At 69.9% G+C, this 56339-nt stretch carries 51 protein-coding genes and 2 pseudogenes (1 of these 53 only partly in view); 34 read left to right on the top strand and 19 right to left on the bottom strand.

All coding sequences use genetic code 11. From position 1 onward, the window contains the following. A protein-coding gene (locus ACQEU8_RS17555; protein WP_433101619.1) for an ArsR/SmtB family transcription factor crosses the window boundary here: on the bottom strand, positions 1 to 533 show its 5' portion. It extends 67 nt beyond the left edge of the window; 533 of the gene's 600 nt are visible here — the first part of the coding sequence; its start codon is at positions 531 to 533; the stop codon falls past the left edge of the window. Between the two features lie 160 nt (positions 534 to 693). Between ACQEU8_RS17555 and ACQEU8_RS17550 the strand changes: the two genes are divergently transcribed. Then, on the top strand, positions 694 to 1398 hold the full coding sequence (locus tag ACQEU8_RS17550; protein ID WP_433101617.1) for a hypothetical protein: 705 nt from the start codon (positions 694 to 696) through the stop codon (positions 1396 to 1398). 39 nt (positions 1399 to 1437) lie between these two features. On the opposite strand, the gene ACQEU8_RS17545 is transcribed toward ACQEU8_RS17550, so the two are convergent. Next, on the bottom strand, positions 1438 to 2736 hold the full coding sequence (locus ACQEU8_RS17545) for a M18 family aminopeptidase (RefSeq protein WP_433101615.1): 1299 nt from the start codon (positions 2734 to 2736) through the stop codon (positions 1438 to 1440). A gap of 122 nt (positions 2737 to 2858) precedes the next feature. Continuing rightward, positions 2859 to 4712, bottom strand: a complete 1854-nt coding sequence (locus ACQEU8_RS17540) for an acyl-CoA dehydrogenase (RefSeq protein ID WP_433101613.1) — start codon at positions 4710 to 4712, stop codon at positions 2859 to 2861. 118 nt (positions 4713 to 4830) lie between these two features. On the opposite strand from ACQEU8_RS17540, the gene ACQEU8_RS17535 reads away from it, so the two are divergent. Then, a complete protein-coding gene (locus ACQEU8_RS17535; RefSeq protein WP_433101611.1) occupies positions 4831 to 5382 on the top strand; it encodes an SseB family protein in 552 nt (183 codons plus the stop codon). Positions 5383 to 5434: 52 nt separating this feature from the next. Here the strand turns inward: ACQEU8_RS17535 and ACQEU8_RS17530 are convergent, their stop codons facing one another. Further along, positions 5435 to 7942 carry an ATP-binding SpoIIE family protein phosphatase gene (locus tag ACQEU8_RS17530; RefSeq protein WP_433101609.1) on the bottom strand — a complete coding sequence of 836 codons (2508 nt, stop codon included), beginning with the start codon at positions 7940 to 7942 and terminating at the stop codon, positions 5435 to 5437. Positions 7943 to 8061: 119 nt separating this feature from the next. Here ACQEU8_RS17530 and aspS point away from each other — a divergent pair, with 119 nt between their 5' ends. Then, positions 8062 to 9840, top strand: coding sequence for an aspartate--tRNA ligase (gene aspS, locus ACQEU8_RS17525; RefSeq protein WP_433102469.1), 1779 nt, complete (start codon positions 8062 to 8064; stop codon positions 9838 to 9840). 123 nt (positions 9841 to 9963) lie between these two features. Next, a complete protein-coding gene (locus ACQEU8_RS17520; RefSeq protein WP_433101607.1) occupies positions 9964 to 10512 on the top strand; it encodes a Uma2 family endonuclease in 549 nt (182 codons plus the stop codon). Positions 10513 to 10632: 120 nt separating this feature from the next. Here the strand turns inward: ACQEU8_RS17520 and metG are convergent, their stop codons facing one another. Beyond that, the gene (metG, locus tag ACQEU8_RS17515) at positions 10633 to 12243 is read right to left on the bottom strand and encodes a methionine--tRNA ligase (RefSeq protein ID WP_433101605.1); all 1611 of its coding nucleotides are present in this window, start codon (positions 12241 to 12243) and stop codon (positions 10633 to 10635) included. Positions 12244 to 12607: 364 nt separating this feature from the next. Here metG and ACQEU8_RS17510 point away from each other — a divergent pair, with 364 nt between their 5' ends. The 10 genes from ACQEU8_RS17510 (at position 12608) to ACQEU8_RS17465 (ending at position 24231) form a co-directional block, all read left to right on the top strand. Continuing rightward, positions 12608 to 12859 carry a hypothetical protein gene (locus ACQEU8_RS17510; RefSeq protein WP_433101603.1) on the top strand — a complete coding sequence of 84 codons (252 nt, stop codon included), beginning with the start codon at positions 12608 to 12610 and terminating at the stop codon, positions 12857 to 12859. Between the two features lie 238 nt (positions 12860 to 13097). After that, a complete protein-coding gene (locus ACQEU8_RS17505) occupies positions 13098 to 15182 on the top strand; it encodes a PhoX family protein (protein ID WP_433101601.1) in 2085 nt (694 codons plus the stop codon). Positions 15183 to 15363: 181 nt separating this feature from the next. Then, a complete protein-coding gene (locus ACQEU8_RS17500; RefSeq protein WP_433101599.1) occupies positions 15364 to 16704 on the top strand; it encodes an NAD(P)/FAD-dependent oxidoreductase in 1341 nt (446 codons plus the stop codon). A gap of 188 nt (positions 16705 to 16892) precedes the next feature. Then, positions 16893 to 17882 (top strand): zinc-binding dehydrogenase, encoded by a 990-nt coding sequence (locus ACQEU8_RS17495; RefSeq protein WP_433102467.1) that lies wholly within the window; start codon positions 16893 to 16895, stop codon positions 17880 to 17882. A gap of 83 nt (positions 17883 to 17965) precedes the next feature. After that, positions 17966 to 18331: a VOC family protein gene (locus tag ACQEU8_RS17490; protein ID WP_433101597.1), complete on the top strand. Its 366-nt coding sequence runs from the start codon at positions 17966 to 17968 to the stop codon at positions 18329 to 18331. A 128-nt stretch (positions 18332 to 18459) separates the two neighbouring features. Then, a complete protein-coding gene (locus ACQEU8_RS17485; protein ID WP_433101595.1) occupies positions 18460 to 19599 on the top strand; it encodes a magnesium and cobalt transport protein CorA in 1140 nt (379 codons plus the stop codon). Positions 19600 to 19800: 201 nt separating this feature from the next. After that, the gene (locus ACQEU8_RS17480) at positions 19801 to 20664 is read left to right on the top strand and encodes an ABC transporter ATP-binding protein (RefSeq protein WP_433101593.1); all 864 of its coding nucleotides are present in this window, start codon (positions 19801 to 19803) and stop codon (positions 20662 to 20664) included. Further along, entirely contained in the window at positions 20661 to 21977 is a 1317-nt protein-coding gene (locus ACQEU8_RS17475) for an FtsX-like permease family protein (protein WP_433101591.1), read from the top strand. Before ACQEU8_RS17480 ends, ACQEU8_RS17475 begins: the two co-directional genes overlap by 4 nt. A gap of 254 nt (positions 21978 to 22231) precedes the next feature. Continuing rightward, a complete protein-coding gene (locus ACQEU8_RS17470; protein ID WP_433101589.1) occupies positions 22232 to 23551 on the top strand; it encodes a sensor histidine kinase in 1320 nt (439 codons plus the stop codon). Next, entirely contained in the window at positions 23548 to 24231 is a 684-nt protein-coding gene (locus tag ACQEU8_RS17465; RefSeq protein WP_433101587.1) for a response regulator transcription factor, read from the top strand. The genes ACQEU8_RS17470 and ACQEU8_RS17465 overlap by 4 nt, the downstream gene beginning before the upstream one ends. A gap of 6 nt (positions 24232 to 24237) precedes the next feature. Here ACQEU8_RS17465 and ACQEU8_RS17460 read toward each other — a convergent pair whose 3' ends face one another. Next, on the bottom strand, positions 24238 to 25641 hold the full coding sequence (locus tag ACQEU8_RS17460; protein WP_433101585.1) for a GntP family permease: 1404 nt from the start codon (positions 25639 to 25641) through the stop codon (positions 24238 to 24240). A 102-nt stretch (positions 25642 to 25743) separates the two neighbouring features. Continuing rightward, on the bottom strand, positions 25744 to 26310 hold the full coding sequence (locus tag ACQEU8_RS17455; protein ID WP_433101583.1) for a gluconokinase: 567 nt from the start codon (positions 26308 to 26310) through the stop codon (positions 25744 to 25746). Positions 26311 to 26561: 251 nt separating this feature from the next. Between ACQEU8_RS17455 and ACQEU8_RS17450 the strand changes: the two genes are divergently transcribed. Further along, positions 26562 to 27242 (top strand): FadR/GntR family transcriptional regulator, encoded by a 681-nt coding sequence (locus ACQEU8_RS17450; protein ID WP_433102465.1) that lies wholly within the window; start codon positions 26562 to 26564, stop codon positions 27240 to 27242. Between the two features lie 65 nt (positions 27243 to 27307). Further along, positions 27308 to 27868, top strand: coding sequence for a potassium channel family protein (locus ACQEU8_RS17445; RefSeq protein ID WP_433101581.1), 561 nt, complete (start codon positions 27308 to 27310; stop codon positions 27866 to 27868). Between the two features lies 1 nt (position 27869). On the opposite strand, the gene ACQEU8_RS17440 is transcribed toward ACQEU8_RS17445, so the two are convergent. Beyond that, positions 27870 to 28043: a hypothetical protein gene (locus ACQEU8_RS17440; RefSeq protein ID WP_433101579.1), complete on the bottom strand. Its 174-nt coding sequence runs from the start codon at positions 28041 to 28043 to the stop codon at positions 27870 to 27872. Further along, positions 28040 to 29065 carry a hypothetical protein gene (locus ACQEU8_RS17435; protein WP_433101577.1) on the bottom strand — a complete coding sequence of 342 codons (1026 nt, stop codon included), beginning with the start codon at positions 29063 to 29065 and terminating at the stop codon, positions 28040 to 28042. Before ACQEU8_RS17435 ends, ACQEU8_RS17440 begins: the two co-directional genes overlap by 4 nt. Before the next feature lie 197 nt (positions 29066 to 29262). On the opposite strand from ACQEU8_RS17435, the gene ACQEU8_RS17430 reads away from it, so the two are divergent. From ACQEU8_RS17430 to ACQEU8_RS17405, 6 genes are all read left to right on the top strand, one after another. Next, positions 29263 to 29712, top strand: coding sequence for a hypothetical protein (locus ACQEU8_RS17430; protein ID WP_433101575.1), 450 nt, complete (start codon positions 29263 to 29265; stop codon positions 29710 to 29712). Between the two features lie 91 nt (positions 29713 to 29803). Beyond that, a complete protein-coding gene (locus ACQEU8_RS17425) occupies positions 29804 to 29971 on the top strand; it encodes a DUF5670 family protein (protein WP_433101573.1) in 168 nt (55 codons plus the stop codon). A 78-nt stretch (positions 29972 to 30049) separates the two neighbouring features. Then, positions 30050 to 30559 (top strand): mycothiol transferase, encoded by a 510-nt coding sequence (locus ACQEU8_RS17420; protein ID WP_433101571.1) that lies wholly within the window; start codon positions 30050 to 30052, stop codon positions 30557 to 30559. Positions 30560 to 30711: 152 nt separating this feature from the next. Continuing rightward, entirely contained in the window at positions 30712 to 31323 is a 612-nt protein-coding gene (locus ACQEU8_RS17415) for a (2Fe-2S)-binding protein (RefSeq protein WP_433101569.1), read from the top strand. 7 nt (positions 31324 to 31330) lie between these two features. Beyond that, the gene (locus tag ACQEU8_RS17410; RefSeq protein WP_433101567.1) at positions 31331 to 32332 is read left to right on the top strand and encodes an FAD binding domain-containing protein; all 1002 of its coding nucleotides are present in this window, start codon (positions 31331 to 31333) and stop codon (positions 32330 to 32332) included. A gap of 63 nt (positions 32333 to 32395) precedes the next feature. Further along, positions 32396 to 34504 carry a xanthine dehydrogenase family protein molybdopterin-binding subunit gene (locus ACQEU8_RS17405; protein ID WP_433101565.1) on the top strand — a complete coding sequence of 703 codons (2109 nt, stop codon included), beginning with the start codon at positions 32396 to 32398 and terminating at the stop codon, positions 34502 to 34504. A 32-nt stretch (positions 34505 to 34536) separates the two neighbouring features. Here ACQEU8_RS17405 and ACQEU8_RS17400 read toward each other — a convergent pair whose 3' ends face one another. Together ACQEU8_RS17400 and ACQEU8_RS17395 are read right to left on the bottom strand one after the other, a co-directional pair. Next, positions 34537 to 36891: a hypothetical protein gene (locus tag ACQEU8_RS17400; protein ID WP_433101563.1), complete on the bottom strand. Its 2355-nt coding sequence runs from the start codon at positions 36889 to 36891 to the stop codon at positions 34537 to 34539. Then, positions 36888 to 37463 (bottom strand): WXG100 family type VII secretion target, encoded by a 576-nt coding sequence (locus tag ACQEU8_RS17395; RefSeq protein ID WP_433101561.1) that lies wholly within the window; start codon positions 37461 to 37463, stop codon positions 36888 to 36890. Before ACQEU8_RS17395 ends, ACQEU8_RS17400 begins: the two co-directional genes overlap by 4 nt. Positions 37464 to 37779: 316 nt before the next feature. On the opposite strand from ACQEU8_RS17395, the gene ACQEU8_RS17390 reads away from it, so the two are divergent. Then, positions 37780 to 38106: a hypothetical protein gene (locus tag ACQEU8_RS17390; protein ID WP_433101559.1), complete on the top strand. Its 327-nt coding sequence runs from the start codon at positions 37780 to 37782 to the stop codon at positions 38104 to 38106. Here the strand turns inward: ACQEU8_RS17390 and ACQEU8_RS17385 are convergent. Continuing rightward, positions 38092 to 39324 carry an NAD(P)-binding protein gene (locus ACQEU8_RS17385; RefSeq protein ID WP_433101557.1) on the bottom strand — a complete coding sequence of 411 codons (1233 nt, stop codon included), beginning with the start codon at positions 39322 to 39324 and terminating at the stop codon, positions 38092 to 38094. The two genes, ACQEU8_RS17390 and ACQEU8_RS17385, sit on opposite strands and share 15 nt — an antisense overlap. A gap of 217 nt (positions 39325 to 39541) precedes the next feature. On the opposite strand from ACQEU8_RS17385, the gene ACQEU8_RS17380 reads away from it, so the two are divergent. Together ACQEU8_RS17380 and ACQEU8_RS17375 are read left to right on the top strand one after the other, a co-directional pair. Continuing rightward, positions 39542 to 40333, top strand: coding sequence for an Fpg/Nei family DNA glycosylase (locus ACQEU8_RS17380; RefSeq protein ID WP_433101555.1), 792 nt, complete (start codon positions 39542 to 39544; stop codon positions 40331 to 40333). A gap of 161 nt (positions 40334 to 40494) precedes the next feature. Continuing rightward, positions 40495 to 41598, top strand: a complete 1104-nt coding sequence (locus tag ACQEU8_RS17375; RefSeq protein WP_433101553.1) for a hypothetical protein — start codon at positions 40495 to 40497, stop codon at positions 41596 to 41598. A 23-nt stretch (positions 41599 to 41621) separates the two neighbouring features. Here ACQEU8_RS17375 and ACQEU8_RS17370 read toward each other — a convergent pair whose 3' ends face one another. The 4 genes from ACQEU8_RS17370 to ACQEU8_RS17355 all read right to left on the bottom strand — a co-directional run bounded on the left by ACQEU8_RS17370 (position 41622) and on the right by ACQEU8_RS17355 (position 44981). Next, positions 41622 to 42530 carry a DUF72 domain-containing protein gene (locus tag ACQEU8_RS17370; RefSeq protein WP_433101551.1) on the bottom strand — a complete coding sequence of 303 codons (909 nt, stop codon included), beginning with the start codon at positions 42528 to 42530 and terminating at the stop codon, positions 41622 to 41624. 83 nt (positions 42531 to 42613) lie between these two features. Further along, positions 42614 to 43117 carry a cupin domain-containing protein gene (locus ACQEU8_RS17365; RefSeq protein ID WP_433101549.1) on the bottom strand — a complete coding sequence of 168 codons (504 nt, stop codon included), beginning with the start codon at positions 43115 to 43117 and terminating at the stop codon, positions 42614 to 42616. Between the two features lie 54 nt (positions 43118 to 43171). Continuing rightward, complete coding sequence (locus ACQEU8_RS17360; RefSeq protein ID WP_433101547.1) at positions 43172 to 43906, bottom strand: glycosyltransferase; 735 nt, start codon at positions 43904 to 43906, stop codon at positions 43172 to 43174. Positions 43907 to 44348: 442 nt separating this feature from the next. Further along, entirely contained in the window at positions 44349 to 44981 is a 633-nt protein-coding gene (locus ACQEU8_RS17355) for a DUF4232 domain-containing protein (RefSeq protein ID WP_433101545.1), read from the bottom strand. 820 nt (positions 44982 to 45801) lie between these two features. Between ACQEU8_RS17355 and ACQEU8_RS17350 the strand changes: the two genes are divergently transcribed. The 4 genes and pseudogenes from ACQEU8_RS17350 to ACQEU8_RS17335 all read left to right on the top strand — a co-directional run. After that, entirely contained in the window at positions 45802 to 46464 is a 663-nt protein-coding gene (locus tag ACQEU8_RS17350; protein ID WP_433101543.1) for a DUF4232 domain-containing protein, read from the top strand. 231 nt (positions 46465 to 46695) lie between these two features. Then, positions 46696 to 47604: a trimeric intracellular cation channel family protein gene (locus ACQEU8_RS17345; RefSeq protein ID WP_433101541.1), complete on the top strand. Its 909-nt coding sequence runs from the start codon at positions 46696 to 46698 to the stop codon at positions 47602 to 47604. Between the two features lie 224 nt (positions 47605 to 47828). Beyond that, a complete protein-coding gene (locus tag ACQEU8_RS17340) occupies positions 47829 to 48974 on the top strand; it encodes a hypothetical protein (protein WP_433101539.1) in 1146 nt (381 codons plus the stop codon). A 319-nt stretch (positions 48975 to 49293) separates the two neighbouring features. Beyond that, positions 49294 to 49920: pseudogene (locus ACQEU8_RS17335) on the top strand (FtsK/SpoIIIE domain-containing protein); the annotation flags it as partial. 1019 nt (positions 49921 to 50939) lie between these two features. On the opposite strand, the gene ACQEU8_RS17330 reads toward ACQEU8_RS17335, so the two are convergent. Further along, on the bottom strand, positions 50940 to 51458 hold the full coding sequence (locus ACQEU8_RS17330; protein ID WP_433101537.1) for a hypothetical protein: 519 nt from the start codon (positions 51456 to 51458) through the stop codon (positions 50940 to 50942). A gap of 69 nt (positions 51459 to 51527) precedes the next feature. Here ACQEU8_RS17330 and ACQEU8_RS17325 point away from each other — a divergent pair, with 69 nt between their 5' ends. From ACQEU8_RS17325 to ACQEU8_RS17305, 5 genes and pseudogenes are all read left to right on the top strand, one after another. After that, positions 51528 to 51704: a hypothetical protein gene (locus ACQEU8_RS17325; RefSeq protein ID WP_433101535.1), complete on the top strand. Its 177-nt coding sequence runs from the start codon at positions 51528 to 51530 to the stop codon at positions 51702 to 51704. Between the two features lie 126 nt (positions 51705 to 51830). Beyond that, positions 51831 to 52052, top strand: a pseudogene (locus tag ACQEU8_RS17320) (sulfite exporter TauE/SafE family protein); the annotation flags it as partial. A 68-nt stretch (positions 52053 to 52120) separates the two neighbouring features. After that, a complete protein-coding gene (locus ACQEU8_RS17315) occupies positions 52121 to 52330 on the top strand; it encodes a hypothetical protein (RefSeq protein WP_433101533.1) in 210 nt (69 codons plus the stop codon). Between the two features lie 760 nt (positions 52331 to 53090). Then, positions 53091 to 53693 (top strand): hypothetical protein, encoded by a 603-nt coding sequence (locus ACQEU8_RS17310; protein ID WP_433101531.1) that lies wholly within the window; start codon positions 53091 to 53093, stop codon positions 53691 to 53693. Positions 53694 to 53931: 238 nt separating this feature from the next. Beyond that, a complete protein-coding gene (locus ACQEU8_RS17305; protein WP_433101529.1) occupies positions 53932 to 54906 on the top strand; it encodes a hypothetical protein in 975 nt (324 codons plus the stop codon). A gap of 611 nt (positions 54907 to 55517) precedes the next feature. Here ACQEU8_RS17305 and ACQEU8_RS17300 read toward each other — a convergent pair. Then, positions 55518 to 55853: a hypothetical protein gene (locus tag ACQEU8_RS17300; protein WP_433101527.1), complete on the bottom strand. Its 336-nt coding sequence runs from the start codon at positions 55851 to 55853 to the stop codon at positions 55518 to 55520. Next, the gene (locus tag ACQEU8_RS17295; protein ID WP_433101525.1) at positions 55850 to 56323 is read right to left on the bottom strand and encodes an ATP-binding protein; all 474 of its coding nucleotides are present in this window, start codon (positions 56321 to 56323) and stop codon (positions 55850 to 55852) included. Before ACQEU8_RS17295 ends, ACQEU8_RS17300 begins: the two co-directional genes overlap by 4 nt. Positions 56324 to 56339 lie beyond the last annotated feature (16 nt).

Genomic DNA, 56339 nt, shown 5'->3' with positions numbered 1-56339 from the left:
TCTTTCCGCCCGTGTGCGAAGCGATGCAGCAGCTCCAGATACGCGTCGTGGAACTCCGCCAACTCCTCCCGGGTGAGGTGGAGGAGGCCGCGTGAACCGCGCATCCAGCCTTCGGCCTCCGGGTGTTCGAGGGCGTAGCGGCGGGCCAGCTCCAGGTCCTCCTCCATGCGCAGCCGGTCCAATTCACCCAGGACGGCGCGCTCGGCCGCCGTCAGCTCGGCCTGCGGCGGCCGGCGTACGTCCAGCCCGCGCACCCCGCGCCACCAGCGTTCCCGACCGCTCGCCGAGCGGTCGGGGTCGTCCTCGATGAAGCCGGCGCGCTCGAGTTGGCGCAGGTGGTAGCTGAGCGTTCCGGTGTTCTCGTCGAGTACGGCGGCGAGGGTGGTGGCCGTGGCGGGTCCCGAAGTGCCCAGGCGGCGGAGGATCTTGAGGCGCAGGGGGTGGGCGAGCGCCTTCAGGGACGCGGGGTCGCTGACGGTGCGCCGTGCCTCGTCGCCCACGCCGACCCGCCCGTTCTCGTCTTGCTCAGTCATGAACCCAGCCTACTGGCAGAGCTTCCTCTGCAGTATTTTATCTGCAGAGCTTCCGCTGCAGAGGAATCTCTGCAATGCTGAGGGGGCGAGGCCGGGCGAGGAGCGCCCGCGCCAACTGTGGTGGGGGTGCGCTGTGTTCGGATTCAGCGGGGCACGTCGGATGACGAGAGTTGTGGTCGGCGTGGCGGCGATGGTGGTGACGGCGGCGGGGCTTGCCGCGGCCCCGGCGGTTGCCGCGCAGGAGAGAGATACGGCCGAGAGGGGCAAGCACACAGGGACGTTCGCCGCCTGCCCCACCCGGGCGGAACTGCCCGACGGGGCCGACCCCGCGCAATGGCGGTGCGAGGTGCAGACAGCGACGGGAAGCCTGAAGGTCGGACGGCTGAAGGTGCCCCTGGACAAGCCGCTCGTCGTCACACACGCCGAGGGACGGATCGACGGCGAGTTCCACCAGGTGTTCGGCGGGTTGAAGGCCGACCCGTACCCGGTGCCGGGCACACCGCTGCGTGTGAAACTGCGCTACGGAGGGTCGTTCGACTTCCACTCGGACGACGAGCGCGTCGGCGAACTGGCCCTGATAATGGGCCTCGACGGCGGGCGGTCGCCGCTTCGGCTGCCGGCGGCCTGCGCCATAGGCAGCGACGCGCAGCCGGTTCAGCTCACGCTCAAGGCCGTTGGCGTCCCCGAGCCCGGTCGGCTGCCTGCCATGGAAGACCGCGCCTTCGCCGCGCCCCGCACCTCGCACTGCGGGCGCATGGGTCCGGTCCTGGACCGCGCGCTGGCCCTGCCCGCCTCGTCCGGGGAAAACCACATACGTCTGGAGAACGGCGAGCGCTCGATGCGCTCCTACTCCGAACTGCCCTGACGGCGATCCGGGCCCGCCTGCGGCCCCGGCACCCCCGGCTCACTCGGCCAGGAACGCCGTGAGGCAGTTGGCCAGCAGGGCAGGGTCGTCGGCGCCGCACAGCTCCCGTGCGGAGTGCATGGACAGGATCGCCACGCCGATGTCGACGGTGGTGATCCCGTGCCGGGCCGCGGTGATGGGACCGATGGTGGTGCCGCAGGGCACGTCGTTGTTGGAGACGAAGCTCTGCCAGGGCACGCCCGCGCGCTCGCAGGCCGCCGCGAACAGGGCGCGGCCGCTGCCGTCGGTGGAGTAGCGCTGGTTGACGTTGACCTTGAGGATCGGGCCGCCGTTGGGCAGCGGGTGGTGGCCTGGCTCGTGCCGTTCGGGGTAGTTGGGGTGCACGGCGTGGCCGGTATCGGATGAGAGGCAGACAGTGCCAGCCCAGGCCCGTGCCCGGTCCTCGTACGAGCCGCCACGGGCGAAGACCGAGCGCTCCAACACCGAACCCAGCAGCGGGCCCTCGGCGCCGGTGTCGGACTGGCTGCCGTTCTCCTCGTGGTCGAAGGCGGCCAGTACGGGGATGGTGCCCGGCTCGGCGCCGGCGCCGCGTCCCGCCACGGCGGTAAGCGCCGCGACGCCCGCGTGCACCGACAGCAGATTGTCCATCCGCGGGCCCGCGACGAGTTCGCGGTCGCGCCCCAGGTAGGCGGGAGGTTCGACGCTGTGCGTCATCAGGTCCCAGCCGGTGATCTCGTCCGCGGGCAGCCCGCTCTCCTCGCCGAGGAAGCGCAGCAGATCGCCCTCCTTCGGCTGGCCGAGCCCCCACACCGGGGTCATATGGCGCTGGCGGTTCAGCTTGAGGCCGTCGTTGACCTGCCGGTCGAGATGGATGGCGAGCTGCGGTACGCGCAGCACGGCGCGGTCGACGTTCACCAGATGGGTGGAGCCGTCGCGGAGGGTCAGCCGGCCGCTGATGCCCAGGTCGCGGTCGAGCCAGGTGTTGAGGAGGGCGCCGCCGTAGATCTCGACGGCAACCTGCCGCCAGCCGTGTGCGCCGGTGTCGGGGACGGGCTTGACGCGCAGATTGGGCGAGTCGGTGTGGGCACCGACGATGCGGAACGGGGTGGCGGGTGTGGCGCCCTCGGGGACGTACCACGCGATGAGCGCGCCGCCGCGCAGCACGTACCGGCCGCCCGGCTCGGAGTCCCACGCCTCGCTCTCCCTCAACTGCCGGAAGCCGGCCTTCTCCAGCCGTGCGGCCGCGTTCGCCACCGCGTGATAGGGGGAGGGGCTTGCGGCGAGGAAGGACAGCAGACCGTCGGTGTGCCCGCGGTCGAACGGCGTGGCAGTGCTCATGGCCCCACCTTACGGCGCTCCTGGCGGCGCCTTCGGCTGGTGCGGGCGTACCCACACAACGGGAGCGCCCCGCTCCCATGGGGCGGGAGCGGGGCGCCGGGCCGGAGTCGGCCGAAGGAGACTCAGAACGCGTTCTCGTCCAGCTCCATCACCGACAGGTCCACCGCGTCGGCCAGCTCGCGCTGGACGGCGACCTGCGGCAGCACGTTCGCGGCGAAGAACTTCGCCGCGGCGATCTTGCCCTGGTAGAAGGGGGCGTCCTTCGCGGAGGCGCCCGCCAGCTTCTCGGCGGCCACGGCGGCGCCGCGCAGCAGCAGGTAGCCGATGACGACGTCGCCCGCGGCCATCAGGAAGCGGGTGGTGTTGAGGCCCACCTTGTAGATGGACTTGACGTCCTTCTCGGTGGCGGCCAGGTCGGTGAGCATGGTGCCGACGATGGCCTCCAGCTCGGCGGCGGCCTTGGCGAGCTGGTCGCGGGAGCCGGCCAGCTCCTCGCCGCCCTGGGCCTCGGCGAGGAACTTCTTGATCTCCTCGGACAGCGCGGTGAGCGCCTGCCCCTGGTCGCGGACGACCTTGCGGAAGAAGAAGTCCTGGCCCTGGATGGCGGTGGTGCCCTCGTAGAGGGTGTCGATCTTGGCGTCCCGGATGTACTGCTCGATCGGGTACTCCTGGAGGTAGCCGGAGCCGCCCAGGGTCTGGAGGGACTGCGCCAGCTGCTCGTACGACTTCTCGGAGCCGTAGCCCTTCACGATGGGCAGCAGCAGGTCGTTGAGGCGGCGCGCGGCGTCGGCGTCCTCGCCGTTGTGCTCCTTGACCAGGATCTCGTCCTGCACCGCGGCGGTGTAGAGGACGAGGGAGCGCATGCCCTCGGCGTACGCCTTCTGCGTCAGCAGCGCGCGGCGTACGTCGGGGTGGTGGGTGATGGTGACGCGCGGCGCGGTCTTGTCGGTGAACTGCGCCAGGTCGGCGCCCTGCACCCGCTCCTTGGCGTACTCCAGGGCGTTGAGGTAGCCGGTGGAGAGGGTGGCGATGGCCTTGGTGCCGACCATCATCCGGGCAAACTCGATGATCTTGAACATCTGCCGGATGCCGTCGTGCTTCTCGCCCAGCAGCCAGCCCTTGGCGGGCGCTCCCCCAGACTCCGTCCGGGAGGTACCCCCAACGCCGAAGGTCATCTCGCAGGTGTTGGAGACCTTCAGGCCCATCTTGTGCTCGACGTTGGTGGCGTAGACGCCGTTGCGCTGGCCCAGCTCGCCGGTGTTCCAGTCGAAGTCGTACTTCGGGACGATGAACAGCGACAGGCCCTTGGTGCCGGGGCCGTGGCCCTCGGGGCGGGCGAGCACGAAGTGCACGATGTTCTCGGACATGTCGTGCTCACCGGAGGTGATGAAGCGCTTCACGCCCTCGATGTGCCAGCTGCCGTCGGCCTGCTGGGTGGCCTTGGTGCGGCCCGCGCCCACGTCCGAGCCGGCGTCCGGCTCGGTGAGCACCATGGTGGAGCCCCACTGCTTCTCGGCCATCAGCTGCGCGATCTTGCGCTGCTCCTCGGTGCCCTCCTCGTGCAGCACGCCCGCGAAGGCCGGACCCGAGGCGTACATCCACACGGCCGGGTTGGCGCCCAGGATCGTCTCGGCGAAGCCCCACAGCAGCGAGCGGGGAGCGGTCGTGCCGCCGATCTCCTCCGGGATGCCCAGCCGCCACCACTCGGCGTCCATATACGCCTGGTAGCTCTTCTTGAAGGTCTCGGGCACCGGCGCGGTGTTGGTGTCCGGGTCGAAGACCGGCGGATTGCGGTCACCGTCCTCGAAGGAGGCGGCCAGCTCGTTCTCCGCCAGCCGCGCGATCTCGGACAGCACGTTCTTGGCGGTCTCGACGTCCATCTCCGCGAACGGTCCGGTGCCGTACACCGTGTCGCGCCCGAGCACCTCGAAAAGGTTGAACTCGATGTCGCGGAGATTCGACTTGTAATGCCCCATGGCGACGGCTCCGTAGTGGCTCGCTCGTACTTGTCGGTAGTCCCACAGATGATGCTACCCGTCGGTAATAAGAAGCAACCCCTCACCGCCCTTCTGTGACTCGTTACTCTTCATAGCTATGTACGGTTACGACCAGACCGGTGCGCCGCCCGGACAGGGCCATGGACCGCACGGCTATCAGCACGCCGGGCATGCTTCGCACCCCGGTCAGCAAGGTCACCAGGCACCGCCCCCGCCGCCGTACGGAGCACAGCAGCAGGCGCCGCCGTACGGGCAGCCGGGGCCGCAGCAGCCGCTGTACCCCGAGCCGTCGCCGCCCTCCCTCCAGGAGGCGATCCGCGCCTTCACCACGGGCTCGATGAGCGCCGAGGACTTCCAGGGCATCTTCTCCACCTCCAAGGTGTACTGCCCGCGCGGCGACACCCCCGGCTTCCTCGCCCTGCACAACACCCAGCAGCCCGTCATCCCGATGTTCAGCACCCTCAAGGAGCTGCGCGCCTACGCGGGCAAGGAGTCGAAGTACTTCGTCATCACCGGCGCCGAGGTCCTCGACCTGCTGCCGTCGGGATACGGCTTCGTACTCGACATGGAGGGCGAGCACCGGGTGGTCTTCGACGCCAAGGCCGTCGAGGAAATGGTCGACTTCGCCATGCGCCGCATGTACGGCTGACGCTACCGCTGAGGCCATCGCGTTGAGGGGCTCCCCCACAAGCGGTTGGGGGTCACGACTCCATAGCGGCGGCGCCCCCGCGAGGGTCCTCGTGGATCTCGAACCACGTGCACTTGCCCTCGCCCCGGGGGTCAACGCCCCAGCGGTCCGCGAGCATGCCCAGGAGCATCAAGCCGCGCCCGGAGGAGGCGAGTTCGCCGGGGCTGCGGCGGTGGGGCAGCTCGTCGCTGGAGTCCGAGACGTTGACCCGCAGCGTGCGCCGCTCGGCGTCGCCCTCACGTGGCACGGTGATCTCCGCGACGAGGACCGCGTCCCCGTCGGTGTGCACCAGCACATTCGTCAGCATCTCCGAGAGCATCAGCACGGCGCCGTCCACCTGGTCCGGGTTGGTCCAGTCGTGCAGCAGGTCGCGGAGCTGGTGGCGGGCGACGGCGATCCGGTCCGGCTGGGCCTGTGCGACGGTCAGTACCGTGCGCCGGGTGGCGACCGGGACGCCTACCTCCAGGCGGCCCGCGCCCGTGGGGCTCCGGGCGAGCAGCAGCAGCGCGATGTCGTCCTCGCGCCGGTCGGCGAGCGGCCCCTCCGCACCGTCCGCCGTGCCGACGACGCTGCTCGCCTGCACTGCCTGCACGAGGGCCTCGGCCAGCTGCTCCAGCGCCGGCCCCCCTCCCCCGGGCGCCTCCCCCGGGACGGTGTCCCCGACCTGCGGCCCGGCCCGGTCGATCAGCTCCTCGAAGACCGCGCTGATCCGCGCCCACCCCGTGTCCAGATCGTGGCCGCCCGTCTCGATCAGCCCGTCGGTGCACATCAGCAGCCGCTCGCCGGGCTCCAGCACGAGCCGGGTGACGGGGTAGTCCGCGTCGGGTTCGATCCCCAGCGGCAGGCCGCCCGCGGTGGGACGGACCAGCAGCGGGCCATCCGGCAGCTGCACCGCCGGGTCCGGGTGCCCGGCGCGGGCCACGTCCAGCGCGCCGGTATCCGGGTCCACCTCGATGTAGAGGCAGGTGGCGAAGCGCGGGTCGAGGTCGATCTCCTCGCCGACCACCTCGCCCGGCAGCGCGAGGGCCGGGACCTCCTCCGCCGGCGCGGTGGGCGGTGGCGCGTTGACGCGTTCGGCCGCGCTCATCTCGTGCAGGAAGCGGGAGGCGCGGGAGAGCACCGCGTCCGGGTGGTGCCCCTCCAAGGCGTAGGCGCGCACCGCCACCCGCAGCTGGCCCATGATGCCCGCCGCGCGTACGTCGTGCCCTTGGACATCGCCGATGACCAGCGCGGTACGTCCCGAGGGCAGCGGGATGACGTCGTACCAGTCGCCGCCGATCTGCAGGCCCCCGCCGGTCGGTACGTACCGGGCCGCCAGGTCCATCCCCGGAACGGCCGGGCTGTGCGCGGGCCGCATCACCCGCTGGAGCCGGGCCGACAGCTCGCGCTCCGACTCGTTCAGCATGGCCCGCGACAGCGACTGCGCCAGCATCCGCGCCACCGTCGTCAGCACGGCGCGCTCGTCCGGGGTGAAGCCGACCGGCCGTGCGAACGCTGCCATCCACGCGCCGATGGTGCGTCCCGCGACGGTCAGCGGCAGGAACGCCCACGCGGCATGACCCGGCTGGGTCTCGGCGGGGCGCGCGGCGGGGAACCGGTCCGCGTACTCCTGTGGGCTGTGCAGATACAGCGCGCGGCCGGTGCGTACTGCCTCGGCCGCCGGGTCCTCGTCCGCGAGGTGCAGCCGGGAGCCGCTGCCCCGCGGCCCGTAGCCACCGCCGGGCACATACGGATGGCCGGGCCTGGCCGGGGCACCGGGCGACGCACCGTAGACGGTGAGCTGGTCGCCGCTGACGACGAAGACGGCCAGTGCCTCGGGGGAGAAGCCCGGCATGGCCAGCGACGAGGCGACCCGCAGCACGTCCGCCGTGGTGTACGCCTCGGCCAGCGCCCGCCCGGTGTCCAGCAGGAACGCCTCCCGGTTGCGCCGCCAGTCCCACTCGGCGTCGGCGCCGCGGGCGGCCGGGCCGGTTCCCTTGGCCGCGGGTGCTGTCGCGGTACGGCCACGGGCGCGCCCCCGGCCCCTGCGCGCGGGGCCCGGTCGCTGCCCGTCGGCGGGCCGGGCGGGGGCCCGGGAGGCGGCGGTCTCCGGCTCGGGCACCTCGTAGAGCAGCCCGGTGAGCGCTGAGGAGGACTCGGGCGCCGCCTCGCCGCGCGCGGTGACGCCCCGGGCGCCCGGCGTGGCCGGTACGGGGCGGACGACGACGCGCACGGTCCGTTCCACCTGCCCGTCCGCGCCCACCACCCGCAGCAGCGCCTCGGCGGGGGCGTCCTCGGCGAGGGCGAGGGTGACGATCCCCTGGAAACCGACGTAGTCGACGGCGTGCAGCCGGGAGCGGACCGCGCTGCCGGAGAGCGTGACGTGGGTGTCCGAGACGTGGGTGTCCGTACGCACATCCTGGGACTCGACGGCGACCCCGAGGAGGCGGGCCGCACGGGCGTCCAGCGTCACCAGACCTGTGGCGTTGTCCCAGGTCCAGAGCCCGGCGCCCAGCGTCGCCAGGGCGTCATCGGTGCGCATTGCACCACTTTATGCAGAGTTCATCGGGTTGCGGAAACGGGGGCGAGGCAGGGTAGCCCAGGGCGGTAGTCTGAGGGGTACTCCACTGTGATCCCTGAGCCGAACGACTTGGATGAATGATGCATCGGTACCGGTCCCACACCTGCGGCGAGCTTCGCGCCACGGACGTCGGCACTGACGTCCGGCTGAGCGGCTGGCTGCACAATCGCCGGAACCTGGGCGGCATCCTCTTCATCGATCTGCGCGACCACTACGGCATCGTCCAGCTGGTCGTGCGTGACGAGTCGAGCGAGATCAACCACCAGCTCAGCTCGCTCGCCAAGGAGAGCGTCGTCCGTATCGACGGCAAGGTCACCGCGCGCGGCGAGGAGAACGTCAACCCCGAGCTGCCCACCGGCGAGATCGAGGTGGAGGTCGCCCAGGTAGAGGTGCTGGGCGGCGCCGAGCAGATCCCCTTCACCATCAACGCCGAGGACGGCGTCAACGAGGAGCGGCGCCTGGAGTACCGCTTCCTCGACCTGCGCCGCGAGCGTATGCACCGCAACGTGATGCTGCGCAGCAAGGTCATCGCCGCCATCCGCGAGAAGATGGTCGCCCAGGGCTTCAACGAGCTGGCGACGCCGATCCTCTCGGCCACCTCCCCCGAGGGCGCCCGCGACTTCCTCGTCCCCTCCCGGCTGCACGCCGGCAAGTTCTACGCGCTGCCGCAGGCGCCGCAGCAGTTCAAGCAGCTGCTGATGATCGCCGGGTTCGACCGCTACTTCCAGATCGCGCCCTGCTTCCGTGACGAGGACGCCCGCGCCGACCGCTCGCCGGGCGAGTTCTACCAGCTCGACATGGAGATGAGCTTCGTCGAGCAGGAGGACGTCTTCTCCGTCATCGAGACGGTGATGACCGAGCTGTTCCAGGAACTGGGCGAGGGCCGCGAGGTCACCTCACCGTTCCCGCGCATCCCGTTCCGCGAGGCGATGGTCAAGTACGGCTCGGACAAGCCGGATCTGCGCGCGCGGCTGGCACTGGCCGATGTCTCCGACCTGTTCGCAGGCTCCGGTTTCAAGGCGTTCGCCGACAAGCACGTTCGCGCACTGCCGGTGCCGGACACCGCGGGGCAGCCGCGCAAGTTCTTCGACTCGCTGGGCGACTTCGCCGTCGAGCAGGGCGCCAAGGGCCTGGCCTGGGTGCGGGTCGCCGAGGACGGTTCGCTGAGCGGGCCCATCGCCAAGTTCCTCACCGAGGAGAACGTCAAGGCGCTCACCGACGCGCTCGGCCTGGCCCCTGGCCACGCGGTGTTCTTCGGCGCCGGTGAGTTCGACGAGGTCTCCAAGATCATGGGCGCGGTCCGCGTCGAGGCCGCCAAGCGCGCCGGGCACTTCGAGGAGAACGTCTTCCGGTTCTGCTGGATCGTGGACTTCCCGATGTTCGAGAAGGACGAGGAGACCGGCAAGATCGAGTTCTCCCACAACCCCTTCTCCATGCCGCAGGGCGGCCTGGAAGCGCTCCGTACCAAGGACCCGCTCGACATCCTGGCCTGGCAGTACGACATCGTCTGCAACGGCGTCGAGCTGTCCTCGGGCGCGATCCGGAACCACGAGCCGGAGATCATGTTCGAGGCGTTCGGTATCGCGGGCTACTCCAAGGAGGACGTGGAGCGCGAGTTCGGCGGCATGCTGCGTGCGTTCCGCTTCGGCGCCCCGCCGCACGGTGGGATCGCCCCCGGCATCGACCGCATCGTCATGCTCCTCGCGGACGAGCCCAACATCCGCGAGACCATCGCCTTCCCCCTCAACAACAACGCCCTCGACCTGATGATGGGCGCCCCCAGCGAGGTCGACGAGGCGCGGCTGCGCGAGCTGCACCTCTCGGTGCGCAAGCCCCCGCAGGTCAAGCCCGCGCAGTGATGCGCGGCGCGCGCTGATAACCCCAGCCGGGCCCGGGTCCTTCGAGCAGGACCCGGGCCCTTGGTGTGCCCGATACTGTGACGGTACGCAGCCTGTCCGGCCGCCGAGTGGAGGCGAACGATCATGACGCGGAACAACTCGCTCCTGAGCGTGTGGCACGAGCTCGAGGTGCCGGACGGCCTGCACGTGGAGCTGCTGGACGGGGAGCTCGTCATGCAGGCGAATCCCGGGCATCTTCACGACCTTCCAGGCCGCACCTTCGTCCGCCACACACCGGAACCCTTCGAGGCGTGGTCGGAGCGCGGCCTGCTGGTTGCGGACGACTACCGCCCCCGGGCCGACGCCGTTGTCATCCGGAGCGAGGACCGGCCCGCCGACGACGTGGAGCCTGACTGGCCTGCGCAGATCGTGCTCGCCGTGGTCGAGACGGTTTCCACCACCCGGACAGCGATCAAGCGTGACTACGAGGACAAGCGGGAGCGCTACGCGGCGGTGGGAGTTCCCGTGTACGTGATCGTCGATCCCAATGACGCCACGTGGCACGTTCTGGAGCTGGACGGCCGGTGCTACGTGGAGACCGGGAAGGGCATCTTCGGCCAGCCGCTGGTGCTCCCGGAGCCGCTGGGCTTCAGCGTGCCGACCACCGGCTGGCACCCGTACCCGGGCCGCTGAGCCCAGCCCTCCCGGGGGCGGGGCTCAGCCGACGCTCCTACTTCGTCTCCTCCAGCCTCGGGCTGTGTCCTCTGGGGGCGCCCCCCAGACCCCCGGTCTTCCCGCGCCCGGCGGAAGCTCTTACTTCGTCTCTTCCAAGCGCGGGAAGAGTGCCGCGCCCTTGGTGACCGTTGTGCCGGCGGGGAGCTTGCCCCACTCGCCGGCTTCCGCGACGCGCTGGTCGGCCAGCGGGCCGAGGGCCGGTTCGGCGCCCAGGGACTCCCACAGCTTCGCGCTGGAGTCGGGCATCACCGCGTTGAGCAGCACCGCGCAGGCGCGCAGCGACTCCGCGGCGGTGTAGAGGATCGTGGCGAGCCGGGCCTGGGCCTCGGCGCTCTCGTCCTTGGCGACCTTCCAGGGGGCCTGCTCGGTGAGGTAGCCGTTGACCTGCTTGATGAAGTCGAAGATCGCGGCGATACCGCCCGCGAAGTCCAGCTCCTCGCCGATCTTCCGGTCCGCCTCGCGCACCGCCGTGGCCAGGCCGTCCGCGATGGCCTGTTCGGCCTCGCCGTGCGCCAGGGCCTCGGGCAGGGCGCCGTCGAAGTACTTGCCGACCATGGCGGCCACCCGGGAGGCCAGGTTGCCGTAGTCGTTGGCGAGCTCGCTGGTGTAGCGGGCCGAGAAGTCCTCCCAGGAGAAGGAGCCGTCCTGGCCGAAGGCGATGGCGCGCAGGAAGTACCAGCGGTAGGCGTCCACACCGAAGTGGTCCGTCAGCTCGTGCGGCGAGATGCCCGTCAGATTGGACTTGGACATTTTCTCGCCGCCGACCATCAGCCAGCCGTTGGCGACCACCCGCTTGGGCAGCGGCAGCCCGTTGGCCATCAGCATCGCGGGCCAGATCACCGCGTGGAAGCGGAGGATGTCCTTCCCCACGAGGTGCACATCGGCGGGGAACGTCGAGTCGAACTTCTCCGGGTCCGAGCCGTAGCCGACGGCGGTGGCGTAGTTGAGCAGCGCGTCGATCCATACGTAGATGACGTGCTTGTCGTCCCACGGGATCTTGATGCCCCAGTCGAAGGTGGAGCGGGAGATCGACAGGTCCTCCAGACCCTGCCGGACGAACTGCATGACCTCGTTGCGCGCCGACTCGGGCTGGATGAACTCCGGGTGCGCCTCGTAGTGCGCCAGCAGTTTCTCGCCGTAGGCGGAGAGCTTGAAGAAGTAGTTCTCCTCCTGGAGCATCTCCACGGGCTTCTTGTGGATGGGGCACAGCTTCTGCCCCGCGAACTCCCCCTCTCCGTCGAGGAGTTCGCCGTAGGTCTTGTACTCCTCGCAGGGCACGCAGTACGGGCCCTCGTAGCCGCCCTGGTAGATCTCACCGCGGTCGTACAGGTCCTGGACGAATTCCTGGACCCGGTCGGTGTGCCGCTTCTCCGTGGTGCGGATGAAGTCGTCGTTCGCGATCCGCAGGTGCTCCCAGAGGGGCTTCCAGGACTCCTCGACGAGTTTGTCGCACCACTCGCCCGGACTGACTCCGTTGGCCTCCGCGGTGCGCATGATCTTCTGACCGTGCTCGTCCGTGCCGGTGAGGTACCACACCTTCTCGCCGCGCTGACGGTGCCAGCGGGTGAGCACGTCGCCTGCGACGGTCGTATAGGCGTGGCCCAGGTGGGGAGCGTCGTTCACGTAGTAAATGGGGGTCGAGACGTAGTACGCCTCCGAGCCCGCCTGCTCTGATCCAGTGGCCGCCATACCCGAATCCTATCGGCCCACCGCCACCCCTTTTCGCCGCGCGGTCGGGCCCGCCGCCGGCCCCGCCGTCAGCGGCGTCGCGTCAAGGGAAAGCGCGGGCGGATCACTCTCCGTGGTGGCCGTCGCGGAAGAAGAACAACGGTCATCGTTCGGCTACATGCGTACACGCAGACGGCGACGATCGCTCAATTACCGGCCCGACGCGGGCACGATGCGGTGTGGGCGAAGCGTTGGCCCCTTGACGGGGACGCCGGCTGCGGCAGACGCCGCCCCGTCGAGGGGGACGACGCACGGTGATGCGCCGGGTGCGTCGTGTGCAATGTGGCGGTCGAGCGACGACAGTGACGGCGAAGGAGGTGGCGGCGTGCAGTCCGAGGGGCCCAACCCCGGCACGTGTTGCCGCTGCGATCTGCCGGTGCGGCACCGCGCCCTGATCGCGATCATCGAGACGGGCTCCGGGCCCGGCGGCAGCGCGTACGCCTGCCTGCCCTGTGCCCGTGACTATGCGAAGACCTCGCTCGCCCCGGAGTGGATCGGCGAGACGATCGCTCATGCGGAGGCCATGCGAGTGGTCTGGGACGAGGAGCGGGAGGGCGGCAGCCCCTCCCCTGTCTGACACCGGATCGCTGAGACCGGACCTCTGACCCGGACCGTTGAGCCCGGACCAGGGCGCGGCACTCCGGGCGAAGCCCTCTCGCTCACCCCGGGCGGCAACGAGTTCACCCGCGGTTCACCCCGAGGTCGTTCCTTCGCGTACCCATGCCCATAGCGTCACGGCGGCGTACGGCGTACAAGCGCGCAGACCGCGCCATCGCGCACATCGCGCAGACCGCGCACAGACCGGAGGAACGACGATGCGAAAGTCGCTGCCGCTGCTCACTTCGCACCCCACGGGAAGATCAGCGATGACGTGCCGCTACCGCTGCGGCGACGCCTGCTTCCACGAGGTGCCCAACACCAGCTCGAACGAGTACGCAGGCGACGTCATCGCCCGAGCCCTCTCACGCCGGTCGGTGCTGCGTGCCGGCGCTGTCGTCGGTGTCGCCGCCGCGGCCTCGGGCACCGGGCTCGCCGGGCCCGGCGCCGAGTCCGCCTCCGCCGCCGTACCGGCGGCCAAGGGCGGCAAGTCGGCCAGCGGGGCGGCCAAGGGCCTGCGGTTCGAGCCGGTCGCGCCGAACACCGCGGACAAGGTGACCGTTCCCAAGGGGTACGAGCAGAACATCGTCATCCGCTGGGGCGAGCCGATCCTGCGCGGGGCGCCGGACTTCGACCCGGAGAAGCAGAGCGCCAAGGCGCAGGCGGGGCAGTTCGGCTACAACAATGACTTCCTCACGCTGCTGCCGCTCTCCTCGCGGCACCGCAGCCACGGCGCCGACCAGCTCCTGGTGGCCAACCACGAGTACACCGACGAGGAGCTGATGTTCGCCGGGTACGACCCGGAGAAGCCCACCCGTGAGCAGGTCGAGATCGCCTGGGCCGCGCACGGCCTGTCCGTCGTCGCCGTCGCGGGTGAGCGGCGTACCGGCGCGCTGCACGCCGTACCCCGCCATCCGCTCAACCGCCGGGTCACCATGACCACGCCGTTCGAGGTGACCGGGCCGGCCGCCGGCAGCGAACTGCTGCGCACCAAGGCCGACCCGCGCGGGCGCCGGGTGCTGGGCACGCTCAACAACTGCTCGGGCGGCACCACCCCCTGGGGAACGGTGCTCTCCGGCGAGGAGAACTTCAACCAGTACTTCGCCAACGCCGAGAAGGTGACCGACCCCGAGCGCGCCGCCCGGCTCAAGCGGTACGGCGTGGCGGGCGGGGCCAGCGAGCGGCGCTGGGAGCAGTTCGACGAGCGGTTCGACCTGGCCAAGGAGCCGAACGAGGTGCACCGCTTCGGCTGGGTGATCGAGCTGGACCCGTACGACCCGGACTCCACGCCCCGCAAGCACACCTCGCTCGGCCGCTTCAAGCACGAGGCGGCCCAGCCCCGGCTGTCCCCGGAGGGGCACGCGGTCGTCTACATGGGCGACGACGAGCGCTTCGACTACTTCTACAAGTTCGTCTCCAAGAAGACGATGCGCCGAGGGAAGAGCGCCGAGGACCGGCGGCACAACATGTCCCTGCTGGACGAGGGCACCCTCTACGTCGCCAAGCTGACCGGTGACAGCCCGGCCGACGAGATCGACGGCAAGGGCACGCTGCCCGAGGACGGCGAGTTCGACGGCACCGGCCGGTGGATCCCGCTGGCCAGCGGCGACAAGTCGTACGTCGAGGGCATGACGGCCGAGGAGGTCTACGTCTTCACGCGGCTGGCCGCCGACAAGGCCGGCGCCACCAAGATGGACCGCCCCGAGGACATCGAGCCCAGCCCGCGCACCGGCCGGGTGTATGTGGCGCTGACCAACAACACCGACCGCGGCAAGGCGGGCAAGGCGGGGGCCGACGAGGCCAACCCGCGCAACGCCAACAAGCACGGGCAGGTGCTGGAGTTCGCCGAGCGCGGCAACGACCCCAGGTCGCGGACCTTCTCCTGGCGGCTCTTCCTGGTCTGCGGCGACCCGGAGGACCCGGGCACCTACTTCGGCGGCTTCCCCAAGGACCAGGTCAGCCCGATCTCCTGCCCGGACAATGTCACCTTCGACGCGTTCGGCAACCTGTGGATCTCCACGGACGGCAACGAGCTCGGCTCGCACGACGGGCTGTTCGGCGTCGCCACGGCGGGTCCGCGGCGCGGTGAGGTGCGGCAGTTCCTGACCGTACCGACGGGTGCGGAGACCTGCGGTCCGCTGGTGCAGGAGCGCCGGGTGCTGGTCGCCGTGCAGCATCCCGGTGAGGTGGACGGGGCCTCGGTCGAGAAGCCCGCGTCCACGTGGCCGGACGGTCCGGGTACGTATGTGCGTCCGGCGGTGGTGGCTGTTTGGCCGAAGGACGGTTCTGCCGTCGGACGGTGACGTCCGGTTGCGCAGCGTGAGGGTGGGCCCCGTCGGTGATGACCGGCGGGGCCCGCGCCGTGCAGGACAGATGCGAGCGGTGGCAGCTCCCCTGGGCCCATGCGAGGGTGACAAGAAGGACAGAGGGAGCAAAGCTCCCCCAGTCTCCGGCCGGGGACCCCCAACCGTTGCGGGTGCAGCCATGGAGCGAACCAGAATTCTGATCGTCGGCGGCGGTTTCGCCGGAGTCGAGTGCGCACGCGGACTGGAGCGTGGGCTGCGGCCCGAAGAGGCGGAGATCAGCCTCGTCACCCCCGCCAGCTACGAGCTCTACCTCCCGCTGCTCCCCCAGGTCGCGGCCGGGGTGCTCACCCCGCAGTCGGTCGCGCCGCCGCTGCGCAGGCTGCTGCACCGGACCTCCATCGTGCCCGGCATGGTGATCGGGATCGCCCCGCGCGACCGGATGTGCGTGGTCCGGCTCATCAGCGGTGAGACCGTCAACCAGCGCTACGACCGGCTGATCCTCACCCCGGGCAGCGTCACCCGCAGCTTCGACATCCCGGGCCTCGACGAACAGGCGCGCGGGATGAAGACCCTCGCCGAGGCCGCCTACGTTCGCGATCACGTGATCGCCCAGCTCGATCTGGCGGCGGCCAGCCCCAACGAGCAGGAGCGCAGGGAGCGGTTGCAGTTCGTCGTGGTCGGCGGCGGCTACGCGGGCACCGAGACCGTCGCCTGCCTCCAGCGGCTCACCAACGCCGCCGCGAAGCGCTATCCGCGGCTCGACCCCGACCTGATCAAATGGCATCTGCTGGACATCGCCCCCAAGCTGATGCCGGAGCTCGGCGAGAAGCTGGGGCGGCGTGCCCAGCAGATCCTGCGCGAGCGGGGGACCGATGTCTCGCTGGGCGTCTCCGTGGCCAAGGCGGAGGAGCGGCGGATCACCCTGACCGACAACCGGGTGCTGCCATCGCGCACCCTGATCTGGACGGCGGGGGTGGCCGCCAGCCCGCTGATCGGCACCCTCGACGCGGAGACGATCAAGGGGCGGCTGGTCGTCAACGCCGACTTCACAGTCCCGGGCCACCCGGGCGTGTTCGCGCTGGGCGACGCGGCGGCCGTACCGGATCTGACGAAGGTCGGCGGCGCGGTGTGCCCGCCCACGGCACAGCATGCGAGCCGGCAGGGCAAGCACATGGCCCGCAACCTGATCGCCGCACTGCGCGGCGAGCCCATGACGCCCTACCGGCACAAGGATCTCGGCATGGTGGTGGACCTCGGCGGCACCGACGCGGTGGCCCGGCCGCTCGGGTACGAGCTCTCCGGGTTCTCCGCGCAGGTCGTCGCGCGCGGCTACCACCTGATGGCGCTGCCCACCTTCACCGCGAAGGCCCGTACGGTGGCGAACTGGAACCTCAACGCGCTGACCGGCGACGACTTCCTGCGCACCGGCTTCCTCTCCCGCCGCCCGGCCACCCTGCAGGACATGGAGGCCACGGACGCGTACCTCACCCAGGAGCGGGCGCGGGAGCTGACGGCATGAGGTGGTTCTTCCGCACCGTGATCGGCGCCGTCATCCGGGAGATCGTCCGCGCGTTCTCGCGCGGCGGCCGGTGAACCTTGACTTGAAGTCTCGCGCGGCGGTCGCTGAACCTTGACTTGAAGTGAGGTTCAAATTGGAGGGTGGAGCTCTCGCAGCCAGCGAGCAGCCCCGAGCCGGAAGGCACCACCATGCATGCCGTCGTCCTGCACACGTTCGGCCCCGCCGAGAACCTCAGCTACGAGACGCTGCCCGACCCCGAGCCAGGGCCCGGCCAGGTCCGGATCGCCGTGCGCGCCGCCGGGGTGCACGCCGTCGAGACCGTCCTGCGGGCCGGGGTGACCGAGGGCCTCGTACCGCCGCTGCCCGAACTGCCCGCCGTGTTCGGCGGCGAGGTCTCCGGCACCGTCGACGCGGTCGGCCCCGACGTCGACCCCGGCTGGCTGGACCGCGACGTGGTGACCGCGAGCGGCACCCCCGGCGGCTACGCGGAGCTGGCCGTCGCGGACGTCACCGAGCTGCTGGAGCGCCCGTCAGGGCTCAGCCACGAGTCCGCCGTCGCGGCGGTGGTGACGGGTGGGACGACGGTCGGCGTGCTCACCCAGGCAGAGCTGGGGCCGCAGGACGTGGTGCTGATCAACTCCGCGGCGGGCGGCATGGGGCGGCTCCTGGTGCAGCACGCCCACGCGCTGGGTGCCGTGGTGATCGGCGCCGCCGGTGGCCCCGCGAAGGCGGCGGCCGTCCGCGAACTCGGCGCCGACCTGGCCGTCGACTACAACCGGCCCGACTGGCAGCGGATGGTCGCGGACTGGCTGGCCGGGCCCGGCGGTGGCCGTACCCTCACCGCCGTACTGGACGGAGTCGGCGGTGAGCAGGCCCGTATCGCCTTCGGCCTGCTCGGCGCGGGTGGCCGCTATGTGACGTACGGCGCGATCTCCGGCGCCGAGTTCACCCCCTCCCTCGACGAGCTCGCCGCCCGCGACCTCACGCACGTCGACGCCCTCGGTGCCCTGCTCGCCCACCCCGAGCACGCCCCCGCCCACCGCGCCGAAGCCCTCGCCCGCACCGCCGCCGGTGCCTTCACCCACACCACGCACTCCTTCCCCCTCTCCGAGGCGGCCCAGGCCCACAAGGCCCTTGAGCAGCGCGAGACGACGGGGAAGGTCGTCCTGATCCCGTAGGTCCACAGGTCCGCTTCCCGAAGGTCCATGGGTCCGCATCCCGTAGGTCCATAGGCCCGCCCGGCCGGGGAAGACTGACCGGCATGCCGTTCACACTGCGCACGATCGTCGTCGACTGCCACGACGCCGAGGTCATGGCGGACTTCTACGGCACCCTGCTCGGCTGGCCGGTCACGGCGCGTGAACCGGGCTGGGTGCTGATGCGGGACCTGGGCGGGGGCGCGGGGCTGGCCTTCCAGGCCGAGGACGAGTACGTGCCGCCCGTCTGGCCGGAGGAGGCGGGCGGTCAGCAGAAAATGCTCCACCTGGATCTTCGGGTGCCGGACCTCACCGCTGCGGTGGAGGAGGCCGTCGCGGCGGGCGCCAGGCTCGCGCCGGAGCAGCCGCAGGACGATGTCCGGGTACTGCTCGATCCGGCAGGTCACCCCTTCTGTGTGTTCCTGGAGTGAGGGATTCCCGGAATAAGGGCTATTGCCCCGGAATGATCCCGGCGGCCGCGTGGACGCGCGCATTCGCCGGGAGAATGCGGGCACAGTTGGGGGAGACCTTGGAACGACGAGGAGCTTGAGGAGCCCCCATGCCCACGGTGCCGGTGGTGCGCAGCCTGCGCAGAGTGGTGCGGCCGCGCGTGCCGCGCCCCGGGGTGGACCTGTCGCACCCGGCACGCTCCCCGCTGGGCACCTCCGTGGTGAGCTGCGTGGCCTACGACCGCGAGGGCACGCGGCTGATGGCGGAGTGCGGCGTCGAGCAGGCACTGGCCTGCGTCCGCAAGGGCGCCGACGAGGAGGGCGGCTTCGTCTGGATCGGGCTGCACGAGCCGACGGAGGCCGAGTTCGAGGGCATCACCGAACTGTTCGGGCTGCATCCGCTCGCCGTGGAGAACGCGCTGGAACCGCACCAGCGGCCGAAGGCCGAGTGGTTCGGCGCCGAGATGATGTACGCCGTCTTCAAGACGGTCACCTACGTCGAGCACGAGCAGCTGACGGCCACCAGCGAGGTGGTGGACACCGGCGAGATCGTCGTCTTCACCGGCGCCGACTTCGTGATCACTGTACGGCACGGCCGGCACGGCTCCCTCGGCCCGCTGCGTGAGGAGCTGGAGGCCGAGCCGGAGCGGCTGGCGCAGGGCCCGGCGGCCGTGCTGCACGCGATCGCCGACCGGGTCGTGGACGACTATCTGCTGGTCGCGGACGAGGTGCAGACCGACATCGACGGCCTGGAGAGCGATGTCTTCGCCTCCGAGGCACCGTTCGGCTGGAGCGGCAGCGCCGGTGGTTCCGGCACCGCGCGGATCTACCAGCTCAAGCGCGAGCTGCTCGAACTCAAGCGCGCCACGCTGCCGTTGGCCCGGCCGCTGGAGCTGCTGTCCGACCGTCCCAACCGGCTCATCGACCCCGAGATACGCAAGTACTTCCGGGACGTCGCCGACCACCTCGCCCGCGTCGTCGAGCAGATCGCCTCCTTCGAATCGCTCCTCGACTCGATCCTCCAGGCCCATCTGGCGCAGGTCTCCACCGCCCAGAACGAGGGCATGCGCAAGATCAGCGCCTGGGTCGCCATCGTTGCCGTCCCGACGATGGTGTGCGGGATCTATGGCATGAACTTCGACCATATGCCCGAGCTGCACTGGCCGGTCGGGTACCCGCTGATTCTTGTCGCCATCGCGGTCACTTGCGTGGCCATGTACCGGGCTTTTCGCAGAAACGGTTGGTTGTAGCCGCCGCCGGGTTGGTTGCCCCGCGCAGCTAGGCGGCTGGGGAGGGGGTGCCCCTGCGCTGCGCTTGGGCAGTCTGCGCCAGGGGCGCAGGGTGGGCAAGCGCAGCACCCTGATGCGGGGCCGGGTTCGGAAAACCCGAACCATGGATCCGGGTGCGCTCCCCATCGCAGGGTTGACCTGCGATTCCGTAGCGTCGTGGGCATGGTGAACGCGGAGAACGAACAGCACGGAGCCGCACTGGTGCTGGCGGGGGTCACCCGGCGCTACGGGCGCCGCAGGGGCGCCGTGGACGCGCTGCGCGGCGTCGACGTGGCGCTCGCACGGGGGAGTTTCGCGGCGGTGATGGGTCCTTCGGGGTCGGGCAAGAGCACGCTGTTGCAGTGCGCTGTCGGTCTCGACCGGCCGACCGGGGGCAGGGTGCGGATCGGTGAGCAGGAGCTGACCCGGATGGGCCGCCGCGCGCTGACCAGGCTGCGCCGGGAGCGGGTCGGCTTCGTCTTCCAGTCCTTCAATCTGCTGCCCGCGCTGACGGCGGAGCAGAACGTAGGGCTGCCGCTGCGGCTGGCGGGCGGCGGCAGCCGCCGGGCCCGCGACCGGGCCCGGGAGGCGCTGGGCCGCGTCGGTCTCGCCGACCGCGCCCACCGCCGCCCCGCCGAACTCTCCGGCGGCCAGCAGCAGCGCGTCGCCGTCGCCCGTGCGCTGGTAACCGAGCCGGAGGTCGTCTGCGCCGACGAACCCACCGGCGCGCTCGACCCGACGACCGCCGAGGAAGTGCTGGGGCTGCTGCGGCAGTCGGTGGACGAGTTGGGCGCCACGGTGCTGATGGTCACGCACGACCCGGCGGCTGCCGCTCACGCCGACCGGGTGCTGTTCCTGGCGGACGGTCTGGTCGTGGACGAATACCGGGCCGCTGCCTGGAGGGGGTCCGGCAGCGGGGGCGCCGGTCCCGCCGTCCGACGGGGGGACGGCGGGGCCGCCGCGCACATCGCAGCGCGGATGCGGGCCCTCACCGGGCCGGTGGCCTGTGCCGCGCGGGAGGGCGCCCGGGCGGAGGTGGCCGTATGACCACCGGACTTGCCCGGGCCTCCGTACGGGCCCGGCCCAGCGCCTTCGCCGGGGTCTTCTCCGTGCTGGTGCTGTCCGCGACCGTCGTCACCGCATCGGTCGCCATGCTGCGTACCGCCGCCGGGATCCCGGCGGGGGAGGCCCGGGAGGCGGTGAGCACCATGGGGGCGGGATTCACCGTGGTGACGGTCTATCTGTCGGTCTTCGTCATCGCGCAGGTCATGGCGCTCACGGTGGCCGCGCGGGCACGGGAGAACGCGGTGCTGCGCGCTGTGGGAGCGCTGCCGTGGCAGATCCGCCGTACGGTCGCGACCGAGGCACTGTGCACGGCGCTGCCCGCGCTGCCCGTCGGGTACGGCCTCGGCTGCGTACTGGCGTACGGGTGGCGGGACGGGATGGCCGCGCACGGTCTGCTGCCGCACGGCGTGCCCCTCACCGTCGGCTGGCCCCCCGCGCTCGCGGCCGCGGGCGTGCTGTTCGTCACCTCGCAGCTCGGCGGTGTGCTGGCCGCGCACCGCGCCGCGCGGGCCCGCCCGATGGACGCGCTCGGCGATGCGGCGGGCGCCCGACGCGGAGTCACACTCACCGGGGTCGTCCGCGGGATCGGCGCCGTCCTCGCCCTGTTCGGCGCCGCCGTGCTGACGGCGATCACCGCGGCGGGCCCGCGCGAGGACGTGGGGGAGCATCTGCCGCTGGTGCTGCTCGCCTATCTGGTGGGAGTCGGGTTCGCGGGGCCCGCGATCGGGCGGACGGCAGCCCGGCTGCTGGCCGTACCCATACGGCTGCTCACGGCGCCGCGCGCGCTGGGCGGCGGAGCCGCCGCCGAGTTGGCGTTCGCACAGGCCCGCGCCACCTCGCGGCGGCTGTCCTCGGCCATCACGCCGGTGGCGTTGGTCGTGGCGTTCACGCTGGTCAAGCTGGCCGCGCTGGCAGCTGTCGACGAACCGTCGTGGGTCGACCTGTTCGCGACGGTCCTCTACGCCACCTTCGCCGCGTTCGCCGCCGCCAACACCATGGTGCTGCTCAGTGCCGAACGCCGCCGCGAGGTCGCGCTGTTGCGCGCGGTCGGCGCCGGGTCGTGGCAGGTGGTGCGAATGCTGGTGGTTGAGGCGCTGACCGTCACCTGCGCGGGGTTCGGCGCCGGCGCCGCCGTCGCCCTCGCGGTGACGCTGCCGCTGGGCGACGCCGCAGGAGCTTCACTGTCCTCCCTGCCGCTGACGACCTGGGCGGGTACGGGAGCGGGAGTGCTAGCCCTGGCCTTGGCCGCCACCTTGGCCCCCCTGCCGGGCCACTTGCGGAGGGCACCGGGGTGAGCGCACGTCTCCCCGCTGCGCTTGGGCAGTCTGCTCCCCCAGCCTCCGGCCGGGAGGTGCCCCTGGGGGTACCCCCTGCTCGAAGAGCTTGGGGGAGCAGGGTGGGCAAGCGCAGCACCGGCCACCGGCCCGCAGACGGCAGCGGTCCGTCCGCCCGGCAGGTGCGTCGCCGTCTGCGGCCGGGTGGCCCGGTTGTGCCCGCCCGTTCCGCCCCCGGCGGGAACCGCCGCCCACAACCGGGAAGGGTGACCGTTGTGACAGCAACCCTCGACCTCCTCGGCATCCCCGCAACGCGGAAAGCCCGCAATGCAGCGGTGTACGCCCTCGCAGCTGTGATCCCCGCGCTGCTGGGCGTCCCCGCGCTGGCGCTGCTCGCAGTGGGCGCCGCCCTGTGTGTGACCCGCGTGGGGATGCCGGTCCTCTCTCTCGTCCTCACGGCGGTCCGCGGGCTGACCGGCGTGCACCGGGCGGTGGTGCGCGGTCTGCTCGATGAGGATGTGGCCGCGCCGCCGCGCCCTCACCCATTGCGCGCGGCGCACGATGCCGCGACGTGGCGGTGCGCGGCGTACGCGGTGGTCAACGCACCACTCGGCGTGCTCCTCTTCGTCGTTCAACTGCCCGTACGGCTCTACGGGTTGGCCCTGCTGTCGTACCCGCTGTGGTTCCGCGCCGTACGGCAGAACGGGCACGACGGGCTCGAACTCACCGGCACCGTCCCGCTCGACAGCCGGCCCCGGGCGCTGGCCGTGGCCGCTGCCGGGCTGGCGCTGCTGGTGGCGGCCGGCTGGGCGGGGCGCCGACTGACCGCGCTGGTGCGGCTGCTGGCCCGCACACTCCTCGCCCCGCCGCCCCACGACCTCACCGATCGGGTGCACGACCTGGAGGAGACCCGCGCCCTAGCCGTACGGGACTCAGCGGCCACTCTGCGGCGTATCGAACGCGATCTGCACGACGGTGCGCAGGCCCGGCTGATCGCCCTCGCCATGGCGCTGACCCGCGCCAAGGAGGCGCTCCGCGCGCCCGAGCCGTCCCCGGCGGACGCCGCCAAGGCCAGGGAACTGGTGGACCAGTCCCTCGGTACGGCCCGCACCGCGCTGGGCGAGCTGCGCGACCTCGTACGCGGCATCCATCCGCCCGTCCTCGACAAGGGCCTCGCGCCCGCCCTCGCCTCCCTCCGCTCGGACATCGAGTCCCCGTCGCTGCGGGTGGAGCTGCACTCCCAACTGCTGGCCGGGCCGCGCCCGCCCGAGGCGGTGGAGACCATCGCCTACTTCTGCGCGGCCGAGCTGCTGACCAACGCCGCCCGGCACGCGGACGCCAGCCGCATCGTGGTCACCGCCCACGTCGAACTCGAGCTCCCTCACCGCGTCCTGGTGCTGGTGGTCGAGGACGACGGCCGGGGCGGCGCTCCCCCCGTCCCGCCGGCACAGGGCAGCTCGTCCGGGCTGCGCGGCCTGTCCGAGCGCGTCCGCACGGTGGACGGCACACTGTCCCTCGACAGCCCGCCCGGCGGCCCGACGAGAGCGACGGTCCGCCTGCCGTTCGCCGCAGTACAGGGGGAGACGACCAGGTGACGAGCCCGACAGGACCAGCGCCGAAGGAACAGGCCCTCCGGCTGGTGATCGCCGAGGACGCGGTCGTCGTACGGGAGGGGCTGGTCGGGCTGCTCACCGACCGGGGCCTGGAGGTGGCCGCGGCGGTCGGCGACCCGGACGCGCTGCTGGCGGCCGTGGACCGTACCCGCCCGGACGCCGTCGTGGCGGACATCCGGATGCCGCCCACACACCGAGACGAGGGGCTGCGCGCGGCGGCCGAACTGCGCCGCCGACACCCCCGGTTGGGCATCCTGCTGTTCTCCCAGTACATCGAGACGAGCTACGCGCACGCCCTCCTCGCGGACGGCCCGGCCGGTATCGGCTACCTCCTCAAGGACCGCGTCCTGGACGTCGACGAGTTCGTGGAGGCGCTGCACCGGGTGGTGGCCGGCGGCACCGCGCTGGACCCGGACGTCATCTCCCGGCTGCTGCGGGCCCGCCCCACCCTCGCGGCGCTCACCCCGCGCGAGTACGAGACCCTCGCGCACATGGCCGCTGGGCTCACCAACGCGGCCATCGCCGCGCGGATGGACATCTCCCAGCGGGCGGTCGAGAAGCACTCGGCCACCCTCTTCGACAAGCTGGAGATCCCGCGTACGACGGCCACCCACCGCCGCGTCCAGGCCGTACTGCGCTATCTGGAAGGCCGGGAGCCGTAGCGCCGGCTACAGCACCAGCGACAGCAGCAGCAACAGCACCAGCGCGACGACGGAGATGATCGTCTCCATCACCGACCAGGACTTGACGGTCTGTCCGACGTTCATCCCGAAGTACTCCTTCACCAGCCAGAATCCCGCGTCGTTGACGTGGCTGAAGAAGAGCGACCCGGCGCCGACGGCGAGTACGACCAGTGCGGTCTCGGGCGTGGACATACCGGCGGTCAGGGGGCCGACGAGCCCCGCGGCGGAGACCGTGGCGACCGTCGCGGAGCCGGTGGCCAGCCGGATGCAGACGGCGATGAGCCAGCCGAGCAGCAGCGCCGGGATGGACCAGTTCTCGGAGAGGTCCAGGATCATCTGGCCGATGCCGACGTCGACCAGCGTCTGCTTGAAGCCGCCGCCCGCGCCGACGATCAGCAGGATGCCGGCGATCGGCCCGAACGAGCCCGCCACGGTGGTGGAGAGCCGGTCCTTTGTGAAGCCCGCGGCCCGGCCGAGGGTGAACATCGCGACCAGCACCGCCACCAGCAGCGCAATCATCGGGTCGCCGACGACGTCCATGACGCGCTGCACGGTGTCTTCGGGGTCGTCGACGACGATGTCGGTGAGCGCCTTGGCGAGCATCAGCACGACGGGCAGCAGCACCGTCACCAGCGTGCTGCCGAACCCGGGCCGCCGGTCCAGCTCCGCACTGGCGCGCTCGGGCACCACCCCCTCGGGCGGCGTGGTGTCGACCCAGCGTGCGGCCACCTTGCCGAACAGCGGCCCCGCCACGACGAGGGTGGGGATGCCGACGACGAGACCGAGCGCGAGCGTCACGCCCAGGTTGGCGTTCATCGCGTCGATGGCGACGAGCGGGCCGGGGTGCGGCGGCACCAGTCCGTGCATCACGGAGAGCCCCGCGAGTGCGGGGATGCCGACGCGCATCACCGAGTAGTTGCCGCGCTTGGCGACCAGCAGCACCACCGGAATCAGCAGCACCAGCCCGACCTCGAAGAACATCGGCAGCCCGACGATGCCCGCGATCAGCGCCATCGCCCAGGGCATGCCGCGCCTGCTCGCCCTGGCCAGGATCGTGTCCACGATCTGGTCCGCACCGCCGGAGTCGGCGAGCAGCTTGCCGAGTATGGCGCCGAGCGCGATGAGGACGCCGACCCCGGAGACGGTGTCCCCGAGCCCGGTGGTGAAGCTCTCGATGGCCTTGTCGAGCGGCGCCGCCGCCACGGCACCCAGCGCGAGGGAGCCGACGGTCAGCGCCAGGAACGCATGCAGCTTGAACCGGGTGATGAGTACGACGATGACGGCGATGCCGACGAGGGCGGCGATCCCCAACTGGGCGTTGGCGGCGGACGAGATGGGGTCGGGTTGCTGTGACCCCGCGGCCAGCATCTCGGCACTGAGATGGCGCACGGCTCTTCCTTCTTCGCGGTAGGGAACAGGCTTCTTCGCGGTAGGTGAACAGGCTTCTTCGCGGTGGGTGGGCAGGGGGAGGGGGCGCCGGTCGGCGACTGCTCAGTTGCTGACCGACTGGACGGTATGTGTCCGGGATAGGGGCACGAGCGCGGCCAGCGCCTGATCGGTGACGGCCTGCGGCCCGGGAGCGACGTCGACCACGACGCCGGGCTCGTCCGGCGCCAGCGGTTCGAGGGTCGCGAACTGCGAGTCCAGCAGCGCGACCGGCATGAAGTGGTCCGCGCGCCCGGCCATCCGGCGGCCGATCAGCGCCCGGTCGCCGGTGAGGTGGAGGAAGACGATGCCGGGCGCCGCGGCCCGCAGCCGGTCGCGGTAGACCCGCTTGAGCGCCGAGCAGCTGACGACCCCGCCGAGCCCCGCGCGGCTGTGCGCCCAGGCGCCGATCGCGTCCAGCCACGGCGCCCGGTCGGCGTCGTCGAGCGGGGTGCCGGTGGACATCTTGGCGACGTTGGCGGGCGGGTGGAAAGCGTCGGCCTCGGCGTACGGCACCCCGAGCGCGTCGGCGAGCAGTCGCCCGACGGTGGTCTTGCCGGTGCCCGCCACTCCCATGACGACCACGACCTGCTGACCGGCCAGCTCACTCCGCACCGTTCTCACCGTCCTCATCGACATCGACGTCGGCGCGGAGGACACTCAACCTCATAGGTCACACGTATTCAATAGTTGGCAACCATGTAGTCATACTTAATTGGTGACGAGCAGCACGTAGGCTGAGCATCCCGGCGCTCGTGGAGCGCCCGGGGAGGGGTGGAGACAACCGGGGAGACGCATTGACCAGCCAGAACGAGGGCGCCGACGACTCGGAGCAGACCGCCTCGGAGCAGGGCCGGGGAGCGGCGCCGGTACGCGAGCGCGGCCTGCACGGCAGGGTGCTCGCCTCGCTCGGCCCGGCCATCACGGCGGGTGAGTACCCGCCGGGCACGGTGCTGCTCACCGAGGAGCTGGCCGCCCGCTACCAGGTCTCCCGCACGGTGGCGCGGGAGGCGGTACGGGTGCTGGAGTCCATGCATCTGGTGGAGTCGCGCCGCAGGGTCGGGGTCACCGTGCTGCCGGCCGAGCAGTGGAACGTCTACGACCCGCAGGTCATCACTTGGCGCCTCGCCGGTGCCGACCGGGGCCGCCAGCTGCGTTCGCTCACGGTGCTGCGCTCGGCCGTCGAACCGGTCGCGGCCCGCCTCGCCGCCGAGCAGGCCACCCCCGAGGAGTGCGCGGCGCTGACCGAGCACGCGCTGGGCATGGTCGCCACCTCACGCGGTGGGCAGCTCGACAACTACCTGGTGCACGACGTCGACTTCCACCGAGCCGTGCTGCGTGCGTCCCGCAACGAGATGTTCGCCCGCCTCGGCGATGTCGTCGCGGCCGTCCTCACCGGCCGTACCCAGCACGACGTGATGTTCAGCGACCCCCGCCAGGAAGCCGTCACCCTGCACGTCCAGGTCGCGGAGGCCGTCCGCGAACGGGACGGCGCCCGCGCCGAACGCGTCATGCGCACGATTACCGAGGACGCCATGGCGGAGCTGGACGTTCTGGCGCCGTAGCGTAGGCGCACCCCGCCGGACCCGCTGGGAGCGCGAGCCTGGACGCGGGCCGTGACGATGGGTCCATGGCAGAACGCGGTGGACCGGCCGACGAGCCGCCGGGCCCTCGGTCCGGGGCGCCGCCCTGGGCCTGGCCGCTGCTGGGCCCGGCCGTCGCGGTGCTCTTCGCGGCCTACTTCCTGCTGCCGGTACGGGTGCTGGGCCCGGAGCGGCCGACGCTGAGCTGGTCGGTGTTCACCGTCGTGCTCGCCGCCATCGCCGCGCTGCTCCTCAAGCACATGCGGGACGCCCTGTTCGACCGGCCCGGCGCGGTCGTGGCCCTGGTGTCGCTGATGTGCCTGTCGGTGCTGGTGTTCTCCTCGGCGTACTTCGTGATCTCGCACGACCCGGGCGAGTTCCGAGGCCTGCGCACCCGGCTGGACGCCCTCTACTTCACGCTGCTCACCGTGGCCACCCTCAGCTACGGCGACATCCAGCCGCGCGGCCAGTCCGCGCGGCTCGTCATCCTGCTCCAGATCCTCTACACGCTGGTCTTCCTCACCGCCGCCGCCACCTCACTGACCGGCAAACTCCGCCGCACGGCGGCGAGCCGCCCCCCACGCGGGAGGGGCCGCGGGCGCGGCTGAGTCACCGCTGGCCCACCTCCGCGAGGTCGTCCCGCAACCAGCACGCGACCGACAGCCGCACAATCCCGGGGCCCGCCGCGAGCTCCCGGTCCCCGGGAGGGACCAGCCAGTACAGCCACGCGCGGTACGGGTCGCCGATGACGCCCCCGCACGCCTCCCTCAGCTCCCGGATCACCCCCCCCGCCCCCGCGCGTACGGCACCCGCACGGCGTCCCACCACACCCCGACGGGCATCAGCGCGAACGGCGCGTGGGCGGGCGGGGACCACCTGCCCGACCAGTGACGCTGTGTGCCATACCGGTGGCCGGGTGGGACGCGGCGTCCTACCTCTCCACGTGCAGCCGGTCGGCGAGTTCGGTCAGAGGGGAGGTGCGATGGCGTTCGCGTGTGGAGGTCGGCCACGAGGCGGCGGGTGGTGCTGTGGTAGCGCATCCATTCAGGGGCGTCGCGCTCCGCGGTGAGCAGGGCATGCGTGGCGGCCTCGTCCTGGTCGAGTCCGGCGTGGGCGAGGGCGCGGTCCACGTGGAAGCGGGCGCGCCAGGTGGGCGGGAGGGAGGCGAGGCCGGGAACGGCGCGGGCGGTGGTCAGGGCCGGGGCGCAACGGTCCATCTCGACCTGGAAGTTGACCTTGGCGACGGCCGTGTTGGTGGGGCCGAAAGGCGTCGCGTAGTCGAGCCGGTCCGTACCGATACCGGCGGCAGCGGCCGTCGCCATACGCAGCAGCTCGTCAACCCGGTCGTAGCGGCGTTCGCCCTGCCGTACGAGCGCCGTCGCTGCGCGCAGCAACAGGATGCCCCACAGGGACAGATCGACGGGTCGCGAGCGGAAGGTCGGTTCGATGCGGTCGGCCTGGGCGAGCGCCACGCGCTCGGCGTCCTCCAGCCGCCCTTGCTTGGTGAAGACCCACGCCAGCGTTGCCGCGCCGATCGCCTCCAGACGCGGGTCGCCCGCGCGGCGGGCCGCGACCGTGGCACGTTCCATCGCGGTGGACGCGGCGTCCGGGTTGCCCAGCGCCGTCAGGGTGGTCGCTGCGACCTGATACGCCTCGGCAAGCACCGCGTACGCCGCGGCCCGGTCCCGGTCGCTGCCCTCGTACGCGCGTACGGCGGAGCGCGCGTCCCGGATCAATTGGGGGAGTACAGCCCCCACTTCGCCCATCCGGCCCGCGCCGCGTACGGAGCCGTCCGAGCCGGTCACCGATGCTGGTTTCGAACCCCTCGTGCATCGCGCACACCCCCACACGTGGACAACTCCACGCTACCGGCGTGCTCCCTCACACACGGGGTGCTGTCAGTCTCCCGTGCGAGGATGCGAAGCGGCCTTGCGAGAACGATCGCCAACGGGTGGAGGGCCGTCCGAGTCACTGAGCCAGGGACAGGGGCAGGCACTGAACGATGCGTACCGTGACCATCACCGGAAGCCGTACGGCGGGGCACCATGACCCCGCCCACTACGCGCGGCTCTTCACGGCGTACTTGGCGCCGTTCGCGGCCGACGCGCACTTCTACCTCGGCGGCGACCGCGGTATCGACAGCCTCGCACTGACCTGGCTGGCGACCGAGACGGACGCCTGGCTCACCGTCGCCGTGCCCGGCACGCTGGACCAGCAGCCGCCCGAGGCCGGAAAGGCCGTCAACCGGGCCTGGGACCGCATCGCGGAGGTCGTGGAACTCGGCGCCGACCCGCTGGACGACGCCGCGTATCTGGCCCGCAACCGGTGGATGGTGGACCGCTCCGGCATGGTGATCGGCTTCCCCGTAGGCACCAGCACCCAGTCCGGCACCTGGCAGACCCTCGACTACGCGTCCCAGCAGGGCAAGGCCCGGCTGATCGTGCCGACCTAGGGCTTGTCCGGCGCCTGCTGCGTACCCGGCAGCAGCAGCCCGGGATTGGAGCCGGGCGGCCGGGGCACTCGGGCGGCGGAGGTTGATGACTATGGCTCCGTTGCTACTCGTACTTCTGCTCGCACTGATCCTGTTCGGCGCGGGGTTCGCGCTGAAGGTCCTGTGGTGGATCGCGGTGATCGTGCTCGTGCTGTGGCTGCTCGGCTTCCTGGTGCGGCCGACGGTCGGCGGACGGCGCGGTCGCTGGTACCGCTGGTAGCCGGGACCGACCGCCCCTGCCCCACGGGGCAGGGGCAAAGTGCGCTCGGCGTGCCCAACGGGTCGTAAGGTCGCATACATGGACACAACCGCCCTCCTCACGGACGCCTTCACCCGCGTGAACGGCGAGGTCCACTCCGCGCTGCGCGGCATCAAGAAGCGGCACCTCAACGAACAACTCGACCCGGCGACCAACAGGGTGAGCTGGCTGATCTGGCACCTCACCCGGGTGCAGGACGACCACCTCGCCGACGCCGCCGGTACGGAGCAGGTCTGGCACGCACAGGGGTTCGAGGAGCGCTTCGGGCTGCCCCTCCCCTCCGACGACACCGGATTCGGCCACGCGCCCGAGGATGTGGCCGCCGTCCGGGTGGACTCGCCGCAGCCGCTGCTGGAGTACCACGACGCGGTGCACGAGCAGACTCTCAACTATCTGGGCACCCTCAATTCCCGGTCGCTCGACCGCATCGTCGACGACGCGTGGGACCCGCCGGTCTCGCTCGGGGTCCGCCTCGTCAGCGTCATCGGCGACACCATGCAGCACGTCGGTCAGGCGGCCTTTCTGCGCGGCGTGCTGGAACGCCGCTGAGACCGAACCGGACCGCACCGCACCAGCCGGACCAGCCCGAACAGCCCGACCAGCCCGACAGTCCGTAGAGCCCGATCAGCCCGTAGAGCCGGAACAGCCGAAAGAGCCGAAAGAACCGGAACAGCCGAAAGAGCCGAAGAGAGGCGCGCCCCGTGATCCCCCAGCGCACCGCCACCAGCTCAACCCTCACCCTGCACGTCAACGACACCGCGCACACCGTCACCGCCGATCACCGCGCCACCCTGCTGGACGTACTGCGCGAACAGCTGCACCTCACCGGCACCAAGAAGGGCTGCGACCACGGCCAGTGCGGTGCCTGCACGGTGCTGCTGGAGGGGCGCCGCGCCAACAGCTGTCTGCTGCTGGCGGTGGCGTACGACGGAGCGCACCTCACCACCGTCGAGGGACTCGGCGACGAGGAGCGCCCGCACCCCCTCCAGCAGGCGTTCCACGAGCGGGACGCCTTCCAGTGCGGCTACTGCACCCCGGGCCAGATCGTCTCGGGCGTCGGCATGCTGTGCGAGGCCGCCGAAGGCCACCCCTCGAACGCCACCCCGGCCGAGGCCCTCCATCGGGCCACCGGCGCCCCGGCCGAGCTGGACCGGGACGAGATCCGCGAGCGGATGAGCGGCAACATCTGCCGGTGCGGCGCCTACCCGCACATCGTCGAGGCCATCGAGGACGTGACGCAGTACACCGGCGGGCACAGCGACGCCGCGCACGCCCCCCACCGCAGCGACGCCGACGCCGTACCGGCGAGGTGACCCCGCGATGAAACCCTTCACCTTCGAGCGCGCCACCACCCCCGAGCAGGCCGTCTCCGCGTTCGCGGCGCAGCCCCACGCACGCTTCCTGGCCGGCGGCACCAACCTCGTGGACCTGATGAAGCTCGGCGTCGAGACGCCGGAGCACCTCATCGACGTCTCCCGGCTGCCGCTCAACGACATCGAGAACACCGCCGACGGCGGCCTCCGCGTCGGCGCCAACGTACGCAACAGCGATCTGGCCGCACACACCGCCGTCTGCCGCGGCTATCCGGCGCTCGCCCAGGCGTTGCTGGCCGGCGCCTCCGGACAGCTCCGCAATCTGGCCACGACCGGCGGCAACCTCCTCCAGCGCACCCGCTGTCCCTACTTCCAGGACCTCTCGGCGCCCTGCAACAAGCGCGAGCCGGGCTCGGGCTGTTCGGCGCGGGAGGGCGTCAACCGGGACATGGCGGTCCTGGGCCACTCCGAGCACTGCGTGGCCACCCACCCCTCCGACATGGCGGTGGCGCTGGCCGTCTACGACGCGGAGGTCGAGCTGCTGGGCCCGGAGGGTGCCCGCACGGTGCCCGCTGCCGAGTTCCACCGGCTGCCCGGTGACACCCCGCAGCGGGACACGGTGATCCGGCCCGGCGAGCTGATCTCGCACATCACACTTCCGCCGCCGCCCACCGGTGCCCGCGCCGCCTACCGCAAGGCCCGGGACCGCGCCTCGTACGCCTTCGCGCTCGCCTCGGCCGCCGCCGTGCTCGCGCTGGACGGCGACGGGACCGTACGGCATGCGGCGCTCGCGTTCGGCGGGCTGGCACACCGGCCGTGGCGGGCCCGTACCGCCGAGCAGGTGCTGATCGGCGCCCGCGCCGACGCCGAGACCTTCGCCCGCGCCGCCGACGCCGAACTGGCCGAAGCGCGTCCGCTGTCCGACAACTCCTTCAAGGTGCCGCTGGCCCGAAATCTGGCCGTACACATGCTGACCGCCCTGGCCGAGCCCCCGCACCGCAGGACCTGAAGCCGCCGGGAACACCGAGGACGCGGACCGAGCACCGAGTACCGAGCACGAGGACCGAGGACGATGGCCGTAGACGACACCACAGACGTCACCCGCACCGACCGCACCGCCGAGCGCGTCCTGGGCTCGCCCGTTCCCCGTCGCGAGGGCCGCGCCAAGGTCACCGGCACCGCGCGGTACGCCGCCGAACACACCCCGCCCGACTGCGCGTACGGCTGGCCGGTGGCCGCGGCCGTGCCGCACGGCAGCGTCACCCGTATCGACGACACCGACGCCGTGGCGCTGCCCGGCGCGCTCGCCGTCCTCACCCACGAGAACGCGCCCCGGCTCGGCGAACCCGACGATCCCACCATCCACCTGCTCCAGTCCCCGCGGGTGCCGCACCGCGGCTGGTACGTGGCGCTGGCCATCGGCGAGACGCCTGAGGTGGCACGCGAGATGGCGCGGGCGCTCCGCGTCAGCTACGACGAGGAGCCGTACGACGTGCTCGTACGCGCCGACCACCCGGAGCTCTACCAGCCGGAGCAGGCCAACGGCGGCTTTCCGGGCGCCCGCGAGAAGGGCGACTTCGACGCGGAGTACGCCGCCGCACCGCACCGCTTCGACCTCACCTACACCCTCGGCCCGCTGCACAACCACCCCATGGAGCCGCACGCCGCCACCGCCGTATGGGAGGGCGGGCATCTGATCGCCTACGACTCCAGCCAGGGCGCCACCCTGGTGAGCGAGACGCTGGCCGAGATGTTCGGGCTCGACCCGCGGCAGGTCACCGTCGTCGCCGAGCACATCGGCGGCGGCTTCGGCTCCAAGGGCACCCCGCGCGCCCCGGTGGTGCTCGCCGCGATGGGCGCCAAGCACACCGGACGCGCCGTCAAGGTCGTGCTGCCCCGCCGAGAGCTGCCCTTCGTGGTGGGCCACCGCGCCCCCACCGTCCAGCGGCTGCGCCTCGGTGCCCGCGAGGACGGCACGCTCGCCGCACTCGGCCACGAGATCGTCACCCACACCTCCACCGTCAGCGAGTTCGTGGAGCAGGCCGCCGTACCCTCCCGCGTCATGTACGGCGCCGACGGCAGCCGCACCGGGCACAGCGTCGTCGCGCTGAACGTCCCCACCCCCTCCTGGATGCGGGCCCCCGGCGAAGCACCGGGCATGTACGCGCTCGAATGCGCCATGGACGAGGTGGCCACGGCGCTCGGCATCGACCCGATCGAACTGCGGCTGCGCAACATCCCCGACCGCGAGCCCGACAGCGGCAGGCCGTTCAGCAGCCACCATCTCGCCGACTGTCTGCGGGAAGGCGCCCGCCGCTTCGGCTGGGAGCGCCGCGACCCAAGCCCCGGCACCCGGCGCGACGGCGATCTGCTGCTGGGCACCGGTGTGGCCGCCTCCACCTATCCGGCGTACGTCGCCCCGTCCACCGCATCGGTCCAGGCGCTGGGTGACGGCGCCGGGCCCGCCTACCACGTGCGGATCAACGCCACCGACATCGGCACCGGAGCCCGCACCGTCCTCGCCCAGATCGCCGCCGACGAGCTCGGTGTCCCGCTGGACGCCGTCCGGATCGACGTCGGCAGCAGCGATCTGCCCACGGCCCCGCTGGCCGGCGGCTCCTCGGGCACCGCATCGTGGGGCTGGGCCGTGCACAAGGCCTGCCGCGAGTTGCGGGAGTCGGACGGCAGCATCGTCACCGTCGACACCACCAGCGACGTCCAGGCGCAGGAGGACTACGCGCGGCACGCCTTCGGCGCCGTCTTCGCGGAGGTCTCCGTGGACGCGGTGACCAGCGAGGTACGGGTACGCCGGCTGCTCGGCGTCTTCGCCGCGGGCCGGATCCTCAACGCCCGTACGGCCCGTTCGCAGTTCATCGGCGGGATGACGATGGGTCTCGGCATGGCGCTGACCGAGCACAGCACGCTGGACGCCCGGCTGGGCGGCTTCGTGGAGAAGGACCTGGCCGGCTACCACGTCCCCGCCCACGCGGACGTCCCCGACATCGACGCGCACTGGGTCGAGGACCACGACCCGCACCTCAACCCGGTCGGCGGCAAGGGCATCGGCGAGATCGGCATCGTCGGCACCCCGGCCGCCATCGCCAACGCCGTCCACCACGCCACCGGCCGCCGCTACCGCGAACTCCCCCTCACCCCGGACCGGGTGGGCACGGTGGGGTGAGGGGCTGCTGGACGTGAGCGGAATCGGGCTGCTTACTTCCCGGCAGCCAAGGTGCTCACCTGCTCGTGCGACGTGAGGAACGGGGCCGTGGTATTGACCCGCGAGTACCCCTGGGCGAAACCGTCATCGGAATACAGTTCCGACCAGCTGTCCGACACCTTGACGCCGTGCTTGTCCGAGATGTGCTGGAGGATCTTCTCGTTCTGCTGAACGTCCCTGCGGGCCATTTCGTCGTAGATCTTGCCCGCTGCGTCCGCCTTCTCGATGGTCTCGTCGCGCTTGAGGTATTCGCGGTCGAAGTCGTTGGCCCACGCGCTTTCGGCACTGCCGATGAGGCTTGAGACGACCACGGCCGAAACAGGATTGCCGGAGAACCTCTCCATCGCGGAAACGCCGTACACGATGGTGCCGAAAGCGCCGTTGCCCCACATGCGGCCACTCAGAGTCGCACTGTCGAACTCCTTGGCTTCCCGGACCGCGGGCCCGATGATTGCCTCCTGCCGCCCGATGGCCATGGTCCCCGACACCTCACCCGAGGTCCTGAGGATCTCCTCGACCGTCTGATCCCTGCTGGAGTTGTACCTCTCGTTCGCGGGGAGATCGCCGGCGAGATGATGCTCCAGCACCTGGCCGGTATAGGTCTTCTGCCCGTAGTTCAGCGCCGCGTTCGCGTCGGGATCCTGACCGACCTGGACGAGGAAGCGCGTTGCCTCGGCGTGATCCATCTCGGCCTGATGCCCCTGCATCGGGAAGAGCTTGTCGCCGTTGCTTCCGTCCTTGATCGCGCGGAAGATGTCGGGCGTGTACTCGGCCGCCGCTTTGCCGATGTATTCGTGCATGCCCGGCTTGAGCGCGAAATCATCCTCGACGTTCGCGGTCTTGTTGATGATCCGGCTCATCAACTCGGCCTGGTCCTTGGTGTGCGGGGGAACATCCTTCGGCATCGGCTCATCGAAGGGGTGCCCGGTGGTGGCTGACGCCATGGCGTGGGAGAGCGCCTGCACTCCGCCCTTGACGTCCTTGAGCTTGCCCTCGTCGGCGACCTCGCCGTCCTCCGGCCAGTCACGCTTCGAGGTGAGGTAGTCGAAGTTCTTCTCGTCCTTGAGGAACTCGGTGGACGCCTCCGGATTGTGCCCCAGGGCCTCCATGAATCCGGTGACGGGATCCTCGCCCGCGTCGTTCTTCGGGCCGAAGTTGAGAAAGGCGGAGTCGGACAGGCCGCCGCTGATCCACTTGCTCGTCGGATCGTTCGTCGGGCCGTTCATGGCCGCTTCTTTGTCCTTGGCCAGAAGTTTGTCGCCGTAATCGTGGAGGAAGTCCTTGTCCCACTTCCCGGTGCGCATCAGATTGCTGAGCACCTGGGCGTTGTAGGGCCCCTTGTCCGCGTACGGCCTGCCCTTCGCGTCCTCGGCGTTGATGCGGTCCATGCTGATGTCCAGCACGTCCTTCTTCCACTCCGTCATACGGGGTGAGTCGGAGTTGCTGGCCAGTCCCAGTACGGCCCCGAGGTTGTCCTGGAGCGCCGCCAGCCGCTGGGTCTCCGCCTTGCTGCGCTCCACCCTGACCGAGCCCGCCGCGCCGTTCTGCTTGTACTCCGGCTTGGCCATGTTGTACCAGAAGTCGAGCGTGCCCTTGGGGCCCATTCCGAGAGTGAACTTCTCGGCGAAATCCGGGTTGTTGGCATTCTTGGCGAGGATGCCGTTGAGCTTGGAGAGCTCTTTCTGACTCATTTCGTTGCCCTCGTCCTTGGCCAGGTTGAGGGCGGTCTTGACATCTGCCTTGGTTTCCTTGTCGACGTCCGCCAGGTGTCCGTAGACGTTGTCGTTGAAGCCCTTGCCCGCCGGGTTGAGCAACAGGGCGGTCTTGAGATCGTGGTCGGCGTCGCTCGCCTTTTTGATGGCTTTTTTGATGCGGTCGTTGTACGCAGCGATCGACACATCGAACTCAGGCTTGTGCTTCGCCCTGGTGCGGGGGTCGACGTCGTCCGGCGGGTCGTATTCGACCGTGCCCGTCTTCTCGTTCAGCTTCAGCCAGCTCTTCCCGCCGCCCTTCGGCTCGGTCAGTGCCGTCTCGATTGCCTCGAGCTCCTTCTTGGCGGCCTCGATGTCGGCGAGCGCCTCGGACATGACCGTGCCGACCTTGTGCGCCTGCCTGGATGCCTCCAGCACCTGTTCCTGGACGCCCGTGAACGATTTGAACGCCGCGTTCTTCGCGTCGCCGTGCCATCCCGAGTGGGGGGTGCTCAGCGGTTTGGAGACGGTGCGGTCGAAAGTCCTGTGGACCTCTCGGAACTCCTTGGGGAGTTTGGCCCATTCGCGCACCGCCTCGCGCAGCGGCGTCAGATTGACGTGGCGGACCGTCGTGTAGTCGAGAGTGTGCTCGCTCATCGCCCGGCCTCACTCCAGGAATTCGGCTCGAACGTCGGTGTCGACGTTGGCGCCGACGTCGGCGGGTAGGGGCCGTACAGCGGCTTCTGCGTCGCGTTCGGGTACAGGGGATTCTGCGGTGTGGTCAGGTCCGGACCCCCCGGGCGGTACATGGGCTGCTTCGGGTAGAGGAGATCGTTGAGCGACGGCTTGCTTTCCTTCTCACGCCGCTCGCGTGCGATCTTCTCCACCTGCTCCTTCGTCCACGCGTCGGTCGACTTGAAGTTGTCGGCGGCCTTGTCGAGCGCCTTGGCCACGCTCGCGTACCTCTTCTTCAGGTACGCCATCTGGTCGCGCCACATCTGCTGGAACTCCTTGAACGCCTCGTCGCTGACGAAGCCCTTCATGGAGCCGGGGACTTGTTCCGTCTCCCGCATGGCAGCGTTGTCAACCTTCTGAAAGGAGGTGCTGAGCACCTCTCTGACCGTCTTCGCGTGGCCGCGAAGCACGTCATCGCTGACTTGGATCCACTTTCCGTCACTCTTCCCCCCGCCCTGGTCGCTGCCCTTGCCCCCGGCACCGTTCAACTGCATCGAAGTCGACTGTTCGGCTCGTGCGTTGGCTACCAGACCTGCCCATTCCTGTGCGAACGACATGAATCCCCGCTCTCGTCGGTGAACACTCCGACCTCCATTGAACGTACAAGAAAACTCGATGTGCGTCTCCCGGAGATCTTGTGAAAAACGGAAACTTGACTCATCCGGGACAGGGCCCACCGACGTCGGCCGACCCGGGCATCCGGGCACCCGGGCAACCGGGCGCGGCCGGGGCGGAAAAATCGGATGCCGTCCGCCCGGGGATGGGCCAACATGCCCCTATGCCCGACCAGATGACCGCCCTGGTGATCGAGTGAGCTCCGGGGCACCGGGCGCCCGCTACTACCGCGTCGACTGCGAGAACGGCATAACCGTCGACGACCCCTCCGAGGACTCGCTCCACATGCTGATCGGTGACCTCGACGGGGACGACAACACCTTCCTGGTCCTCCAGCCGGACGCCGGGTCAGGCTCCTGGTTCGCCACGGTCGCCGTGCTGGAGGACGGCGGTTTCGACGTCGTACGGCGCGATCCGGAGCGCCACGAGCACGAGGTCACGACCGAGACGAGCGTCGCCCGTATCGCCCACGAGCTGACGGTCTGGGCCGCCCGCCGCGTCCGCCCGTCAGCGCGTGTGTGATCCGGAGACCGAGCCGGCGCCCGCACCGGCGCGTTCCCCGACCGCCAGCCGTACCGCCTCCAGCGCGCTGGCGAACGAGACCTCACTCAGCACGCCGGGCGCCGCCACCTGGTCGCCGACGAGATAGCGGCCCTCCCCGCGGTCGATGGCGGGGCGGTCGCGCCAGCTGGTGCCCGGCACATCCACCGCGCCCGTCCGGCCGTCCGCCGTCGCCTCCGTACGCCATACGACCCGCTGCCGCCACCCCGGAAAGCCCAGGTCGAGCAGGCGCTCCGCGCGGGCCGGCGCGGCGGACCTGGACTCGTCTGGGGCCAGCGGGAACTGGGCCTGGAGCAGCGACTGCCCGGCCGGTGCCAGCGAGGCGTCGGTCGCCGTGAACCGCTCGATCCACCCCGGCGCGTCCAGATCGGAGACGATGAACGCGTCACCCGTACGGGCTTCCAGCGCCAGATCCAGCAGCGCCGTACGCCCACTGGGCCAGCTCAGCGGGGACGACTCCCGGCCGGACGCCGGAGCGGGGTCGTCCAGCAGCGCACGGGCCGCCGCCAGTGAGGTGGCGACCACGACCGGTCCGCGCCGGGCCGCCTCCCCGAGCGCGTCGGCGTCCACCCGCGCCCCCAACTCGACCCGTACGCCCATCTCCTGAGCCCGTACGGCCATCCGCTCCACCAGGGACGCCCAGCCGCCGCGCGGATAGTGCGCCTCGGGCGGCAGCTTCGTGGCCCGCCGCACCCGCTCGTGCGTGAACGCCGCCGAGAGTTCGCCCGGCGCGTGGTGGAAGGTGGCGACGGCGGCGAAGTTCGCTGCCGCCCGCGCCGTCTCCTCCCCCAGCTGCGCGGTCGCCCACTCCAGGTAGGGCATCTCGACGGGGGCGCCGCGCCTGCGCCGCAGTCGCAGCAGTCCGGCCGGCGGGGTGCTGCGCAGCGTGCCGCCGTGGTGGAAGCGCACCCGCAGCCCCTCCCTGACCGGGACGCGGGCCATCGGCGGCAGCAGCCCGCGCTGCTTGAGCCACCGCCAGTGCGGCCCACCGTTGTAGAGCGCGTGCGGGCCCTCGTTGGTCCGGTACGGCCCGTCAGCGGTGCGTGCCCGCCCGCCGAGCGTTTCGCGGGCCTCGTACAGCGTGACGGCGGCACCTGCCTCGGCGGCGGCCAGCGCGGCGGTCAACCCGCCGAATCCGCCACCGACGACGGTGAGGTGAGTGGCCTGAGCCTGCGCCATGGGAGCCTCCAGCTTCCGGGACGGATCGTCTGCTCCCTCTCGGACGGACGGGAGGGCTCGGAATGTGACATCGCCGGTTCCCGCGGCCCTGACCTGCTGAAGTCGAGTTGAAGTTGATACGTCGGCTCTCCCGGGCGCGCCCGGCCCGGGTGCGGCGTACCCCGGGCGCTCTTACGCTGGCCGAGTCCACAAGCACCGGCAGCGAGGTGCGTTGATCATGCCTGAGCTCCCCGACGTAGAGGGCTTCCGGCGGGTGCTGGCCGACTGTGCGCAGGGCCGGATGATCGAGCGGGTCGAGGTACGGGACGCGGGCGTACTGCACGGCGTCAGCGCGCGCCGGCTCGGCAGCGAACTGGAGGGCCGGAAGTTCACCGAGCCGGAGCGGCACGGCAAGTGGCTCCTCGCGCACACCGGCGGCCCCACCCTGCTGCTGCACTTCGGCATGACGGGCCGGCTCGTCTGCGCGGCTGCCGACGACGAGCCGCACCCCCACGACCGCGTACTGTTCACCCTCGTGGACCGGCGCCAGCTCCGCTACCGTGACCAGCGCAAACTCAAGGGCCTCTGGCTCGCGGACGACCCCCAGGCGGCCAAGCTCCTCGACGACCAGGGCCCCGACGCGCAGACCGTCTCCCGCGCCGACTTCGACGCCGCCCTCACCGGCCGCCGCGGCCGCCTCAAGGCCGCCCTCACCGACCAGTCCCTCGTCGCCGGGCTGGGCAATCTGCTGGCCGACGAGATCCTGTGGCAGTCCCGGCTGCACCCCTCGCGCCCCACCGGCTCCCTCACCGACGACGAACGAGCCACCCTCTACCGGACGATGCGCAGCGTGCTGCGTACTTCCGTACGCGCCGAGTGCGTCCCGCCCCGCGACAACTGGCTGACCGGCCACCGCGACGATCCGGGCCCGGCCCCCTGCCCCCGCTGCGGCACCCGACTGCGCTCATCGCGTATCGCCGGCCGCACGACCCTATGGTGCCCCAACTGCCAACCGGAGTCGGCCTCGTAAATCGCCGTGGAGCTGCGGCCCGGCTGCCGCTCCGAACCGCTCCGCGGCACAATCACGGAAGTGACGGCATAGCCCTCAAGGCCTAAGAGAAGTACCTCTTTCGCCTGAAGCGGCGGATCTCGGACCGCCGTTTCACCCTAATAGTCGTAAGAATCAGCTGCATGAGCAGCGACAGCAGTCCCGGGCCGAAAGAGAACGCTGACACCGAGAACAACGGAACAACCCCGGCGGGGGAACACGGCCCATGGGAACTTCGCCAGGTCCTCCTCGCGCGTACCAACGAACTCCAAGCTCTCCTCGAGGACCGGTGGCGTACGCACGACAAGGCCCAGAAGGACCTGCTCGACAAGGCGAGGGACGAGCTGAGCAGCGCCCGCAGCGTGCTGACCCACGACCACAAGAGAAAGCGGTCCGCGTCGCATGTCGCGGTGGGGCAGATTCACGTCGACACCGCGCACAATCTGTTGCTGCGCCTTTCCGACCCGAAAGAAATCGTGTCGATGATGCCGGGAGTGCTGGCGTCGGTACGCGAGGCGCTGCCCCCCGACGACCCCCGGCGCATCGCCGTCGAGAGAATCGCCAGATCCCCCACGAAAATCACCGATGCCGAGCGGGAGTCGATCCTGGACGCGGTGAGCGTGGCCCGGCATGTCCGCATCCAGAAGACGCTACGTGTCCGCAGTTTCGTGAACATCGTGCGCTGGGTCGCGGGCGGCCTGGCCGTCGGAATGGTGCTGGTGGCCCTCCTGGGCTGGTTCTTCGACGACACCGTCCCGCTGTGCTTCTCGCCCGACCGGGCCTCGGGCGCCGACGAATACCACGTCGTCTGCCCGACAGGGTCGTCCCCCAACGCCCGGTCACAGCACGTCGATACGAGCCTCGCGGCAACAACGGCCCCCGCTGACTACTTCACCGTCGAATTCGTGGGACTGGTGGCCGCCGGAATCGCGGCAGCCGCAACCATCAGGCGAATCGGCGGCACCGCGGAACCGTACAACGTGCCCTTCGCACTTGCCCTGTTGAAGCTGCCCATGGGCGCACTGACCGCCGTACTCGGCATTCTGCTGATGCGCGGAGGATTCGTCCCCGGCCTGACCGCCCTGGACTCCTCAGCGCAGATCATCTCCTGGGCCATCATCTTCGGCTACGCCCAGCAGATCTTCACCCGGCTCGTCGACACCCAGGCCCGGAACGTCCTCGCCGCCGCCAGCGGCTCATCGACCCCCACCCGCCCACCGCCGAAACCCCCGGCGCAGGCGGACTGACCCGAAGCCGCCCACCCCGACGGTCAGGGTTTCGGAGCCGGACCGGCTGACGGAGCCGAAGCCGGCCGGATGAGGCGTCCGTCGACGTCTCGGCCGAGCAGCCGCGTCATCGCCTCGGCGGCCCGTACGGCGGCGTCACCGCAGCAGTTGTTGAACAGAACGTGCAGCTGTTCGACCCGCTCGGCGAGGTCACGCAGCCGGGGCAGCCACTCGGCGAGTTCGGCCTCGCTGTACGCGTACCGGAACCGCTCCTCCTTGCTCCCGGTCCGCCAAGCGGCGCTGCGCCCGTGGAACCGTACGAGCGACAGCCGCGGAGAAGTGACGCAGGCGACGGGTGGTATCGAGGACGGGAGCGTCTGCGCCATGTCGACGGCAACGGCGGCCATGCCGTACCGCGCGAGCAGCGCACCCGTCGCCTCGGCCTGCCCCTCCTGCCACCACCCGGGATGCCGGAACTCGACGGCGACGGGCCACCCCTCCGTCCGCCGGGCGGTCTCCGCCAGCCAGGCCTCCGCCCGCGCCCCGGGCCGCAACCACGGCGGGAACTGGAACAGCACGCTCCCCAGCCGCCCGGCCCGCCGCAGCGGCCCGATTCCGGCCGCGAACCGTGCCCACACCTCGTCCAGCACCCCCGGGTCCCGGGCATCGGCCGGTAACCCGTCCGGCATCACCGCACTCCGCGTGGGATGGCCCGTGAGCAGCGAGAACGCCTTCACATCGAAGACGAACCCGGTCGTCGTCCGCTCCACCCACAGTCGGCTGTTCCGCTCGCCGGGCAGCGCGTAGTACCCGGCGTCGACCTCCACGACCGGAAACCGCTCGGCATAGTGCCGCAAACGCCCCTCGGCGTCCCGCCGCCCCACCGGATACCAACCACTCCGCACCAGCATCGGGTCGGTCCACGAGCATGTGCCCACCAGGATCTCGCCCATGCCGCGCGGTTACCCATCGGACCCGCGCCCAGACGGACATTCCGCGTTTGCTCGCCGCCGGTTCGGTGTCGTAGGGGGCGGTGTTACGGGAGCACTTCGGGCTTGTCCGCGGGAAGTTGATGGGACCGGGTCCGATAGCGGCTGCGGAATTCGGCCAGCAGCTCGTCGGTCGCCTCGGCTCCGGCGCTTACGGCAGCGTGGACGTCTCGGAAATAGTTCTCGTAGCCGGCGGGCGTGTAGAGGCACAGTGCCCGTGCGGGCACCGAGCCCGCATTGCGGAAGCCGTGCGGTGTGCCGCGAGTGGCGGCGAGCAGATGCCCGGGCCCGACGGTCACCTCACCGTCCCCGTTGTGCAGCGTCAACTCCCCCTCGAGCACGTAGAAGTACTCGTCATGTCCCTCGTGCACATGTGGCCTGGCACCGATGGTGCCGGACGCCAGACTGAACTCCTCGAACGCGAAGTGCCCACCCGTGTGCTCACCGGTCAGCCGGAAAAAGTGCGCCACACCGGCGACATCTATGAGTTCACCGTCCTGCGGACGGCGCAGCAACGGACGGTCATGGGCGTCGGCCTGGTCATCGGTCATGGCCACATTGTGCTCCAGCCCGCCATCGGACGGCCTACGGCCCTTGGCGGGATTTCACGACCATCTCCAACCGGCCTTTCGCAACGCCTCGGCTCGCTGAATACCCGCTTCTCTTCTCGTGGCCGTCTCTGCCGGGTTCCAGTAGCGATCCGTCGCCGTGGTCTGGCCGGGGTGTCTTCGGTAAAGAATGCTCGGCTCCGCGATGAACTCACCGGGCGCGACAGCCTCCGCAGCCAGCAGTAGCGCTATCCCTTCGGCTCCGGTCAGCGCCTGCCAACCGCCGAGCGCGAGTACCAGAGGACGGTGCGCTGCGAACGTAGTCGCCTGTACGGACAGCCGACGTTCCACCGCCACTTCGTTGAAAAACCTGCCAGGCTCGACCGGGCCGCCCTCGGGATCATGCGGCCCCGGTGATGTGCTGCCGTCTTGATGGAGGTCAAGGCATGCGGATACACACCACGGAACTCGTTCCAGCGTCTCGATGTCACGTTCCAGCGCCCCTGGCAACAACACATCATCGGCATCCAGAGTCCGGATCAATTCGCCGGTCGCGCGCGCGAGTCCGTGCGTTCGTGCCACTGCCGCACGTGCCGGCAGCCCGGATTCGATCGAAATCCTGGGGTCCTCGGGAAGGACATCGGCGATGATTCCGGTGTAGTCATCCTCTTGGACGCACCACTGCCATTTCCAGTCTCCCGGAAGCTTCTGCTGCCGCAGGGATTGGTAAGTCTCCCCGAGGAATTGGTGACCACCATTGGACACACAGGTGATCACGCTGATCGTTGGCATGAGGCGCTTCCTCTCCAAAGGCCTGCGATGTGGCCATAATCGATCATCGTAGCCGGTCTGAGACACATGTCCCGTGTGCTGGTGGCCTGTTGGCGTAGCCGCGAAGGACGGGGCCGACACAGGGCCCCGAGAGGAGAGGGGAGCAACGGAGCCACGTGCGGCCCCGTTGCTTGCTCAGGCTTCAGCCCGCTCGGCGGTGGGGGCGGCGCTCACCGACCGGTCGGTATGGCGGTCAAGCGCCCCCCGCGAAGCTTGGGCAGTCTGCTCCCCCAAGCTCTTCGAGCAGGGGGTACCCCCAGGGCGCAGGGTGGGCAAGCGCAGCCCTCGATGCCGGGTACGCAAGCGCCACCGGACACACCCAAGGCGCCGCCTCCACGCGGAGAACGCCTACACCGGTGCGGCTCTCACAGGAGGAGCGTGCGCTGCACCAGGCGTCACCGCCTCACTGCTTACCGGTGCCGACGGGATCGACCTCCACCTTCTGGCCGGCACCGGCCTGGACAGGAATGTCGAAGCTGACGGAGAGGCTCTTGGAGTGCGTCTCATCGGGCGGGGTAACAAGGATGCTGCTGACGTGCACCCCGGTGCCACCGGTGTTGTTCGGCGGGTAGTGCAGGGTAAAGCGGGTCGCCTCACCGGACTTGAGGGTGACGGCCCGGGCGGCGAGGTTGCTGCGCTTGGCGCTGAGGCCCTTGGAGGCGTCCTGGAACATGAGGTCGACGCCGGGAAAGCCCTTGAGCGAGCAGGCATCGCCACCGGTGTTCTCCATGCTGACGATGAGGTCGCCCTCGGCCATCCCGTGGGAGGTGCTGAAGTCGAGGTTGGCCGTCTTGCAGGGGCCGGTGGAGATCTGCCCGCCTCCGCTGCCGGGGGCGGACTCATCGGCGTTCGAGTTGTCGCTGGTGTTCGCGACGCTCTTCTCGGATGCGCCACCGCCGGAGGTCCCGGCCGAGGACGAGGAGTCGGAACCGGAGCCGTTCGAGTTCGCGGCGGAGTCCTCTTTGCCCTGGCAGGCGGTGAGCGAGAGCCCCGCGGCGAGGGCCAGGGCGGCGAGGGTGAGCTTGCGAGCGCGCATGGTTTCTTCCCTTTGCGTTCGGTGCCGCCTTGCGCGGCACGAGTGAGCATTTGCTGATCACTCCGATCCACGCGGCCCCGGAAATGTTCACGCCCGACCACCCCCTCTTACACGCCTGTGACAAACGACCAGCCCTCACGCGCGCTGCCACCCCCGGCACACCCGGGCCCCGCACCACCGTTCACCCCGGAAAATGGGCCCGAAAGCTATATGGAGCGCCGCGTCGATACCCGCGCTGCCGCTCATCCGGACCGCCTTCCTCCACTGCCCTCACCACGGCCCCCCAAGGCCGACGACCGCTGGGGCAGATCCGTAACCGACCAGCCGTCGAACACAGCAGGCGCCGCCTTGGCCTCCTCAGCCACACCCTCGTCCGCCGAGCCGGACAACGGGCGATGACGGCCAGCGACGACGACGCATCACGAACCGGCCCGCACTCCACGCCTCCCGCCCGCACGCAGGAGACGGAAGGCGCCTCCCGGCGCACGAACCGGGCCAGCGGTACGAGGCCCATATCCCAACCTGACCGACGCCCCGCGTACTGCCCCTCGCCGGTACCGCCTCACCAAGCAGTCCGTCGTCTTGAGCAACGCCCGCCCCTCCCGCGGAAGCGACTTCGCAGCTGCTTAGGCGTCACGTAGCGCGGGCGGAAGAGATGCGACGCGCGATACGAACAACGGGGTGACGTGGATCACCTGGAATCCCGTGAACAACCCGCCGCCCGGCGCCATCACACAGACCGTAACGACCAGTGGCCCGGCCGGGGGAACCCTGCGCAAGCGGGCGGCCGGGCCGCATCTCGTATCCAGGGGGACCTTTCATGAAGACCATTCGCCACACTGCCCGTACCGCAGGCCTCATCGCTGTCGCTGCCGCCGCCACGTTCTCGCTGACCGCCTGCCAGGACGACGGCGGCAAGGACAACGACGCCGGCTCCTCGCCCTCCGCCGGAGCATCGAAGAACCCCGAGGCGAAGAACTCGGGTTCGACCGGCAACGGCGGCAACGATGGCAACAGGGCCGGCGGCGGCACCAGCCCGCAGACAGAGGCCACAACCGCGGGCGCCAACACCTCCACCTGCACCGTCGGCAAGGTCTCCATCCGGCTCCAGCACACCGGCGGCAGCGCGCCGGTCATCCTGCTGAAGGCCACCAACAACGGCAGCACCCGCTGCGACCTGTACGGACACCCCTTCGTCGGCTACCCGAACGCCCAGGCCCCGATCCAGACCGGCGGCGGCAAGCCCCAGTCCGTGATCTCCCTCCAGCCGGGCAGGTCCGCCTACGCCGCGCTCAGCCTGGAGAAGGGCAACGGCGGCAACATGCACCGCGAAAAGCAGCTCACCGTCCAACTGGCCGACCGCAGCCTGCATGCCACCGGCGCCACCGCCAAGGTCAACGCCCCCACCGGCGCCGGCCTCGCCCTCAGCGACAACTCCACCGTCACCTACTGGAAAAACACCCTCGAAGAAGCAATGCAGTAACCCGCACCACCCCGCAAGGAGTGCACCCCGCAAGGGGTGCCTCCCCCCAGACAGACCACTGGGCACACCCCCCACACCACGAACCTCGACCCCTTCGTGCGACGGATGTCCCTTACAGAGCCGTGAACCACCCGCTGCCGCGCACCGTAAAGAGAGCCAAGCGCTAATGGCAGACGTAGCCAAGCATGAGTGGCAGGTGTGCCGACCAGCACCTTCAGGGAGGCCAATCCGATGCCGATCGACGAACTGAGCGGCACCGTCCAGTACGCGATGGACCTCCTGTGCATCTTCGCCTTCGCGCTCTCAGGAGCGTTCCTCGCGGTACGCAAGGACTTCGACATCTTCGGCACGGTCATCCTCAGTCAGGCGGCGGGCCTGGGCGGTGGCCTCTTCCGGGACCTGGTCCTCGGGGTCACTCCCGTCGCCTTCACCGATCTCGGCTACTTCTTCACCCCCTGCGCCACCGCGGCAGTCGTGTACTTCGGCCACCACCTGCGCCACGACGGCGAAGTACACGAGGGCAGGCTGTTCGACATCTCTGACGCGGCGGCGCTCGGACTCTTCAGCGTCACCGGCACGATCAAAGCTCTCGACCACGGCTTCATCATTCCGGCCGCAGTCACGCTCGGCAGCGCCAGTGCCCTCGGCGGCGGCGTGTTGGCGCACCTCCTCGCACTCGAACAGCCGGCGCTCCTCCGCTGGAACCGCGACCTGTACGCGCTGCCCGCCCTAGTCGGCGCAACCTCGACCGCCCTGCTGCACTACACCGGACTGCTGAACGTCAGCACCGCCATCGGCGCCACCCTCTTCGCCTTCGGACTACGACTCCTCGCCCTCCGCTACAACTGGCGCACCCCACGCTCGCACTTCTGGCGCAACCCCTTCGCCGGCCTGCGGCAACAGCCACCACCGACAAACACGACCACCGCAACCATGGAAGCCGACACGATCACCCTGCCACGCCTCCACACGAGCGCATCCACCCACCGCCAGGACACCCGCCCACCCCTACCCCGAATCCCAGACCCCCGCCTCCTCCTCCACCACCCCACCCGACACCGACCAGACCGGAAAGTGGAACGGGCAACGGAACCGAACCCCAACTCCGAGCTTGGAAAACAACTGCGCTTACGGAGTTGAGGGGCTGGCTGACCTGCGAGAAACGCCCTGATTCGGAGCGTACGGCGAGGGCCTGTTGAGCCCTGGTGACCGGCCTGGAGGGCACAGACGGGACATGGCAGCGAGGAGACGGCCCGACAACCCCGGATGCCGCGCGGCATGGGGGGGCTCGGCAACTTTCGAATGTGGAGTGGAAGTTGTCATTGCTGCTGCAAGTGGTGTCTCGCCCTGACAGGCTGAGGGCCGTGACGTACGCGGTGACGGTGGACGCGCAGATACCGAGTGGCGCGCCAGAGATGGATGAGCTGCATCGGGTCGGCGCCGGCGCTCTTCTGGAACAGGGCTTCGGGGCGGCTGAGTCGGTCGAGGGCCCGGATGGTGTGGAGGTGTGGGTCGAGGACACCTTCGTGGGCGTTTATCCCGGAGGGGCACTGCTGAAAGTGTTCGTGGATGCGCCGGCGCTGGAGTTCGCCGAGCAGGCGGTCCGCATCCTGGCGGAGGAAGTCCTTGAGCGTTCGGAGCTGTTGACCGACTGGACGGTGGAGCGGTGCGAGGTCGAACTCCACCCCGAGCTTGCCAAGGAGAGTCTGGAGGCGGCGGACGGCCCGGACGGGCCGCCGTCGGATGTGGCCTCCCGACGGGCCAAGCTGGCCGAGCCGGCCGCCGGAACCACTGTCGACCCGGCCCGTGTGGCTGCCGATTCGAAGGCGGCGGAAGCCCGGATGCGTGCGCTGTCCGCGCGGCTGCGGTCTTTCGGGCCGGGGATGTTCGGGGCCGTCGACGAGGACGACGAGCCAGAGTTCGCTGACTCCGCAGTGTCCCCTGAGGACGCGGAGCTGGCGGCCGGAGCGGTGGTCTGGGCGACCGACGTGCTCCTGGACGAACTGTTCCAGGACGCCTTCTCACTGGCAGAGGAGAAGACGAACGTCGCAGAGTGTGACCAGCCGCTATGGCTGCTGGACGACCTGCCGCCGCGCTATGCCCTGCAGTACGACGCCCGCTTCGCACGCCGATTCCTGGTGACTGCCGTCGCCCTCACCACTCGCTTCACCGAGGGCAGTTTCCAGCAACTGAGCTGTGTCGCTGAGGAACTGGCACTGCGACTCCTCCTGACCACCGCCGAGGTGACCTTGGAGACGTTCGAGCTGCTCACCGACGGGGTCTCGGCAGCGCTGGAGTGCTTCGCCGACCTCGTCTACGAGGACATGGACCACGAGTGGCTGTACGACGACTCGAAGGACGGCATCGACGAGAGCCCGGTGGGTGCGCACCTCGGCGTTGCCCCCATGGACCTCGCGAGCTGGTTCAAGCCGTTCAATGCTGACCGGTACGTCCACCCGTACGCGGCAGATGAACCCGCGGACGCGCAGGGTGGAGGTACCGACCCTTGATGCCGCAGGCCAGTTCGCCGCGCCTGAGTTCCCATTGGTTCGTCCCGACGGCTGGCCCGGCCGGGGGGGGTGCCGCGTTCTCTGGGCGCGCAACGCAAGGTAGGGGAGCGGGTATGAATCAGGGGGACAGCTCCTGGTCATCTAGGTGAAGTCGACTGGGCATGCCCCTCAACCGCTCCCGGACAGAGGCGTGTTCGGCGTAAACGATGCGTCGCATCGTGCCCGCGCGACGGGGTGGCTCCCCACCAACTGCGGTCCAAAGCTCGGCTTCCGTCAGCTCTCGCCTAGCGCTGTTCCGGCGGGCGTGGGGGCCAGACCTGTGTCCGACCTGACGACGCTGGTGGAGGTAGGCGGCCCGGTGGCTGCACTGGGTGGCGGGGCTGCCTACCTCCGGGCTGGGCACCCGGCCGCGTACTGGTCGGCGGTGGGCATGCCTGCCTCGGCCCTCCGGCTGGTGGGCTCGTACGGGTCGGTGATGGACTCGTGCGGGCTGAGGGTGCGGCCCTCCCGTCTACGGGCGCTGGCCGTACGGGTCACGATGCGGCGGAGGCGCGGCCGGGTCCGCCTCGGCGGGGGAGGCTCCGGCCGACTTCGGCGGGCCTTCGGCTGCGACTTCGCCTGGCGCCGGGGCAGGAGCCCGCCGATGTCGCCGCGTCCGCTGAGCGGCTGCAGCATGTGTCGGGCGTGCACGCCGTCTACGTCGAACCGGTCAAGCCCGGGGTGGTCGAGCTGCGGCTCGCGGCTTCGATGTGCCGCGGCGCGTACGGATGCCGCGTAAGGCAGGCGGCGGGTTCCTGTGGGTACCGGTCGCCGTGCGGGAGGAAGCGACCGCGTTCGTACGGGACTTCCTCCCACCCCGCATGAGCTGGCGCTCGGCGCCACCCTGTCGGGCAAGTCGATGTACCTGCGGCACCTGATCACCGGGCTCGCCGGTCAGCTCATCTCCTGGTCGTGTAGGTCGAGGGCCATGGACAGCATGGACTCGTCGGTGACGCCCGCGCCGACTCGGCGTTTGTTGGCTTCACCGGTAGACGAGCCCACACCCTGCCGAGTCGGACGCTGATGTTCTGGCCGGGATCGGCTGACCGGCGAAGCCGAGGCTCTCGCGATCCGCGTTGTCAGCGGCTGCGCCTGCCGGGTGACGGCGGACGTTGCGGAGATGTATTGCTGCTTCGCGAATTGTTCGGCTCAGCGGAATTGCCGGACTGATCCCTCTGTCGGCCACGAGAGGGCGAGCGGTCCTGTTCCAGCGCGGCGTAACGGGCCACTTCACCGTTCCCGCCAGTAGCAGCGCGATAACCGGGAGGCTGCGCCCCGCGACCTTGCTGAGGCATGTTGTTCGGATCATTCCCGGCGTTCTGGACATAAGGGGGGAGCTGATTCCCCTGAACACGGGGCACGAATCCCGCTTCTTGGAGTACTGCCCGTTCGTGCGGCCCCACGGCAGGACCTGGCAGCATAGGAGCCCGCCCGGGATCCTCTATCGTCTCGAGTATCTCGCGCATCGTCGCGAGCGTCTCCGGTCCCATCGGGCCCGCCGCTAGCTCTCGCAGCCTTGCCCATGGATCAGCGTCGCGGTTCGCGGCGTCGGGCTGGCGTATCCGATCCGCATCTTGCTGGTCATTACTGTTTTCTCCGGTAGGCACGAGTCCTCCGTTAGCCGTCGATCGTGAACCTGTCCAGGGACTACTGGGCCACTACGCACCATCGAGCCTTGCGGTTCAAATGGGACGGCGGGCCGGGGCAGTAGGCAGGTGGGTTGCCGGTGTGGTTCGGTACGACGCGCGCCTCCAGGCAGGCGCGCCGGGGCGGTCGGGGTGCACTCTCCGCCGTATCGGGATGCCGTCGCAGGCGAGAGGCTCGGACGGACACTGTCCTGTTCATCGAGGGCCATGCCTGTGCGAGGACGGCGAGGACGGCGAGGACCGGGGTGAACTGATGCCGTTCTTCTCGCCGTAGGTCAACTCATGCTTTCTGGCTGCCTTCGCCCGCCCGTGGCGGAGGCACTGGGCGTAGCACTCCGTCTCGCTGCGAGCAGTGAGAAGCGTCAGTTGACGCTGGACAGCCGCGGCGGCCCGCCGATCGACTCGTCCATGAGCGCGCGCCCTGGTCGAGGGACCGCTGGACGCCCTTGCGGCTGAACACGGCGAGCTGAAGAGCGAGGCTGTAGAGGGCCATGGTGTGGATGCGATCGCGGACCTCGATCGTGCCCATGACCTCCTGCATCTTCACTTCACCGCGGGCCAGGCGCCGGGCGGCGGGGGTGACGGCGAACTCGTGCTCGGCCGGCGCGAAGCGGTCCACCGCGTCGACCTCACGCACCACGGCCGCCGGGTTGCAGGGCCGTCCGGCGTCGTTGAGTACCTGGCGAGTGTCGTTGTACCTCGTGATGAGCACACCTCCGGCGTACTCCAGCTTGTCCGCCTCCAGATGCGCGAGGTGCTCGACGACTCCTGCGCGGTCCGGACGAATGGTGAACGGCACCTGGTGCCTTCTCCCGAAGACGAGACCTTGCCGTAGCGGGCAGGGACGGCAAGTAGCGAGGATGCCGTCATGATCGCTGATCTGGACCTCGTTCGTCTCCGCTCGGCCTACTCGGTACCTGTGGTGTTCGGTGCGGGCGCGGCCATCGGTGTTCTGGGCGGGATGATCGGGTTGGGCGGCGCGGAGTTCCGGCTGCCGCTGCTGATCAGCCTCTTCGGGTTCGCCGCGCTGTCGGCAGTCGTTTGAACAAGGCGATGAGCCTGGTCGTGGTCCTGGTCGCGCTGCCTGCGCGGCTGACGGCGGTACCGGCCGCCGAGGTGGCCGCACGCTGGCCGGTCGCGGTCAACCTGCTGGCCGGGGGCCTGGGCCGGAGCGACCTGGGCGGTGCGCATGCGCAGCGCCACCCTCTACAAGGTGCTGGCGGCGCTGATGGTGCTCATGGCGACCGCCCTGGTGATCACACACACCACCACCCTGGGGACGGTGGCGCTGCCGCTGTGGGCCCAGGTGCCCTGCGGTGTCGTGGCCGGGTTCGGCATCGGGGTGGTCGCGGCGATCATGGGTGTGGCCGGGGGCGAGCTGCTGATTCCGACGATCGTGCTGCTGTTCGGGGTGGACATCAAGACCGCGGGAAGCCTTTCGCTGCTGGTATCACTCCGACGATGCTGGTGGCGTTCGCCCGCTACAGCCGTGATGGCAGCTTCGCGGTCCTCGGCGCCAACCTCCGCTTCACCCTGGTCATGGCCGTCGGCTCCGTCGCCGGCGCGATGCTGGGCGGGCTGCTCCTGGGCGTGTCCCCGGACCTTGTGCTCATCCCCGCGTTGGCCGCAATCCTGCTCGTCTCCGCCATCAAGCTCGCCCGTCACAACTGACGTTGCCGAGACGACTCGGAGATCCGCCTCTCCGGGACCTCCAGAAACTCAACACTCAAACGGCATGGCCGCCGGGGTCCGACCGGCTCGCCTTCTGAGGCCCGTGTGCCCAGCCTCCCGCTCTGCGTCGGACCGCCGGCACGCCTCGTGCCGCGGCAGACCCGCAAATGACAAGAGCTCCAAGTAAGAGCTGGGCTTGTGGAAGCGAATTCGCGGCCCTGCAACGCCAAGTGGCGCAGGCCACAGGGAGGGCCACAGCAGGTCTACACAACCAACAAGACCCAGGTCTCTGACCTGGGTCTTCATCATGGAGCGGGCGACGGGAATCGAACCCGCGCTCTGAGCTTGGGAATCACGGGGCGGGTGGGGGCAGTTGGGTGGCTGAGCTGGGTAAATGTCGCTTCGTCGGTTGCCGATGGTGGGCGCGTGACAACCGGCATTGACCGCGGTTCACCGCTCGTTCTGGTGCGCATCTGGTGCGCTGTCGTGCAGCCCCGCGCCAGTGCGGATCTCTTCGTCCCGAACTACGGGCGGGGCGGTTGGTGAGGTCAACTGGAGCGGCCGACTGGCTTTACAGGGCGGGTAGCGGTTTAAGACAGGCGGAGTGGTTGCTGTACTTCACTACTGTACGGGCGCGCGCTCTCCGAGGCCGGTACCTGGTATCTGGGAGGCCACGACCGCCCCGTCGGCGTTCCTACGCGATCACGGTCAGCAGTCAGTCAGGTGAGCGACATGGGGGCTTTGTGCCTATCCTTCAGAGATGGATGCCGGGGACTTGATTGGCGCTGTCACGGGTGGGCTCGGTGTGATCACCGGTGTGGTTGGGCTCGTGTACTCGGCGAAGGCCAACACGAAGTCCAATACGGCGAACACGAAGGCGGAGGCCGCGAACGGCCTCGCGCGCGAGGCAAACCGGCTCGCCGAAGAGGCGAACACGATGACGCGAGGCCAGGTCGAGCGGGAGACCGAACGACACGACGTGATTTGGGGCGGAGAGTGGGCCGGACCCGGCCGGTACATCGTGACGAATCAAAGCACTCAGTACACCGCGTACAAGGTGCACGTGCGCGTCACGGTCGACGACGAAGTCCAGGATGGACACGAGGAGCAGGTCGGCCCCGGCGAGTCAATCGAGCTGTCGTTCCCCCGTGCAGCTAGGCGACTGGTGGAGGAGCGTCGGGAACTACGGGAGCAGCGTGAGCGTGCTGCGCGTAGTACCTGGCCGCGGGCCTCGCCTCTCGACAACTTCTTCGGGTACTCGCACTGGATTGAGGAGCGCGCGACGTGGGAGACGGACCTCGGGGCGCCCCGGGTGTGGGAGCCCAAGGGCAATGGGCTATGCGCGTTGGGTGAGTTGGAGTGATTGCCGGACTGGAGGCAGTCACGGGCCGCAGCGTGGCCCGGTTGTCAGCCTCCGCCAGTGGCTCTCCGCTTCACGCGTGCGTGATCGAGAACGACCTCTGAACTGCTGAGGGCCCTACCCGAATTGAGCTTACGACCTCGCTGCTCGGCAACACCTTCAGACCACCGCCGAGCGCTCTCTCTTGTCAGAGGCACCTGCGAAGCTTGGCGGACAAGTCGTCAGCGGTAAGGGAGGCATAGTGGCGGAGTCCGACGAGCACAAGTTTCTTTCAGCCAAGACCCTTGAACTCTTGGCGCAACTTTCCCAAACGGGACTTTACGGGTTCAAAGAGGCAGAGCGGAAGAAATTCGACTTCACTTGCGACTTGGTGCGCGATTGGTCTCGGCTAGTCAGCGGGCAGACCCTCTGGAAACACGCGGAGGGGATCGACAAAGATCTCAGAATCTTGCTGGCCGACGAGGAATCTAAAGTCACTCTCTACGTCGCCAGAGATACCGTTAAGAATCGCAGTACTGTTCACGAAATCATCACCGACGCCAAAAAAACTCCCATGCGGGATCGCCTTCAGCGTCTTCGCACCATCTGGATTCCACAGGATTTCGACTCGGACAAGGAAGAGCACAGAGAAACCGTGAATCAAGTGCTCAAAGAGCGCTTGTCCAAGGATCTACTAATCTCGATAATTCTTGGCGGTTTTTCTTCCAAGGATTTTGACCCGGTGGGCAGTCAAAGCGGAATCCCGGGCCTCAACCTAGCCATCATTGAATCAATCGCCAGGAAGGGCTTTTTCAACATGCCTGATCTGGCGAAGCGCATCTCGGTTTCGGCTACTACAGTTCGCAATCGAGTTCACGTGTTGGCCGCCTCGGGACTCCTGGCTCAGCCGAGCCCTGTGGCCAGCATGTATGAGGCGTCGACCAAGGGAAAGGTGGCGCTTGATATCTGCCGCTCCCTGGCACTGGCGACAGTGAGGCCCGAAAATGGCCTCACTTCCGAGTTTCTCTACATTCTCGAAATTCTCGGTATTCAGTACGCGAATGAATCAATTTCAGATGAATGGATGCTAGGGGAGCCGGATCGCCCGCCGTTCACGGCTCCATCTCCTCAGGAGCGATTTAAACGGCTCGTACTGCAGGCCCTATACGCCACCGAGAACTTTGGGGTGGAATGGGCAGAGCCTTTTTTCGATAGCACTGCGACTATGACTTCCTGAAGGAGTGACTGAGTTTCTTTTGTGCGTGAAAGCTGGGGCTCTCCGATCGGGCTGGGTCTGCCGATATGCGTGCTGCGAGAGGGCGAAGGTTCGGGGCAGAAATGCCATAGCTGCCGAAGGGGTGCACCTCTGGTACCTCAAGTGGGGAAAGTCAGCCACGATGGCGGGGCAGACGTCTGAGCACCTGCGCGTGTGCCCCCCTCCACCACCCACCGGCATCAGCCACGCTTCCCGGCTTTGAGCTTTGACCCGCAGACGCCTCCGCTCTGCCCCGGCCGACCACTTGTCGATGGCGGGACCGGCCCGCAGACCGCGACGAGACCTGGGCGCCGCCTCACGGGCCTTATCGGCGCGTTTGGTCCGGTGGTACAGGGCTGATCGGCTTCGTGCGCTTGGTCGTGCGTGCTGGTGTGGGCCCGCTGGTCGGCTGAGTCGTGCGGGCCGAGGTGATCTGGAGCTTTACGGGCCATACGGGTTGCTGTTCGGTTCTGCGCGCTGAGCGGTCCGGGGTCGGCGCGGAGCGGGGCGGAGACAGGAGCGGGCGGCGACCACGGGCCGCCAGCGCGCGCGGCCCGCGTCAGCGGGGCGCCTTGAAGTCGTAGAGAAAGTTGTTACGCACGTGCCTCGTGTGTGCATGCCTCGTGTGTGGGCGGGCTGGCTATTGGGCTGACTGTCCAAGTGGCCTGAGTGGTGCGCTGCTTGAGAGTGAGAGTGTGGGGCTTGCCCGCTTCGAGGTCACGGGCTGCTGAGTGCTGGCCGTGGTTGAGCCAGTTGCGGGCCTCTCTGTGCGGCGCGTCGTCCAGGGCTTTGATGACCGTGATCAGGCTGACGCGAACCCAGTTGAGTGCCTCATGAGGGCTATGGGCGTCGAATGAGCCGATGCGGCGCGCATTGACGTAGCACTCGCAGTAGTAGACCAGTTGAGGCGGCAGCTCCTGCCCGCTCATGTCATCGACCTCGGGGCGGGCCGTACGTTGCGCGCCCCTGGCAGTGATCGCGAGGCCGATGCCCGGTACTTGTCGTTGATCTCGACGGTGACCGTGCGGCCCGTGCCGTCCCCGGTGACCCGTACTCGGTTGGCCAGTGCTGTGACCAGACCCAGGCCCCGGCCGTGGGCGTCGTTCTCGTCCGGGTTCTCGACGTGGGGTTTGGTCGTGGCCCTGCCCATGTCCGTGACCGCCAGGACGACGGCGCCGGGTGACCGAAGCAGGGAGATATGGAAGCTCCCGTTGGGGCCGCCGCTCGCCGAGTGCCGCAGCGCGTTCGTGCCCAGCTCGCTCACGATCAGTGCAGCGTCCTCCGCGTGAGGACTGTCGTGCAGCACATCGCGGGTCCAGCGGCGGGCCCGGCCGACCTCTTCGGGGAGTCCTGGACAGATGAGTTCCCAGATGCGCCTCGTACTCATATACTCGTGCATACAAGTTCCTTCATGC

This window comes from Streptomyces sp. CA-250714, assembly GCF_050936705.1.
Taxonomy (GTDB): Bacteria; Actinomycetota; Actinomycetes; order Streptomycetales; family Streptomycetaceae; genus Streptomyces.
The sequence above is the reverse complement of the archived record's forward strand: the minus strand, read 5'-3'. Positions and strand labels throughout refer to the sequence as shown.

Bases quoted from the DNA above. Each gene is read 5' to 3' on its own strand.
- ACQEU8_RS17310 (WP_433101531.1), top strand. From the start codon at position 53,091: ATGGATGCCGGGGACTTGATTGGCGCTGTCACGGGTGGGCTCGGTGTG.
- ACQEU8_RS17375 (WP_433101553.1), top strand. From the start codon at position 40,495: ATGAGCAGCGACAGCAGTCCCGGGCCGAAAGAGAACGCTGACACCGAG.
- ACQEU8_RS17295 (WP_433101525.1), bottom strand. From the start codon at position 56,323: ATGCACGAGTATATGAGTACGAGGCGCATCTGGGAACTCATCTGTCCA.
- ACQEU8_RS17365 (WP_433101549.1), bottom strand. From the start codon at position 43,117: ATGACCGATGACCAGGCCGACGCCCATGACCGTCCGTTGCTGCGCCGT.
- ACQEU8_RS17355 (WP_433101545.1), bottom strand. From the start codon at position 44,981: ATGCGCGCTCGCAAGCTCACCCTCGCCGCCCTGGCCCTCGCCGCGGGG.
- ACQEU8_RS17475 (WP_433101591.1), top strand. From the start codon at position 20,661: ATGACCACCGGACTTGCCCGGGCCTCCGTACGGGCCCGGCCCAGCGCC.
- ACQEU8_RS17380 (WP_433101555.1), top strand. From the start codon at position 39,542: ATGCCTGAGCTCCCCGACGTAGAGGGCTTCCGGCGGGTGCTGGCCGAC.
- ACQEU8_RS17300 (WP_433101527.1), bottom strand. From the start codon at position 55,853: ATGAGCGGGCAGGAGCTGCCGCCTCAACTGGTCTACTACTGCGAGTGC.
- ACQEU8_RS17325 (WP_433101535.1), top strand. From the start codon at position 51,528: ATGATCGCTGATCTGGACCTCGTTCGTCTCCGCTCGGCCTACTCGGTA.
- ACQEU8_RS17520 (WP_433101607.1), top strand. From the start codon at position 9,964: ATGACGCGGAACAACTCGCTCCTGAGCGTGTGGCACGAGCTCGAGGTG.
- ACQEU8_RS17430 (WP_433101575.1), top strand. From the start codon at position 29,263: ATGCGTACCGTGACCATCACCGGAAGCCGTACGGCGGGGCACCATGAC.
- ACQEU8_RS17540 (WP_433101613.1), bottom strand. From the start codon at position 4,712: ATGGGGCATTACAAGTCGAATCTCCGCGACATCGAGTTCAACCTTTTC.
- ACQEU8_RS17385 (WP_433101557.1), bottom strand. From the start codon at position 39,324: ATGGCGCAGGCTCAGGCCACTCACCTCACCGTCGTCGGTGGCGGATTC.
- ACQEU8_RS17410 (WP_433101567.1), top strand. From the start codon at position 31,331: ATGAAACCCTTCACCTTCGAGCGCGCCACCACCCCCGAGCAGGCCGTC.
- ACQEU8_RS17345 (WP_433101541.1), top strand. From the start codon at position 46,696: ATGCCGATCGACGAACTGAGCGGCACCGTCCAGTACGCGATGGACCTC.
- ACQEU8_RS17485 (WP_433101595.1), top strand. From the start codon at position 18,460: ATGCCCACGGTGCCGGTGGTGCGCAGCCTGCGCAGAGTGGTGCGGCCG.
- ACQEU8_RS17445 (WP_433101581.1), top strand. From the start codon at position 27,308: ATGGCAGAACGCGGTGGACCGGCCGACGAGCCGCCGGGCCCTCGGTCC.
- ACQEU8_RS17350 (WP_433101543.1), top strand. From the start codon at position 45,802: ATGAAGACCATTCGCCACACTGCCCGTACCGCAGGCCTCATCGCTGTC.
- ACQEU8_RS17420 (WP_433101571.1), top strand. From the start codon at position 30,050: ATGGACACAACCGCCCTCCTCACGGACGCCTTCACCCGCGTGAACGGC.
- ACQEU8_RS17315 (WP_433101533.1), top strand. From the start codon at position 52,121: ATGCTGGTGGCGTTCGCCCGCTACAGCCGTGATGGCAGCTTCGCGGTC.
- ACQEU8_RS17395 (WP_433101561.1), bottom strand. From the start codon at position 37,463: ATGCAGTTGAACGGTGCCGGGGGCAAGGGCAGCGACCAGGGCGGGGGG.
- aspS (WP_433102469.1), top strand. From the start codon at position 8,062: ATGCATCGGTACCGGTCCCACACCTGCGGCGAGCTTCGCGCCACGGAC.
- ACQEU8_RS17405 (WP_433101565.1), top strand. From the start codon at position 32,396: ATGGCCGTAGACGACACCACAGACGTCACCCGCACCGACCGCACCGCC.
- ACQEU8_RS17505 (WP_433101601.1), top strand. From the start codon at position 13,098: ATGCGAAAGTCGCTGCCGCTGCTCACTTCGCACCCCACGGGAAGATCA.
- metG (WP_433101605.1), bottom strand. From the start codon at position 12,243: ATGGCGGCCACTGGATCAGAGCAGGCGGGCTCGGAGGCGTACTACGTC.
- ACQEU8_RS17455 (WP_433101583.1), bottom strand. From the start codon at position 26,310: ATGAGGACGGTGAGAACGGTGCGGAGTGAGCTGGCCGGTCAGCAGGTC.
- ACQEU8_RS17530 (WP_433101609.1), bottom strand. From the start codon at position 7,942: ATGCGCACCGATGACGCCCTGGCGACGCTGGGCGCCGGGCTCTGGACC.
- ACQEU8_RS17495 (WP_433102467.1), top strand. From the start codon at position 16,893: ATGCATGCCGTCGTCCTGCACACGTTCGGCCCCGCCGAGAACCTCAGC.
- ACQEU8_RS17490 (WP_433101597.1), top strand. From the start codon at position 17,966: ATGCCGTTCACACTGCGCACGATCGTCGTCGACTGCCACGACGCCGAG.
- ACQEU8_RS17480 (WP_433101593.1), top strand. From the start codon at position 19,801: ATGGTGAACGCGGAGAACGAACAGCACGGAGCCGCACTGGTGCTGGCG.
- ACQEU8_RS17535 (WP_433101611.1), top strand. From the start codon at position 4,831: ATGTACGGTTACGACCAGACCGGTGCGCCGCCCGGACAGGGCCATGGA.
- ACQEU8_RS17400 (WP_433101563.1), bottom strand. From the start codon at position 36,891: ATGAGCGAGCACACTCTCGACTACACGACGGTCCGCCACGTCAATCTG.
- ACQEU8_RS17545 (WP_433101615.1), bottom strand. From the start codon at position 2,736: ATGAGCACTGCCACGCCGTTCGACCGCGGGCACACCGACGGTCTGCTG.
- ACQEU8_RS17550 (WP_433101617.1), top strand. From the start codon at position 694: ATGACGAGAGTTGTGGTCGGCGTGGCGGCGATGGTGGTGACGGCGGCG.
- ACQEU8_RS17370 (WP_433101551.1), bottom strand. From the start codon at position 42,530: ATGGGCGAGATCCTGGTGGGCACATGCTCGTGGACCGACCCGATGCTG.
- ACQEU8_RS17360 (WP_433101547.1), bottom strand. From the start codon at position 43,906: ATGCCAACGATCAGCGTGATCACCTGTGTGTCCAATGGTGGTCACCAA.
- ACQEU8_RS17500 (WP_433101599.1), top strand. From the start codon at position 15,364: ATGGAGCGAACCAGAATTCTGATCGTCGGCGGCGGTTTCGCCGGAGTC.
- ACQEU8_RS17425 (WP_433101573.1), top strand. From the start codon at position 29,804: ATGGCTCCGTTGCTACTCGTACTTCTGCTCGCACTGATCCTGTTCGGC.